Here is a 56,441-nt window from a genome sequence, read left to right as displayed (position 1 = left end):
GCACGTCGTGGCCGGAGCTCTCCTGGAGCAGGTAGCTCCACTCGGCGTTGAACGCGGCGAGCCAGCGCCCCCGGGCCCCGGCGACGGCGGCGAGGTCGGCACGGATCGACTTGTCGCGCGCCCCGGCGGCCAGCAGCTGCGGCAGCAGCCGGGCCGGGACCCGCAGCGGCCGGCGCGCCGCCAGCGCCAGCCATTCGGGCAGGACGCGGACGAACTCCCCGCCCAGCATCCGGGCCAACCGGTGGGCGGCCAGAGCCGGGACCAGAGGCGTGGTGTCGGCGGGCGCCTCGGCCAGCGGGCTCCCGCCACCGGGCTGCTCCCCCGCCCGCCGGGCGACCACCTGGGCGGCGGCCTGTTCCAGCAGGTCGAAGGGGGTGTCGGTGCCCCGGCGCTCGGTGCCGACGAGCGCGGTGGAGACGAGCTCGTTCCACCCTTGACGCCGGTCGAGCCGATCAGACGGATTCACGAGACCTCCTCATCGGAACGGCAACGGTCAGGTCGGCAAGAGACGACCACGTCACGAACGGCCACCGCTTTCCCCGCGCCCTGGTTTCCCACGCCCAGAGCACCCGCGCCTTGGGCACCCACGCCCTGGCTTCCCACGCCCCGGGCACCCGCGCTCTGGTTTCCCGCGCCCCGGGCACCCGCGCTCTGGTTTCCCGCGCCCCGGGCACCCGCGCTCTGGTTTCCCGCGCCCCGAGCACCCGCGCCCCGGCTTCCCGCGCCCCGAGCACCCGCGCCCCGAGCACCCGCGCCCCGGCTTCCCGCGCCCCGAGCACCCGCGCCCCGGCTTCCTGCACCCCGGGCACCCGCGCTCTGGTTTCCCCCGCCCGGTTTCCCGCGCCCTGGGCACCCGGCCCGGTCGTCGGAAGCTCAACCGACCCGCGGCGGGCCCTCTGCGGGCCCGATCGGATGTTGCTCACAGGACCACCACCTCGTCGTTCTCGTCCCACGTCGTGAGGGGGCGCAGGCCATCGGGAGTCCATTCGACGGCCACCGTCACCGGTTGGCCGCCCGAGACCGCGACCAGCTTCCAGGGGTCACCGGCCGACGGATGCAGCCGCAGCCCCTGGCCCGAGTCGCCCATCAGGCACCATTCCTTCCCATCGCGACCGACCCGGGCGCCGGTGATCACTAAGGGCCACGATTCCGTCCACGGATCGCGGGTCAGCACGTCGGCGATCAGTTGCGGGACGCCCTCGACGGTCACCCCCGACGACGGCGTTTTGGCCGGGACGCTGGGGCCGTAGCGGTCGGCGATGAGGGCGCGCAGCGGTGCGGCGCCCGGGTAGTAGGAGACGTCGGCGTCGATCCGAGTGCCCAGGACGAGGGACGCGTCGAGGGGCTGGCCCGGCGGCGCGAACGACAGCACGAGGGCCACCCGGCCGGTCGCGCGGCCGTGGAGCCAGACCCGCCGGGACAGCAGGCGGTCGCGCTCCTCGTCGCGCAGGGCGATGACCTGCCATTCGTCGCGGATCGGCGGCAGGGCCAGCACGGTCTCCTTGGCCACCTGGTAGCCGACCCGCTGCCGCACGGTCTCGCGCAGGTCGCCGGGCAGTTCGGCGGCCCGGCGGTGGGCGACGGCCAGCAGGTGGACCATGGCGTATTCGCCGAGGAGGCGGCCGGGCCAGTTCTCGTCGCGGAAGACGCGGGTGAGGCCGGTGAACGTGCCGGCCAGGCCGGGCGCCTGGGCGTCGACCAGGCGTTTGGCCAGGTCGCTCCACTCGGACAGGCCGGTCTGGCGGGCGTCGGACAGGCCACTCGCGACCTGGTCGGACAGCCAGCGTTCGAGCTCGGACAGCCCGGCCGCGACGCGTTCCTCACGCTGCCGAGCCCGGTCGTCGTTTTTTTCCGAGGGCTTGTCGGCAGCCGCTTTCTTCTCCACGGCCTTCGCGGCCTTCTCGGCCCGTTGGGACAGCCATTCGGCGGCCCATGGGGAGGGGGTGTCGGCGGGCGGCACGCCGTCGGCCGACCACAGGAGGAGCAGGCCCAGCGCGTGTTTGCACGGGAACTTCCTGCTCGGGCAGCTGCAGCGGTAGGCGGGCTCGGACAGGTCGACGCACGCCTGGTAGGGCTTCGACCCGGATCCGGCGCACTCGCCCCACAACGCCGATCCGGACACGCCCATGGCGGACCACTTCCTGGGCGCGCTCACCCCGTTGGCCGCCTTCTGCGAGGCGGCGTCGGGCGCGAGCGCCAGCACCTGGTCTCGACTCCATCGTTCGGTCACGCGCCGCACCCTAGCCAAGCCGGGCGACAAAACGTTGATGATCACCAAGGACTGTCGGGGTGACGTGCCATACTCGCAGCGTGGTGGGCCGAAAGACACAAACCGGGCTCGTCGGACGGGCGTACCAGCTCGACCGGCTGTCCCGGGTGCTCGACGCCGCGACCGGCCGGATGGCCGGGGTGGCGCTCGTCGGGGGCGACGCGGGCATCGGCAAGACGCGGATCGTGCGCGAGCTGACGGCGATCGCGCGGGAGCGCGGGTTCACCGTGCTGGTCGGTCAGTGCGCCGAGCTCGGCGACGCGCTGCCCTATCTGCCGCTCGCCGACGCGCTGCGCAGCCCGGAGGTCGCCGGGGCCCTCGAATCGCGCCCGGTTCTGCAACGGCTGCTGCCGGGGGCCGACACCGGCGGGTCCGACGCGCTGAGCGGGGCCCTGGCGCAGCAGCGGCTCTTCGGGGCCACGTTGAGCCTGCTGGGCGAGCTGGCCGACCGGGCGCCGACCCTGATGGTGTTCGAGGATCTCCACTGGGCCGACCACTCGACCCGTGACCTGCTGGTCTTCCTCACCCGCATGTTGCAGCGGGAGCGGGTGGCGCTGCTGGGGACGTACCGGACCGATGATCTGCACCGCCGCCACCCGCTGCGGCCGGTGCTCGCGGAGCTGCAGCGGCTGCCGCTGGTGGTGCCGGTCGAGCTGCCGCCGCTCGACGACGACGCGATGGCCACCCACCTGAGCACTCTCGGCGGTGGCAACGCCGGGCTGATCGGCGGGGTCGTCGGGCGGGTCGGGGGGAATCCGTTCTTCGCCGAGGAGCTGTTCCAGGCGGTCGCGAGCGGTGACCGGCTGCCCGCGACCCTCGCCGACCTGCTGATGGCACGGGTCGAGGGGCTGTCCGACACGGCCCAGCAGGTGCTCCGGGTGGCGGCGGTGGCCGGGCGGCGGGTCGACCACGACATGCTGCGGGCGGCGGCCGGGCTCGCCGACGGGCCACTCGAAGAAGCCTTGAGAGAGATCGTCTCGCGCGGGCTGCTCACCGTCGACCAGCACATCGGCTACGACTTCCGCCACGCCCTGCTCCAGGAGGCGGTCTACGACGACCTGCTGCCGGGCGAGCGCACCCGCCTCCACATGACGTTCGCGGCGCTGCTGACCGCCTCGGGCGGCCGGGCCGCCGAGCTGGCCCACCACTATTCGGCCGCCCACGACGTACGCGGCGCGCTGATCACCTCGCTGGAGGCGGGCCGCCGGGCGGCCGACATGGGCGCCCCCGCCGAGGCCCACCGGCATTTCGACCGGGCGCTGGAGGTGTGGGAGCAGGTCCCCGACGCCGAGGCGCTCACCGATCTGACCCGCACCCGCCTGATCCTCGACAGCGCCGCCGCCGCGGCCGACAGCGGCGACAACCACCGGGCCATCGCCCACCTGCGGCGGCTGCGCCAGCTCGTCACCGAGCCGCAGCTCGTGGCCGAGACCAACGAGCGCCTGGCGTGGTACCAGGCCGACGGCGACGACTTCCACGGCATGGCCGAGGCGTCCGAGGCGGCGGTGACCGCCGTCGACACCGGCCCCGAGACGCCGATGCTGGCCCGCGCCCTGGCCACCCACGCCCGCACTCTGTGGATCGTCGACCGGATCCCCGACGCCCGCGCGTCGGCCGCCCGCGCTCTCGAGGTGGCCCGCCGCACCGGGTCGATCGACGCCGAGACGGCCGCGCTGGTCTCGCTGGGCATCCACTCCGAGGCGCTCGGCGACCTCGACCGGGCCGAGGAACTGCTGTCGATGGCGGCCTCCACGGCGTCGGGTTCGGTGTCCAACCATCTGCGGGCCCGCTTCAGCCACGGCCGCCTGCAATACGAGCGGGGCGACCTGGAGGCGGCGGCGAAGTCGGCCGAGCTGGGGTTGCAGGTGGCCCGCGAGAACGGCCTGATGTGGAGCACGTTCGGCACCGACCTGCGGTTCCTGCGCTACCTGATCTCCTACGCCGACGGCGACTGGGACGCCGCCGAGCAGAAGGCCGCCATGTTCGGCGTCCGGGTCGGCACCCCGCCGGAGGCGATCCTGTCGTCGTTCGCCCTGTTCGTCGAGGTCGGCAGGGGCCGCCAGGTGGCGGCCGAGCGGCTGCGCTGGCTGGAGCCGTTCTGGGGCGCCGACGACCTGGTGACCTACATGACCCGGGGCATGGCCGCCGAACTGGCCCTCTGGCAGGGCGACCCGGCGACGGCGCTGACCCACGTCGACGCCGTCGTGGCCGTCCAGCAGCCCAGCGACTCGGGCCTGATCCGCATCTCCGCCACCGGCCTGGCCGCGCTGGCCGACCTCCCCCACGGCGACCCGGCGAAGGCGCGCGGCGACGAGTTCGTCGAACGCGCCCGCTATGCCGCCACCCACGGCCCCACCGGCCTGCGCAACCAGCTCGGCCCCGAGGGCCGCGGCTGGGCCGCCCGCGCCGAGGCCGAATGGCACCGCCTCAACGGCACCGCGACGCCCGAGATCTGGGAGCGCGCCCTGACCGCTTTCGCCGGCGGTTTCCCCTACGAGCAGGCCCGCACCCGCCGCCGCCTGGCGGAGGTCCTCCTGGAGGCGGGCGACCGCGACCGCGCCCGCACCGAATGGGAGATGGCCATCGCCGTCGCCGACCACCTGGGCGCCGCCCCCCTCCGCCACGCCCTCGAAGTGCTCGGCCGCCGCGCCCGCTTCAGCCCACGAGATCCGGCCGAGCCCGTTCCGGCGAGCGTCCTCGACGCCCTGACCGGCCGCGAACGCGAGGTCCTGGCCCAGGTGGCCGCCGGCCGCTCCAACCGCGAGATCGGCGAACGCCTCTTCATCAGCCAGAAGACGGCCAGCGTCCACGTATCGAACATCCTGGCCAAACTGGGCGCGACCACCCGAACCCAGGCCGCCGCCATCGCCCACCAGGAGGGCGTCACCGCCGCAGACTGACCACACGAAAAGGTGAGGCGGCCAGATCAGACGGTATTTCGCCGTCGTGAACACAGTCCCGCGCCAAAGCGGGGTCTCGCGCCAAAGTTGAGGTCCCAGGCCAAGGTCCCGCGCCGAAGTTGAGGTCCCGCGCCAAGGCCAAGGTCCAGCGCCAAGTTCAGGTCCCCCGCCAAGGCCAAGGTCCCACGCCAAAGCCGAGGTCCCGCGCATCCTTGTTTTTCTTTACGGCTCCCGCCCACCCCCGAACGCCACGACCCCCTGCGCACTGCGGCAGCCCACCCAAACGCCGATGATCGATACCCTCGAACCGGTCAGCCGCCGTGTCCCAGGAGGAACCGTGACGCAGAAGCCGCCGTTGGCCGAGGAGTTCGGGCTGGAGCCGCATCCCGAAGGGGGCTGGTTCAGGGAGACCTGGCGGTCGCCGGTGATGTTCTCGCCCGAGGGCTACGACGGGCCCCGGCACAGCGCCACCGCGATCTACTTCCTCCTCGAACCGGGCGAGGAGTCGGCCTGGCACGTCGTCACGTCGGCCGAACTCTGGTTCTGGCATCGGGGTGGGCCGCTCGTGCTCACCTTCGGTGGAGACGGTGAGCACCCGGAGGCCGGGGAGAGCGTCGTGCTAAGTCCGGAGCGGCCGCAGGTGCTGATTCCGCCGGGTGTCTGGCAGGCGGCCAAACCCGCGGGCGACGAGGGTGTGCTGGTCAGCTGTGTGGTCTCCCCCGGGTTCGAGTTCGCCGACTTCAGGATGGCCGACTAGCGGCCCGCGATGAGGTGGGTGAGGCCGTCGAGGATGCGCTGGAGCCCGAAGGTGAAGGCGTGGTCGGGGTCGTACATGCCCTGGTGGGTCTCACCCGCGGTGCTGCCGACGCGGACGGCGAGCGGGAAGCGGGCGGGGTCGAAGACCCTGGCCAGGAGCGGCGCGTTGGCGGTCCACCACTGCTCGTCGGACATGGCGCTGTCGCGGGCGGCGGCCTGGGTGTCGAGGTCGGCGCGGGCGTTGGACTGGACGAAGCCGAGCAGGAAGGTGAGGGCGGCGTCCATCTCGACGTCGTCGAGCCCGAGGCCGTCGAAGGCGGCCAGTTCGTGGTCGTATTTGGCCATCAGGCCCGGTCCTAGCGGCGGGCGGGCGGTGGGCAGGGTCGCCACCCAGTGGTGGCGCCGGTAGAGGTCGCGGTTCTCGTGCGCGACGGCCGCCACTTTCACCTGCCATGAGGCGCCGGGGTGGTCGGTGCGCGGCATCCGCAGGTAGGCGGCGTCGAGCATGAGGTCGAGCAGCTCCGCCTTGCCGGGGACGTAGGTGTAGAGCGTCATCGGGGTGACGCCCAGCCGCTGGGCGACGCTGCGCATGGTCAGGGCGTCGAGCCCGCCGGTGTCGGCGAGTTCGGTGGCGGCCGCCACGACGCCGTCGACCGTCAGGCCCTGCTTTGGTCCGCGCCGGGAGCCTCCCTGCCCGGGTTCGCGCCACAGCAGCTCCAGGGTGCGGGCCGGGTCGCCCTCGCCGGTTCGTTCCTTGGTCATGCGCACCATCTTTTCGCCTGCGACGCCCTCCTCTCACTCTGTACGTCGTATATAGTACGTCGTACAGAGATAAGGAGCCCCCGTGAAGATCACCGCCACCGCCGTGTCCCTGACCGTCGACGACGTGCCCGCCTCCGCCGCGTTCCTGGCCGCCCACTTCGGATTCCAGGAGGTCATGGCCGCCGACGGCTTCGCCTCGCTGGTCCGCGACGACGCGGTCAACGTGATCTTCCTCCGTCGCGGCATCGAGGTCCTGGCCGAAGGCATGAGGGATCAGCACGCCGCGGGCGTCATCACCGCGTTCACCGTCGACGACCTGGACGCCGAATACGAGCGGCTCCAGGCCGAGGGCGTCGCCGTCACGATGCCGCTGCGCGAGGAGCCGTGGGGTGAGCGGCTCTTCCAGGTCACCGACCCGAACGGGGTGATCTTCCAGCTCGTCAGCTGGAGGGGGTGACCCGGCCGTGGAGGTGCATGTCGTGCCAGCCGTCGGCGTGCAGGGTCGCGCTGTGCAGGACGCCCTCCAGGACGTAGCCCGTACGTTCGGCCACCCGGCACGACGCCGTGTTGGTGACCGCGTGGCGGAGTTCGATGCGGTGGAGGCCCAGGTCGTCGAGGGCCCAGCGGGTCATCTCCGCCACGGCGGCCGTGGTCGCGCCCCGGCCCCGGCCCTCGGGGAGGGTCCAGTAGGCGGCTTCGGCCAGGCCCAGTTCGAGGTTGACCGAGCGGAGGGCGACCCGGCCGAGGGTCAGGCCGTCGCGTTCGACGATCCAGGTCGCGCCGGTCTCCAGCGTCCAGCGGGCCCGCCAGCGGGCGATCACGGTGGCGGCCCTGGCGTGGTCGGCCTCGTGTTCCAGGTTCCACAGGCGGATGTCCGGATCGGCGAAGGCGGCCATGACGATTGGCTCGTCGCCCGATTCTCGGAGGGGACGCAGGAGCAGGTCTCCGGTGCGCAGCGACGGCTGGGGCCGGTCGCGCATGGCACCGGCGGGGACGACCTCGGGAATGACGTACACCCGCCCATCCTGCCGTCCGGAATAGGGTGAACAGCACCAGCACGACGAGGAGGCCGCTAGTGACCCGGCAGATCGTTTCCGTCATCGGGGGCAAGGACGAGGCGTCCGGAACGCCGTATCTGTCCACCAACCCCGCCCGGCTCACCCAGGTCGTCGCCGAGGTGACGCTGGCCGATGCGGCGACGTTCGCGGCGGCGTGCCGGAGCGCGGCGGGGGCGCAGAAGGAGTGGGCCGCGGTTCCGGCGCCGGTGCGGGGGCGGGTCATCGCGTCGATCGGGCGGCTGGTGGAGGCCAACGCCGAGGCGCTGGCACGGCTGGTCACCGACGAGATCGGCAAGCCCTACGCCGAGGCGCTCGGCGAGGTGCGGGAGATCGTCGACACCTGCGACTTCTTCATCGGTGAGGGGCGGCGGCTCTACGGGCAGACCGTCCCGTCGGAGATGCCCGACAAGAACCTGTTCACGTTCCGCACCCCGGTCGGGGTCGCGGCGATCGTCACCGCCGGGAACTTCCCCGTCGCGGTGCCCTCCTGGTATCTGGTGCCGGCGCTGCTGTGCGGGAACGCGGTCGTGTGGAAGCCGGCCGAATACGCCGCCGGGTCGGCCGCCGCGCTGCACCGGATCTTCACGGCCGCCGGGCTACCCGACGGGGTGTTCAACATCGTCTTCGCCGACGGCGAGCAGACCTACGCGGGCCTGGAGACGGCCCTCGGCGAGGGGACCGTCCACAAGGTCGGGTTCACCGGTTCCTCCGAGGTCGGCCGCAAGATCGGCGAGCTGTGCGGGCGGCACCTCCAGTCGCCGTGCCTGGAGCTCGGCGGCAAGAACCCGATGGTCGTCATGCCCGACGCCGACCTGACCCTGGCCACCGAGGGCGCCCTGTTCGCCGGGTTCGGCACCGCCGGTCAGCGCTGCACCTCGCTCGGCACGGTGATCGTCCACGAGTCGATCCACAGCGACTTCGTCGCCCGGTTCACCGCCGCCGCGCAGTCGGCCCATGTCGGCGATCCTGGGCGGAAGGTGCTGATGGGGCCGATGCTCGACCAGAAGTTCGCCGATCGCTACGAGGAGTTCCTGACCTGGATCGGCGACCACCACACGGTCACCGGCCCGGTCGGCCGGATCACCGAGTCGAACCCGTGCGGTCACTTCCTCGGCGACGACCCGAACGAGGGCCTCTTCTACCACCCGGTGATCGTCGACGGCGTCCGCCCGACCGACCGCCTGTTCCTGGAGGAGACCTTCGGCCCGATCGTCGGCGTGACGACCTTCTCGACCCTCGACGAGGCGATCGAACTGGCCAATCTGCCCGGATACGGCCTGTCGTCGTCGATCTACACCCGCGACCCGCAGGCGGCGTTCCGCTTCCGCGCGGGGGTGTCGGCGGGCATGGTCAGCGTCAACAACTCGACGTCGGGCGCCGAGGCGCACCTGCCCTTCGGCGGCAACGGCAAGTCGGGCAACGGGAGCCGCCAGTCGGGCATGTGGGTGCTGGACCAGTTCACCCGCTGGCAGGCGATGAACTGGGACTACTCGGGGCGGTTGCAGAAGGCCCAGATGGATGTGGCCGAGATCGTCCCGGACCTGGAATTCAAGATCTAAAAGCCTCTTCTTCCGTTACGGCTCTCGCCCACCCCGGCACCGCCCACCGCCTCCGCACCTCGCCGTATCCGGCACCGACCACCCGCTCCCGCCTCGCACCGCAATGAAAAGGTCCGGCCCCCACGCCGGAGCCGGACCTTTTCAGATCAGGTGGTCACGCACAACGCGAGACCAGGTCCCAGTAACCCGGGCGGGTTTCCTGGAGGCTGCGCGAGGTGGTGCCGGTGATGCCGAGGTAGTCGTTGGAGCCTTCCGCGTACACGAGGAAGAAGAACTCCACGTAGGCCCTACCGGCGGAGACGTGGGCGTTGTTCGTGGCGGTCACGCACTTCTTCGCAGGGGCCGTCGGGGTGGGCGAAGCCGACGGGCGAGGGGTCGGCGAGAGCGTCGGGGTCGCGCTCGGGCTCGGGCTCGGTGAAGGCGTCGGCGAGGCGGTCGGGGTGGCCGACGGCGAGGGCGAAGGCGACGGGGTGGTTCCGCCGCCGGTCGTGTTCAGCAGGACGTTGGGTGAGCCGCTCCCGGGGCTGGTCACGGCGCCGGTCACGCCGTTGCGGACCAGGGTGTCCCTGATCTGGGCGGGGGTCGCGTTCGGCGTACCGGAGAGAAGGAGCGCCGCCGCGCCCACGACGTGAGGCGTCGCCATCGACGTGCCGCTGATGGTGCTCTTGGCGGTCGGGGAGTTGTACCAGGCCGAGGTGATGTCGGTGCCGGGGGCGAAGAGGTCGAGGCAGGTGCCGTAGTTCGAGTACGACGCCCGCGCGTCGTTCTTCGCGGTCGCGCCGACCGTGATGCCCTCGGGGACGCGGGAGGGCGACGACGAGCAGGCGTTGGTGCTCTCGTTGCCGGCGGCCAGGCCGTAGGTCACGCCCGATGTGATGGAGTTCTTCACGGCGGTGTCGACGGCGGTGGAGGCCGAGCCGCCCAGCGACATGTTGGCCACGGCGGGCTTGGCCGCGTTGCCGGTCACCCAGTCGATGCCGGCGATGACGCCGGAGTTGCTGCCGCGGCCGGCGCAGTCGAGCACCCGTACCGCGACCAGCTTGACCTCTTTGGCCACGCCGTAGGTGGTGCCGCCGACGGTCCCGGCCACGTGGGTGCCGTGGCCGTTGCAGTCGGTCGCGTCGTTGTCGTTCTGGACGAAGTCCTTGCCGGACGACGCCCGCCCGCCGAAGTCCTGGTGCGAGACGAGGATGCCGGTGTCGATGATGTACGCCGTCACCCCCGCCCCCGTCCCGGTGTAGGAGTAGCGGGAGTTCAGCGGGAGGGCGCGCTGGTCGATGCGGTCGAGGCCCCACGACGGCGGGTTGGCCTGCTCGGCGTCGATCGTCACCACGGCGTCCTGCTCGACGTAGGCGACGTCGGGGTCGGCGGCGTAGGCGCGCGCCTCCTTGGCGGTGGCCTCGACCGAGAAGCCCTTGATGGCCCGGTTGTAGACGTTGGTCACCTCTCCGCCGTTCTCGGCGGCGAGGTCGCGGGACTGGGCGCGGACGTCCGTCGTCGGCTTCAGCACGACGATGTAGCTTCCGGGGATCGCGTCGGGGTTGTCCGTCCCCATGACGGCGGCCGAACGGGCCTGGGCAGGCACGGCCAGCGACGCGCCCGCGAGCGCGGTGGCAGCGAGCAGCGCCGCGACTCGGGGGATTCGGTGCATCGGGGGTCCTTTCCTGGATGGCGCACGTATACGAAAGGCCCGAATGCGGGCATGACGAAACGCCAGGTCAGATAGGGCGGAATCACCCGCCTGCCCTGAGCTTCCAGGAAATTTCGGCCTAAATCCGGCGGTATATCATTTCCGGTCTGACGCCCTGAGGGCCCGGACGACTGCGAGTACAGTCGGCAGTTCGTCGTCGTCCAGGGCGTCGACGAGCTCGCGGAGCTGCTGGCGGATCGCGCCCGGATCGTGGGCCAGCCACCGCCCCCGGGGGCGGCGCGGCCCGAGCAGGGTGACGAGGGAGTCGGCGGGCAGGCCGAGGATCGACTCCAGCTCCCGCACGGCCGCCAGCGACCGCGAGCGTTCGGGACGGGAGCGCCCGCGCTGCCAGTTGCTCAGGCTGGCCAGGCTGACGTGAGCGCCGCGCTCGGCCAGCCTCACGTGGAGACGTTCAAGGGACAGGCCCCGCGCCGCGATGGCGGCCCGGAGCGCGCGTTCGAAGGGGCCGGTGCGGAGCAGGACGGCGAGCTCCCGTTCAGGGCCCCGCGACCGGTCGTTAATCACACATGCCACGTTTACACCGGTAAGGGTCGGTAGTCCATGAGCTTGCGTTGAGACGGCGGTCACCTTGGCGGAAGACGCCGGTCATCTCCGGCGCCTTCCGTCATCGGGTGCCGTTTACTGCTGGGTGATCTTCACGTCGTCCACGGCCGCCTCGACGAGTGAGGCGGTGCCGACGTCACCGGCGGCGACCGTGATCTGCACGGTCTGGCCGGCGTAGGCCGACAGGTTCACCGAGGCCGAGGCCCAGGCGGCGTTCCTGTTGGAGGCCGCGCCGAGCTGCTGGAAGACCTGGGTGCCGTTGACCAGCACGCGCAGGTAGTCGGTGTTGGAGGAGTTGGTCCCGTGGGCTAAGTACCAGGAGAACGACAGGGTCAGGGTGCCGGTGCTCGGGAGGGTGATCCCCGGGGAGCGGATCGAGCTGACGCCGCCGTCGAGGTCGTGGTCGCCCGCCGAGGCGCCCGCGAGCGGGCCGGTGACCAGGTCGTTCGAGCCGCTGACGGTGGTGCCGAGCTGCTTGGCGCCGCTGGAGTTGGTGTCCTCCGGGTTGCCCCGGGTGAACTGGCCGAGGGTCGCGGTGTCGGTGCCGAGCGGGTTGGCGGTCCAGCCGGTCGCGGTCTCGAAGGTGTCGCTGTAGACGGTGGTGGCCGGCGGGCCGCCGCCGCAGTACTGCGACTGCTTGCCGATGACCTTGTAGACGCAGTCGGCGTTCTCCAGGAGCAGCAGCGTCGCCTCGCGGTTGCGGGTCGTCTGCGGCACGATCGCCTCGTCGGGCGGGTAGAAGCCGGGGTTGGACGCCACGGGGTACATCTCGAACGTGTAGGAGAAGATCTTGTAGGCCCCCCACATCCAGTCGTCGATCGACCCGTCGGTGATGTAGAGGTCGCTGGCCTGCTCGGGGGTGTAGTTGTTGGTCGCGGCCATCTGCTGGCCGAGCACGGCGTGGGCGTCGCGGTCGTCCTGGGTCAGGCCGGGCGCGGTGTTGGCCGTCGTGTAGCCGTAGGGCCACAGGATCAGCTCGCCGTAGGAGTGCCAGTCGATGTGCGCCTTGATCTGCTGGGCGCCGCCGACGACCCGGCCGCGCACGAAGTCGGCCACGGCCTTCACCTCGGGCGCCGACTCGGCCGACGGGCCGCGGTAGGTCTCCGACGAGGTCGAGGTGGACGATCCGCCGCAGCAGCCCCAGTTGTAGGCCCAGTTGCGGTTCATGTCGGTGCCGATCGCGCTCGACCCGCTGTTGGGCTGGCGGTTCTTGCGCCAGCTGCGGTAGGAGCCGGTGGCGATGTCGTACTCGCTGCCGTCGGGGTTCATGTTCGGGATGATCCAGATCTCCCGCGAGTTCACGATGTTCGTGATGCGGGAGTCCGACCCGTAGGAGTCGGTGAGCAGGTTCAGCAGGTAGACCGCCATCTCGACGGTCAGGTGCTCACGGGCGTGCTGGCTGTGGGTGAACAGCACCTCCGGCTCGGCCTCGTCGGTGGCGACGTTGTCGCTGATCTTGACCGCGAACAGCTCGCGGCCCTGGTAGGACGTCCCGATCGAGACCTTGCGGATGATCGCCGGATGGGCCGACAGGGCCGCGTTCACCACGGCGTTGAGCTCGGCGAAGTTGTGGTAGGCACTGTCGGCGGGCGGGAAGTCGAGGGGCTGCGGCACGACCGGCGCGAGCCGGACCGGCGCCGAGGTGACCTGGTAGCCCAGTGCTCGGATCGCCGCGATCTCCTCGCTCGTGGCGGTGACCACGACGCGGGCGGCGGCGACCTCGTCGATGGCGGCACCGGTCCCGGAGACGGCGGTGCGCTGCTCCTGGGTGGTCACCCCGTCGACGATGTACTGGCGGTTGGGCGGGGGTTCTGCCCCGGCTCCGGCGCTCGTCAGTCCTGTGGTCAGGACCATGACGATCAGTGTGAAAACAACTGTCAGGCGCTGCTTCATGGAGACCAAAGTGAATCGGCCCCGCCCCTGAGGGCAAGGCCGACGCACGATCTTCCGGTAAGTCCGTCGTCCATCGGAGTCGGGACTGCGGTTCCTTGGTTCTAATCTGTGTTTTCTACTTCTCCCGGCCGTCGTATCCGAGCAGCCGCATGGCCACTTCCGGGTCCATCGCGGCGGCGAGGAGCTGGGCCCGTTCGTTGGCCCGGTCTCTGGCCTCCTCGGCGCGGCGCCGGTTGGCCTGCTGCGCCCTGACCACCCCGACCACGATCGCCGTGATCGCCACGACCCCGAGCAGGATCAGGAAGAACACGACGACCACGCCGGTCTGCAGACCGGGGATGATCTCGGTCGCGGTGCCCATGGTCCCGCCGGAGGCGGCGATCACCACGAGGACCAGCGCGGCCAGCGCGAGCGCCGCCCCGAACAGGCCCCAGAGGAGCCCGCGCGAACGCGAACTCTCGGCCTTGGCCGCCGTCGCCTCGGGCGGCGGCAGGGTGCCGCCGCTGGTGGCCCAGGGGACGAAGTCGACGTGCCCGTTGCCGTGGCCGTTGACCGGGATGACCTCCCCGGCGATGGTCCCGGCGGGGGCGAAGGCGGGCGCGGCACCGTTGCCGACCGCCGCCCCGATCGGCTGCAGCGCCAGCTGACGCACCCTCGGCTGCGGCAGCGAGCCGCCGACCTTGGTGTGTCCCCGGTGCGCCTCGACCGCCGCCGCGTGGTAGTCCTCCAGGTCGGCCTGGAAGTCCTCGTCGGCGTAGACGGTGCCGTCGACCAGCGGGCCCGGGACCCGGTCGATGATGGCGATGACGTCTTCACCGTTGAGGGTCTTCTCCGTCTCCAGGGCGTGGGCGACGGCCAGGACCTCGGCCCGGTTGGCCCGGAGCAGTTCCTCGGTCGCCTCGTAGATCCGGATCAGGTTGGCCTCGATGCGGTCGGTCACCCCGCTCGGGCCGTCGTTGCGCGAGTCCTTCAGGTTGTCGGCGAGGAAGCCGATGTGGCCGCCCGACCCCTTCCGCGGGGCCGGCTGGCCGACGGACTGGAAGCCCAGTTCCTGCAGCGCGGGCATGGCGGAGATGCCCAGGCCCATGCCGTAGCGGGTCTCCATCAGTGCGGTGAAGTAGGTCGCCGACTCCAGGTCGCCCGAGACGCCCGAGGAGTTGTCCTCGCCGAAGAACATGCGCTCTCCGGCCAGTGAGGCCAGGGACACCATGATGTCCGACTCGTATTCCGACTTCCAGCGGGTGAACTGGTCTTCCGGCTTGATGCTGGAGACCATGCCGAGGTAGCCGGCGCCCTTCTCGATGGTGGCGATGTCGATCTCGAGGTGCTGCCGGGTGCGGTAGGCGACCACGGCGTGGCAGGCCTCGTGCACCGCGACGGCGTGGCGCTCGCGCTCGATGTACTCGACGTCTTCGGGCGGGCCGAGCTGCTTGAGCCGCTTGGCCTTGGTGACGTCCGCCCAGGTGATCACCTCGCGGCCGTCGCGGATCGCGGTGATCAGGGACTCGTTGACCAGGTCCTTGATCGTGGCGCCGGTGGCGTAGGGGGTGATCGTGGCGAGCTTGTCGATCTGCTCGTCGGTGAGCTCGTGCCGGACCTTCTCGAAGTAGCCCTGGTAGGTGCGGATGCGGCCGGGCTTGGCGGGATAGCCCACCTTGTAGATCCGGTCGATGCGGCCCGGTCGCAGGAGCGCTTCGTCGAGGGCGTCGGGCATGTTCGTCGCCATCATGACGAGGATCCGGTACTTGGGTGGCGGCTTGGGCCGCATGCCGAGCAGCCGGCGCACGTGGCGGTTGACGATGCCGCGCGGTTTCTTCAGGCCGGACAGCTCGGTGAGCAGGGCCTGGAGGGTGCCCATGTCGCCACCGCCGCCGCCCATCATGTTGCCGCCCATCACGAAGCGGCTGCGCCGGCCCGTGTCGGGTGCCTCGGTCGCGTGGGAGGCGGCCGACTGCCGGAAGAGGCTCTGCTGCGAGCCCTCCGACAGATAGGAGAATCCGTGGCAGGCGTCGCCGAAGGCCGGGCTGAAGCCCGGTCCGCCGCGTGGGCCCTGCTGGGCCAGCGAACCGCGGCGGCCGAGCGAGTCGGCCTCGTCGAAGAAAACGATGACGCCGCCGTACCGGAGAGAGAGCTTGCGCAGTTTCCGGAACAGCGACTTCACCTTGAGGATGCCGACACCCATGAACATGTTGGTGAAGGCGCCCGGGTCGACGAACACGTAGGGCTTGCCGGTCTCACCCGCGACGGCCTCGGCCATCAGGGTCTTGCCGGTGCCGGGCGGGCCCCACAGGAGCAGGCCGCTGGGCACGTAGCCGCCGCGCTGCTCGATCTCGTCGGGCCGCTCCAGGAAGACGATGCTCTCCTTGACCCGCTCGACCACGTGGTCCTGGCCCCAGACGTCGGCGAACCGGGTCTTGATGTCGTCGGGGAAGTAGGTCTCGACGCCACCCCGGGACAGGAACCAGAAGATCGCCACGAACTGGAGGACGACGAACACCAGGATCATGCTGTACTGGATGATCATCGGCAGCCAGGACCAGACCAGCGCCGGGAACTGGAACAGCGCCATCACCGGTGAGAGATCTCCTGGCAACAGCTCGGCCAAGACATAGGCGAGCAGTGCGATCCAGAAGATCCACTTGATGGCGCGGGTGATCCGGAACCGGTTCCAGTCGGAGAACGTGCGCTGGTTCCAGCGGTTGAAGCCGCCGAAGACCTTCTTCGTCCAGAACTGGTGGTAACCCGCCGAGCGTTCACTGACCAGGAAGTGCAGCTGACGGACCAGGTCGATGCCGATCAGCCAGAGCAGCCACGGGGTGGCCGTCGTCTGGTAGATCAGGGCGTCCCAGAAGGTCATGACGCCTTCGAACTCGCCCATGGTCTTGACGGCGAGAAGAAGGAAGACCGCCGCGAGAACGATAATGATCTTAGAGCGATCCCAGAAGGCCATCTTCTTGCGGGTACGCGGATCCCTGTCGTCGGGGCCCGAACCGGGTGGCCGGAGTCCCTCGTACTGCGGCGGGGGGGCCGTTTTCATATGGGCTCCTTACCCGATGTTGGACTTCACCTTGAACGATTTCGCGATCGCGTCGAGTTCGGCCTGGCGCTGCTGGAAACAGGTCGCGGAGCAGCGGATCAGGAAGGTCGACGTCTTTCCTCCATCGGCCGAGACATAGCTCGTCTGCTGGAAGGTCTGCACCGGCCCGCCCTTGTAGCGGAGGTTGAACTGCACCCGTACGCCCTTGACGCCGTTCTCTCCTTCGAGCACCTCGTCGGCGGTGAGCTCGAAGTTCTTGTACGGATATTCGGCGTTCTGCTCGATCTGGGTGCGTTCCGCCTGGGTGAGCGCGACCGGGAAGTTCATCACGTTGCGCAGATAGTTCAACGAGACGTCGTTCGCCTGGTCTTTGGTGAGCGTCTGCACGATCGCGAGTGCGAACGGCTCGTCCGGGCCCCCCGGTACCGAGCTCATGACGTGTTCGATCGAGGGTTGTGTGTGACCGTCGTAGGCGACGGTCCAGATCATCTGTTTCATCACCTGGCTGGTCGCCGACGACGGATCGCCGATGACCGCGGCGTCGACCTGTTTCTGGTCGACCTTCTGCCACGCCGAGGGGATTTTGAAGTAGGTGCCACCGCCCGAATCACGGACGAACGTGTATTGGGAGCCGCCGCACCCGGACAGACCGGCGATCATCGCAGCGACCGCGAAGGCCGCCGCCGTGCCGGACCCCGCCCGCCATCTCTTCACAGGGCCATACCTCCGCTTTGCGGGTCTACGAGGTAGTAGTGCCCGTTTTCCAAGTATCCCGCTACCGGGACGGTTGTTACATCTTGGAAAACTTGACCAAATCTTGCCCGGATCTTAGCCGCAGTTGTGACGTGATCATAGGGCGGCGGCGACCGCTTGCTTGAACAGTCAACTTGACGCGGCAGCGTAGGCCGCGAGGGATAAGACGGGCGTAAGGGGCACTTCCCTCAGATCTACCGGTGATACGCGAACTGGCGAAGGATATGTGACCTGGGGCAAGGCTCCCAATCCGATCATGAGATCCTCGACGATTATTGACGTCCGCTTATGCCTGAGATCTCGCGATGCGGCCGATACCTGCTTCTGAAAGGTAATTCGGCCGTATCGAAAGGTATGAATCGTGGCGCACCGGACCCTTGGTTTGGCGGTAACCCTGGCCGCGGCCCTCACCCTCTCCCCCGCGCACGCGGACAGTGCCGACGAGTGGGGAGTGGTCCTGCCGGACGCCGGGTGCGCGCAGGCGCATTCCTGGGTGGCGCGGGTGCAGGGCCAGAACGGGGTGCTGGACGCGACCGTGCTGGGCGCCCACTCCCCCGCGATCGCCCTGGCCCCCGCCGAGCAGGGCGCCGCCGGGACCCGGACGATCCCCGGGGTCGGATCGGTGACCGGCGGCTACGCGCGCACTCTCGCCGGTACGAACTGCGCCTCGCACGCCGAGGCCGGAGGGTCCGCCGTGGAGATCGGGGTGCCGCACGTGGCCGGTGCCGCGGGCGGATATTCGCTGTCGCCCGTGGGGCTGCGGTTCGGCGGGTTCACGGTGAGTGCGACGTCCACGCCGGGAGACCGGGTGCGGTTCGGCGGGCAGATCGTCAACGGGGTGGTGACCTCGCTCGGCCGCAAGGTGCTCGACCTGCCGGTGAACATGCCCGCCAACGTGGGGCTGCGGATCCCGTCCGACCCGGGGCGCCCGGCCTTCGCGCAGGTCGTGTTCAACGAGCAGGTCACCACGACCGCCGACGGCACCCCCGCCCGCGGGTCGGCGGGGAGCGGCTGGATCAACGCGGCCCGGATCACCGTGCTCGGCCCGGTCGCCACCGACGTGACGATCGGCCACGCCGCCGTGATCGGCACGGGCCCCGACGGGGTGCTCGACTTCCCCTGCGTCGGCGGAGCCGCCCGCTGCGCTCAGTGAGCCACGTCGAGCACGTCGAACACATAGGAGAGGCGGACCCCGGGCGGCGCGGCCAGCCCGCCCGGGGTGACCGGATCCGGCGCCGGTTCCATGTTCAGCCGCACTCGGTCGCCCACCCGGGCGCCCTCCAGCGCCTCGGCCCAGCCGGGTAGCACGGCGCCCGGTTCGACCAGGAAGCCGTGGGGCCCGGCGCCGAAGGTCGACATGAACGGCTTTTCGGCGCCCCAGACGGTGCCCGCCCACTGCACGACGACCCGGTCGCCCTTTCCGACCACGGGCCCGGCACCGGTGACCTGCTTCGACACGCCCGGCGTGAACCCGCCGAAGGTGAAGCCGGTGAACGGCGCCACCTGGGCGGCCCTGTCGTAGCCGCCGATCACGTCGAACGTGACCGTCATCCGCTCACCCGGGGACACGTTCGCGGGCGGCCGGCCGTCGGGGCCGAAGGCCGTACCGGAATCGGTGACGAGGCGGACCTTCGCGCCCGCGCGGCGGCCGACCAGCGCGCGGTCCCACGACCGCGACACCTGCGTCCCGTCGAGAACGGCCGAGGTGGGCTGGCGGGTGCCGATCGTATCGAGGTAGTCGCGGGCGCCGACGTTCATGTCCACGTCGGTGACCACGACCTGGCCCGCCCTGATCGGCGGCCCGTCGCCCTCGGCCAGCACCGTCACCGACTCGCCGCCGGAGGCGCATCCGGCCAGCAGGAGCAAGGTGATCAGCAGGAGGCTAGGCTGCGGGCCATGCCCACCGCACTCGTCACCGGCGCGACCGCCGGGATCGGCGCGGCGTTCACCCGCCGCCTGGCCGCCGACGGTTTCTCTCTCGTGCTGGTCGCCCGCGACCGCGACCGGCTGGCCGAGCAGGCCGCGCTCGTCCGCCGCCGTTACGGCGTCGAGGCCGAGGTGCTGCCCGCCGACCTGTCGAGCGACGACGGACTGAAGGTCGTCGAGGAGCGGCTGCGCGAGGGCGTCGACCTGCTGGTCAACAACGCCGGGTTCGGCAACCGGGCGATGTTCCTCAACGCGCCGGTCGAAGACGAGCTCACCATGATGAAGGTGCACTGCGAGGCGGTGCTCCGGCTCACCTACGCCGCCCTCCCCCACATGCGGGAGAAGGGCAGGGGCGGGGTGATCAACGTGGCCTCGGTGGCGGCCTTCTTCACCCGGGGCACCTACGGCGCCTCGAAGGCGTGGGTGGTCAACTTCAGCGGCGCCGTCGCCGCCGAGACCAACGCCGACGGCGTGCGGGTGATGGCGCTCTGCCCCGGTTTCGTGCACACCGAGTTCCACCAGCGGGCCGGCATGGACACCACCAGCATCCCGAAGTTCCTCTGGCTGGAGGCCGACCCGGTGGTGAAGGCCGCCATGCGCGACCTGGCCCTCGGCAAGGTCGTCAGCGTGCCCGACCTGCGCTACAAGGTGGTCGTCGGCGTGGGGCGGCTGCTGCCGCACAACCTCACGGCCCGCATCTCCACCCACATCGGCCGCCGGTTCAGATAGCGGGCGCCGCCACCGTCGTGGCCTCGCAGGGATCGTCCGGCGAGCACGAGGTGCCGGCCGCCGCCACGCTGATGACCGCCGCATAGGTGCCGCTGGTCCTTTCGGGCATCGTGCAGGTCAGGGTGTACGTCAACGTCCCGCCGCCGGGCAGGTCGGTGATGGCGTGCAGGGCCCCGGTGCCCCTGGTCGCCGGGCAGATCGCGCCTCCGGACGCCTCACACGTCCAGGTGAGGGGCCGGAAGGCGTGCGGCCAGGCGAGCTTGATCTCGGCCGCGTCGAGCAGTTCGGTCCCGGGGTTGGCGACGGTGGCGGTGAAGGTGAACTTCTGACCGGCGACGTACCGGACCGGCTCGGCCACCATCGCCACCGTCGGCTGGGGCGTCAGCAGCAGTGCCACGACAAAAGGGATCATGTCGCAGGTATCGGCGAAGATCGCCAGGTGGAAACGGCCGCCGCCTAGGATTTGACCAGTTGTTCGTAGAGGGCCGACACCTCGTCGACGAACCTCGGCAGCCCGTAGTAGAGCTTCGCCTTCTCGGCCGCGGCCTCCCCGAGCCGCCCCGCATACCCCGGATCGCGCAGCACCCTGACCACCGAGGCCGCCAGCAGCCCCGGATCGGGTTCGGTGAGCAGCCCCGTGACCCTGTCCTCCACCACCTCGGGCACCCCGCCCACCCGCGTGGCGACGGCGGGAACCCCCGAGGCCGCGGCCTTGACGAGCTCCAGCGGAATGCCCTCGTAGTCGCTGGTCAGCAGCATGACGTCGGTCGCGGCGTGGATGATCTCCAGATCGGCACGGCGCCCGAAGAACCCGATGGCGTCCCCGAACCTGGCCGACTTGGCCCGCGTGTCGGCGGCCAGGTCACCGTTGCCGACGACGATGACCTTCGTCATCGGCAGCCCGCGCAGCACGAGCGAGATCGTGTCGAGGAACCGGTCGGGCCGCTTCTCCCGCGTGATCCGCCCCACGAACGCCACCACGGGCACCTCCGGCGGCAACCCCAGCCGCGCCCGCGCGACCTGCCGGGTCGGCAGGGCCCCCATCCGGACCCCGGGCCTGACGACGGCGTACTGACCCGGCGTGCCCACCCCCGCGGCGAGCAGGTCGTCGCGGACCTGCGCGCCGTCGGCGATCAGCCGCCCGCTGACCTTGGCCAGGCGGCGCTCGATCGCGGGCCTGCGGGGGTGGACGTCGAACGTGTGCACACTCACCGGAACCCTGGCCATGGTCGCGGCCATCCTGCCGAGCGCGCCCGCCTTCGGGGTGTGGGTGTGCACGATGTCCGGCCGGAACCGGCGCATCTCGCTGACCAGCCTCGTCAGTGCGCGTGGTCCGTCTTCAGGGAGGGGGTGGGCGCGGTCGTGGGGCGTGGCGGTGTAGAGGCGTTGTTCGAACCGGCCGGGGTCGAGGTGGTCGAGCAGGGTGACGGCCTGGAGCGAAGGGCCCCCGGCGTCCAGCCCCGTGATCACCCGCATGACCTTGATGCGCTCACCCATGGCGGGCCCCCGTTTCGACCTGTTGCGGTATGTCTGCCCGGCGGGCAGTCTCGCTCGCGACGAGGCTTCTCCGGGCGTGTGACCTGGGGGAATGTCATGCACTGGCGAAGGATTTGGCCCCCGTTTGCCGGAGATCAGGGTGAGGTGACCGAATCCGGGCCCTCGCCGAGTTCTTCGAGGCGGGCGAGCAGGGCAGCGACCCTGGCCGCCTCGGGTCCGGAAGCCGTGGCCTCGACGGCCTGGAGGGCGGCCTTCGTCTTGGCGGTCCATTCCAGAAGGAGGTAGCCCGCGAGCAGATCATCGGGAGGAAGGTTCGCGAACTGATCGACGATGATCTCGCCGAGCCAGAGCCCGTCAGCGGTCGGTAGCCGGGCGTGGCCTGAGGCCATCACCAGGTGGAACCCGCTCACCACTACGGACAACGTCGAGGCCGAGTAGGCCTGATCGTCGCCGGGGCTCCGCACCGGCGGGAGGACCCTCCCCATCTGGAGCGCGATCTCTCCGGCCTGCGGCGCCCACAGATCCGCGGGCATCTCGGCATTGGTGTACACCAGCAGGGAAAGGGCCTCACCGACCCGGCCTTCCCGCGCCTCGGTCAGGGCCGAGGCGAGCAGGGTCTCCGGCCGCAGATCGATGCTCGGCAGGCTGCCCGAACGGTAGCCCTCTCCGAGGTCGGGCGGCTCGAGACCGGCGAAGTGTTCGAGCAGAAGCCGGTGGGTGAACAGCCAGCCGCCGCCCACCTTGTGAACCAGCATGCGGGCCACGGCCAGCTCGAAGAAGCGCGCGTAAACGGCGGGCGCGACACCGTCGCGGGTCAGCATCACACGGGTCAGCCAATAACCGGCGAGAGCGCGACCCCCGTACATCCAGGACGTCGTCACGATCACCAGCACGCCGGCCACGAGGCCGGGTGTGCCGAACACGGCCAGAAAGGTCACCGTCGAGGGCCCGCCGTAAAGCGCGGCCGCGACCCCCATGGTCCGGGCGCAGCCCTGCAGATCCCCGTCTGCCCGATACTCCCGCGAGCGCGGCCCCTGATCCTCCGATCCGGAGCCACTTGGGCCCAGCGGCAGCGCGAGCAGCACACCCCCGACGACACCCGCCCCGATCCCGGTGGCCAGGCTCGCGAGAAACGGCGCAGGGCCGACGATGCCCGTCACCAAGCCGGCCAGGAGACCGAGCACCGCACCCACGACGCCGAATCCGATGGCGGCGGCGAAGGACAGGCAGCCGTCCCCGTGCTCGAACACCAGACCCACGAGCCTGCCCTGCCGCCACTCCGGGCGGTGGGGCACGTGCGGCTGGTCCCCCAGACTCTGACCCGCCGCCCAGCCGAGCCCACCGATCACCCCGACGGTCACTCCGGCTCCCACGCCGAAGATCAGCCCGACGATCGACCCGGCCATGGAACCGATGAGCAGACCCGAGACCAGCCCGGTCGCCACCGCCACCCCACGTTCCCTCTCGGACGGCAGCCACGAGACGTTCGCGAACTCGGGGAAGAACACCGTCTCCAGCCGCTTCCCGAGCGAGCGGGCGACGAAGGCGAGCCAGCGCACCGCGTCGGCGGGCGCGACACCGGCCTGTCCGGGTTTGCGGGTCAACGCCCGATCCACGAAGGCGGTCAGCAGGCGGGACCGCCGGTCGGACAGAGAGCCGTCGCCGCCGACGTGGGCGGCGGGCAGGCCCTCGTACGCCCGGACGGCGACACTCAGCAGGAACGGCGTCCGCAGCAGCTCGCCCAGCGAGGCGTCATCGTCGAGCGTCGCCCGCAGACCCGCCAGGGGTTCGCCGAGCCGGTCGAGGTAGTGCTCCAGCTGATCCCGGGTCAGCGGCTGCACCACGAGCGCGGCCCCGAGCGACAGGCGCAGATCGAGGGCGTCGTAGTCGGCCAGGCGGCTGGCGACGATGAGTGGCAGCAGCCGGTTCCGGGCGTGGAAGTCCTCGATCTCCTTGGCGCACGCGAGGCGGCGGTCCACTGCGACTTCGTCGAGCCCGTCGAGCAGGGGCAGGATCCGGTCGTGGCTCACCCAGTGGGCGGCGGTGTCGCGCGGCACGCCGTAGAGGGGGCCGGACAGTTCGTCGACGAGCCATTCGGCGAGCGGCTTCCGGTTGGACGCCCACCCGGCGAGCGGGAAGACCACGGGGATCGGCCGGTCGGGATCGGACTCGGCCCTGTTCAGCAGGTCCTCCAGCAGGCCGAGCAGCATCGTCGTCTTACCCGCGCCGGGTGCGCCGAGGATGAGCAGTCTCCGATGCCGGTCGGCGACGTCGCGGACCGAGACCGTCTCCTCCAGTCGGTGCGGCTCCTCGCCCGGTATCTCCAGGAGCACGTCCCACGGGCGGACCAGCATGTCGGGGCGGTTCTCCAGGCCCAGCTCTATGACTGTCCGCCGGTACAGCGAGTTGGCCAGGACGCCGTCGACCCAGATCTCCCGGACATGCGCGATCATCGTCGCGCGGCTCGAAGCGGGCGGATCGGCCGGGGTGAGGGCCGCCCGCTTCTCCGCGCGGTAGACGACCACGATCAGCGGAATCCCGGCCAGGACCAGCGTGATCAGAATCGGCCAGGCCAGCCATAAGTGCGGCTGCCACGCGTCGGGCAGGACCCCGGTCGCCACGTTGGTCGTCACCGCGACCAGGACCGTCAGCACATTGGCCACGATCACGATCCACAGGACCCGGTCGGCTCTTCTCACCCCACAGCACCCCCACCCCGGAAACCGCGCGGCAGCGGCAGCATAACCACCGCGATCGCCGGATTCACGCGTTTACTGCCGGGTCGTGGCCATGGGGTCGTGGCGCCCAAGAGTCGGCGGGAGCCGTACAGAAAAAATTGCGCAAAAGGTGGCGCAAGAGCGTGCGTGGCAGCTCAGGAAGGCGATTCCACCGTCTCTACCGTCTCTCTCGCCCACCTGACAGCGAGGAGCACCGTGGCGCACCATCTGATCACCGGGGGCAGCGGTTTCGTCGGGTCACACCTGACCGGGGCGCTGCTCGCGCGGGGTGACACGGTCACCGTGCTGGACGATCTGTCGACCGGGTCCGCGGCCAATCTCCGGCATCTGCGCGGGCATCCGGCGCTGCGGTTCGTCCAGGGGTCGGTGACGGACGTGCCGCTGGTCGACGACCTGGTCTCCGGGTGTGACGCCGTCGTTCATCTCGCCGACGGCGGGGCGGTGCTCGACGTGGCGCGTCACCATCGGCGCAAGGTGCTGGTGGGGACCGGTACGCCCGCCGGGGCGACCCACCGGACCGAGAAGGACCTGCTCGTCGTGGTGGCGCGGCTGTTCGACGTGGCGGGGCCGCGGCAGCGCGATGAGCATCTGGTGCCGCGGCTGATCCGGCAGGCGCTGGCCGGGGTGGATCTCGTGGTGCTGGGTGACGGGTCGCAGATGCGGTGTTTCACCCATGTCCGGGACGTGGTCGAGGCGCTGACGCTGCTGCTCGACGAGCCCTTCGCGCTCGGCGGGATCTTCGACGTCGGGGCCGACGACGAGGTCAGTGTGCTGGAGCTGGCCAAGGCCGTGGTCGAGCTGGCGGGGAGCGCGTCGGGGATCACCTTTCACGGGAGCGTCCCGGAACCCGCCGCCCGGGTCGCCGACGCGTCACGGCTGCGGGCGCTGACCGGGTGGCGGCCGCGCCGGAACCTCGACGAGATCCTGCTCGACACGATCAGCGAGGCCCGGGTCCGGTGAACCCCGCGATCGTGCTCGGCACGGCCGTCTCGGCGACCGTCATCGGCGCGCTGGCCGTCGTGCCGCTGCGCCATCTGGCCCTGCGGATCGGGCTGGTCGACCATCCCGGCGGCCACAAGGCGCATCTCATTCCGACGCCCTGTCTGGGCGGGCCGGCCATCATCCTCGGGACCACGCTCGGCGTCGGTGACGATCCGCGGGTGCACGCCCTGCTGCTGGGCGGGCTGGTGTTCGCCCTGGTCGGGCTGGTCGACGACGCCCGGCCGCTGGGGCGGCTGACCCGGCTGGCCGTGGAGACCCCGACCGCTCTCCTCGTCGCGGTCAACGGGGTGCGGGCCGAGCTGACCGGGGTGTTCTGGCTCGACGCGGCGCTGACGGCGGCGTGGCTGGTGGTCGCGGCGAACGCGTTCAACCTGCTCGACAACATGGACGGCGCCCTCGGCGCGGTGACCATGGTGACCGGGCTGACGCTGGGCGCCGCCGCGCTGGCCGCGGGGGCGGGGCAGGTGGCGCTGGTGCCGTTCGCGCTGGCGGGGGCGGCGACCGGGTTCCTCGTCCACAACTGGACTCCGGCGCGCGTCTTCATGGGCGACTGCGGGTCGCTGTTCGTCGGGTTCACCGTCGCCGGGGTGTCGTTGCTGATCTTCTCGGGACGGTTCGAGGCGCCGGCGGGGGCGCTGCTGGCGACGTTCACCGCGACCGTCGACACCGGGGTGGTGCTGCTCGCCCGGGCCCTGCACCACCGGCCGCTGACCTGCGGCGGCACCGATCACGTGGCGCACCGGCTGCGCCGGGTCGGGCTGCCGGTGCCGACGATCGTGTACGCCCTGTCGGCGAGCGCGGGGGTGAGCGGGGTCACGGGGGTGGCGATGACGCTCGGCATGGTGTCGCCGGTGGTCGCCCTGGCGGGCGCGGCCGGGGCCGCGGTCGTCGGGGTGCTCGCGTTCCAGCAGGTCGACGTCTATCGGGTGGCGGTGGTCGCGTGACCGAACATGTCCGTCTGGTGCGCCGGGGGTGGTGGATCCTCCTGCTGGCCGTGCTCGGCGGGGCGGGGTGCGCGCTGCTGGTGACCGGTTACATGCCGGTCAGGTACGCCGCGACGGTGTCGATGATGCTCGACCAGAAAGGCTCCGCCGACCAGATCTCCCAGCAGCGGGTGAAGTCGTACGCACGCCTGGTCACCAGCCGCCGGGTGCTGCTCGACGTCGCCGTGGCCGAGCACCTCGACCCGTCGGCGCTGGCGGGGAACGTGCGGGCGGAGGCCGTCCCCGGGACGGTGCTGCTGCGGGCGACCGTGACCGACTCCGACCCGGCGCGGGCCGCGCGGGTGGCCAACCGGATCGGCGACGAGCTCAGCGGCCTGATCCACACCCTCGACAACCGGCCCGCGATCGGCGTGACGGTGATCGACCCGGCGACGCCGTCACCCGCTCCCGTCTCGCCCAAGCCGGTGCTCAACGTCGCGGCCGGGATCCTGCTGGGCCTGGTCTTCGGCTACGGCTTCCTGATGCTGCGCTCGCGGCTCGACACCACGATCGCCGACAGCGACGACCTCGCCGCCGCGCTCGGCGCGCCCACGCTGGGCGTCATCGGCCGCCAGCGGCGGCACCCTCTGGTGGTCACCGAGTCCTACCGCGCGCTGCGCACGAACCTGCAGTTCGTGGGGGTGGACGGCCGCCCGCGCTCCCTGCTGGTCACGAGCTGCGGGACCGGCGAGGGCAAGTCGACCCTGGCCATCAATCTGGCCCTGGCCGTGGCCCAGACGGGTCGCCGGGTCGCTCTCGTGGACGCCGATCTGCGGCGCCCGTCGATCGTGCGCCACCTGGGGCTGGAGGCGGCGATGGGCCTGACCGACGTGCTCGTCGGCTCGGCCCGGCTGCCCGAGGTCCTGACGGTGTGGCGCGGCATCGACGTCCTGCCGAGCGGGCGGGTCCCGGCGAACCCGAGCGAACTCGCGGGCTCGCCGGGGATGCATCGCGTGATGTCCGACCTGACGGCCGACCACGACCTGGTGATCGTGGACGCGCCCCCGCTGCTGCCGGTGACCGACGCGGCGGTGCTGGCGGTGACGTGTGACGGGGTGCTGCTGGTGGCCCGCGCCGGGCGGACACGCCGGGACGCGCTCACCCGGGCGGCGGGCCAGCTGGAAAGGGTCAGGGCCCGGCTGGTGGGCGGGGTGCTGAACTTCGCCCCGGTACGCCCCCGTTCGCCCTATCCGGAGAGCCGGATGACCTTCCAGTAGGCCGGTTCACCAGCCGAAATAGAGGTTCTGCACATCCCGGTCGGTGAGGGCGCCGGTGTAGAGCCGGGCGTCGTCGAGGTCGCCCCGCCACGGGCCGGCGGGCTTGGCCCGGCCGATCAGCGTCGCGCCTCCGGCGTTCCAGGCGGTGACGCCCGAGACCTCCGCCATCTTCTGGCCGTCGAGGTAGAGGCTGATCGTGCGCCGGGGGTGGTCGTAGACACCGGCCAGCAGCGTCCACGCCGCCGGGTCGGTGGGCCACAGGACCGGGTCGATATTGGCGCTGACGACGCTCGCGCCGTCGGTGTCGGAGGTCGGGACGTCGAACGACCACTTGCCGTCGCGGAAGCCGAGCGTGAAGCCGCTGCGGCGGGTGCCGTTCTGGCTGAGCGCGGTGTTCGTGGTGCCGAAGGCCGATCTGCGCACCCAGACCACGGCCGAGAAGCTCTCGTCGGTCCGCACCACGGGGCCCGACGTGGCCGCGTATCCCCCGGACAGGGCGCCGCCCTCGTGACCGTCGGCGATCCAGGCCGCGCCGCCGCGCAGGGTCGCGCCGGGGGCGGCGGTGGTCCCGGCGCCCTCGTCGAAGCTCCAGTGGGCCCGCTGCAGAACCGGGCCGTTCACCAGGTCGGGGAGCTCACCGGGGTAGACGATCCGGTCCCAGACGCGCACGTCGTCGATCCGCCCGGCGAACGTCCGGCCGATCTCGAAGACACCGGTCGCGCTCCCCGGGGTGGCGGCGGGCTTGGCGGCCTGCTCGCGGCCGTTGACGTAGAGCCGCAACTGCCCGGCGTCGGGGTCGTAGACGCCGACCAGGTGTTCCCAGACGTTCCGGCGGGCCGGGGCGTCCGAGACGGCGCCGCCGAACGACCACTTCCGGGTGGCGTTGTCGTAGGAGAGCTGGAAGCCGCCCGCCTGGGAGACGACCGTGTTGACGTGGGTGTTGTTCGTGACCTTCGCCCAGGCGGCGACCGTGAAGGCCCTGCCCGCGTCGACCACCGGGCCTCCGGCGCTCAGGCGGCTGGTGGTGCCGTTGAACGTGGCGGCGTCGCCCGAACGGCCCTCGGCGAAGGTGACCTTCGTGGCGGTGAGGTCGCCGGCCGTCCCGTCCAGCGGCCACGACGAGACCGGGCCGTCGAGCTGCCAGGACACGTCGAAGGAGTAGGTGGTGGACGGGCCCACGTCGCCCGCGGCGCCGATCGGCCAGACGTACACCTCGTTCGTGAAGTCGCGCGGCGGCGCGATCAGGACCGTCGCGGTACCGGACGGTGCCTCGACCCGGCGCCGGACCGACAGGTCGTTGACGGCGTACTCGAACGCGACGACGTCGGTGTCCCCGGCGGCCCGGGTGAAGGTGAAGGAGCCCGGACGGCCGACACCGCGTAACTGCTGCCCGTCGGACGGATAGTCGGCCGAGGTGACGACGGGGGCCTCGATGGGAGCGGCGTGCGCGGCCTGCGGGGTCAGGAGGGCGGCCAGAAGCAGCCCGACAGAGGGCAGGGCAAGGCGAAGCCTCAAGGAAGAACTCCATGAAAAGGGGAAATGAACCGCGCACAGCTAACGAATTCATCAGACCCGATGTCAAATCGCGAGTATCGCGAAAACATTCGTGACGTGCACGATCACTGTTATCCGGGTAAGACGAATGTCACCGCCCCGGAACGTTCCCGGGGCGGTGACGCGGTCGTCTACGGCGTGGCCAGGCCGCTCTCCTGGCGGCAGCCGTCGGGTGTCCCCGGGTAGTCACACCGGTTGAGCTGGAGGGCGTCCAGGACGTAGGAGAACGTCTGCCCCGCCGGGCTCACGACCGAGAGCTGCACGCTCGCCGCCCCGGCCGGCGCGACCGCCGAGACGTCGTGCTCCACCCAGTCGGAGTTCAGCGCGTCGAGCGCGCCGTCGCTGTGCGAGATGAGCGCGTTCGACGCGGTGTACCAGGACAGCCGCAGTTTCGCGGTGCCGGAGGTGCCGGTGGTCAGCCGGGCGAAGAACTTGTAGCGCTGACCCGGCGACACCGCCGGCCTGCGGGTGACCGACACGACCGCGTCGGCCCACGACTGGACGTTCATCGTCAGCGACCGGCGGCCGTCGTAGTAACGGGCCGACACCAGGCTCTCAGGTCCGGGCGGCGTCACCTGCATCCATCCCCCGCTCGCGACGGTGAAGCCCGTCGGGTAGCCGTAGGGCGCGTCGGCCTCGACGGTGCGTTCCTGGGAGGTCAGCAGGTCGTTGCTGTAGCCGACGTCGCAGCAGACCGGCGCGGTGAGCATCGACCAGGTCGCCAGGTTGGCCCGGCGCTGGTGGGGATAGGTGCTCGTGTAGAAGACCGCCGTGGGTTCGCTCGGGTCGTAGTAGTTGTTGAACTCCTGGTCGACCTGCCACGTGTGCCACGGGGTCGACATGACGTCGGCGTCCTCGTGGAGGACCGTCTCGGTCACCTTGGCGTGGTCGACGTCGAACAGGTGGATGAACTCGTGCAGCATGGCGGCGCTGTCCCACTCGTCGGTCGAGGCGACGCAGAGCGTGTCGCAGTGGGCCACCGCGCCGCCCTGGAAGTCCTCGAACACCATGTAGGTGCGGTTGACGGGGTCGTAGCCCGCCGCCACCAGGTCCTGTTCGACGACGTGGGTGGGGGTGTCACCGCCGATCACGGCGTTCTCGATCTTCTCGGCCACCACGAGCGAGCGGGCGAAGTCCGCCTGGCCCGACCGGCAGCTCAGCTTCACGTGCTGGTCGTAGTCGGTCGACTGGTCGAGCGACCAGTCGACACGGTCGACGATGGTGGCGATCCGGTCGGCGAACTCCTCGTAGCGGTTGCCGAACTCGTCGCTCCAGGCGTAGACGACCTGGACCGCCGGGGTGCTCCCGGTGGCGTCCTTGGGATCGGTCAGCGTGGTGACACAGCCCGGCCGGGGCACGTCGGCGTCGGCCGGCTGGGCGTGGGGGACGAAGGGCTCTTCGGTGATGGGACTGAAATCCGCGTGCGCCGTATTCGCCGTCGATAAGACGAGAATCACTGCGGCGAGCAGGGACGTCCATCGTTTCAAGGGATTCCTCCGAACGAGAATCGAAGCGCCTCGAAATCACTGCGCAACCGCGAAGGTAGGCAGCGCTGATTTCGGGTTCGTTGCGCGACGATCATCGTGCGGGTAACGTTCCGCGGATTTGTCACGCGGAGGAATTCGTTAAGGAGAAATCACGAAACTTGCGGCCGGAGAAAAGGACAGAGCCCGCCCGGCCAAACGGAGGGGGGAAGTTGGCGGGGCGGGCTCTGCCGTTGAAGGGTATGTCGTCAGCGGCCCACGTTGGCCGGGTGGCCGATGGACAGACCGCTCTCGACGTCGAAGAAGTGCAGGTTGTGGGTGTCCACGACCAGTTCGATGTTCTGGCCGGGGCGCACGTGGCTACGGGCGTTCACGCGCGCGGTCCACAGCGACTTGTCGCCGGACAGCGGCAGCGCGGCGGCCTCTTCCTCGTCACCGTCGTTGGCGGCGGCGACAGTGTCCTTGTGCTCCACCGGCGGGGCGTCGATGGTGAACAGGACGTTGATCTCGGAGCCGAGCTCCTCGGTCACGTTGGCCTTGACGGGGATGCGCACCCAGCCGGCGGAGGCGCCGTTGGCGGCGACCGAGTCCTCGAAGTCCGAGGGGCGGATGCCGAGGATGATGCGCTTGCCGATGTAGCGGTCGAGGCCGACCTTCTCGGAGAACGCCGAGTCGGGGACGGGCAGCTTGTAACCGGCGAAGGACACGGCCGCACCGGCGCCGTCGCGGACGAGCTCGGCGTAGGCGAAGTTCATCGAGGGGGAACCCATGAAGCCGGCGACGAACAGGTTGACCGGCTTGTCGAACAGGTTCTGCGGGGTGTCGACCTGCTGGAGGATGCCGTCGCGGAGGACGCAGACACGGTCTCCGAGGGTCATCGCCTCGACCTGGTCGTGGGTGACGTAGACGGTGGTGACGCCGAGGCGCTCGTGGAGCTGGTTGAGCGAGGCGCGCATCGACACGCGGAGCTTGGCGTCGAGGTTGGAGAGCGGCTCGTCCATGAGGAAGGCCTGGGGCTCACGCACGATGGCGCGGCCCATCGCGACACGCTGGCGCTGACCACCGGAGAGGGCGGCCGGCTTGCGCTTGAGGTACTGCTCGAGGCCCAGCATCTTGGCGGCCTCGTTGACGCGCTTCTGGATCTCCGGCTTGCTCATCTTGCGGAGCTTGAGGCCGAACGCGAGGTTCTCCTCGACCGTCATGTGCGGGTAGAGGGCGTAGTTCTGGAACACCATGGCGATGTCGCGGTCCTTCGGCGGGAGGTGGTTCACCACCCGGTCGCCGATGACGATCTCGCCGCCGCTGATGTCCTCGAGCCCGGCGATCATGCGGAGTGCGGTCGACTTGCCACAGCCCGAGGGGCCGACGAGAACCATGAACTCGCCGTCTTTGATCTCCAGGTTGAGGCCGTTCACGGCCTTGACCCCGCCCGCGTAGATCTTGTCGACGGCCTTCAGAACGATAGATGCCATGCCAGTCCTTCGCGCTCCGGAAGGCACGCGCGAACCCCGGCGCCGCCTCCCCATTGAGGGAAAAGTGGATACGTTTTCATGCATCTCACCCGAACCGGACATCTGTGTCAAGCGACTCGCCCGGTTTCTGCTCGTCATCGTGTGTCGCGTTATCGTTCCGAGACTGGCCGTGACGATGGAAAGATGATGGAATCGTTTCCATGAGCACTCCTGGACCGCGCCGGATCACCATCAAAGACGTCGCCGAACTGGCGGGAGTCGGGGTCGCGACCGTGTCGCGGGTGCTGTCGGGCGGGTCGGCGAGCGCGGAGACCCGGGAGCGGGTGCTCGACGCCGCGACCAAGCTCGACTACCGGCCCAGCGCCCTGGGTCGCAATCTACGTCAGCAGCGGAGTGGCGGGGTCGCCCTGCTGGTGCCCGACATCACCGACGGGTTCTACGCCCGGCTGTGCGACGGGGTGCTGTCGTGCGCGCGGTCGTACCGGGAGCCCGTGACGATCGGGGTGACGGGCGACGACGCCGAGCAGGAGGCCGACCTGGTCGGCGGGCTGCTGGAGCAGAGCATGGACCGGATCATCGCGGTGCCGAGCGGGGACGGCGAGATGTGGGCCAGCGCGGTGCGGGCCGGGCTGAACGTCGTGTTCGCCGACCGCCGGGTCTGGTCGCCGGGGCAGCACGCGCGCACCCTCGACGAGGTGCCGGCCGTGCTGTCGGACGACCGCTCCGGGCTGCGTACCGCCATCGAATATCTGACCGGGCTCGGTCACCGCAAAATCGGTTTCCTGGCCCGGCAGGGCATGTCGCAGCGGGTGGCGGCGTTCCGCGAGGTGATGGGCGACCTGCTCGACGAAGACCTGGTGGTGTTCGCGCGGGCCAGCCGCGACTCGGCCTACGCCGCCGCGGCCGGGCTGTTCCAGCGGCGGGCCGACCTGACGGCGGTCATCGCCGGGGGGAACATGCTCGGCGAGGCGGCCGTGCTGGCGGCCCGCGAGCTCTATGTACGCATCCCGCGCGACCTGTCGCTCATCATGTTCGACGACGTGCCGTGGGCCGAACTGTGCTCGCCCCCGCTGACGGTCATCGCGCAACCGGCCTCCGACGTGGGCTACCGCGCGGCCGAGCTGGTGTTGCGCCACGGGCGGCGCCCGCGCACGGTGTCGCTGCCGACCGAGCTGATCGTCAGGAGCAGCTGCGGTCCCCGGCGGTGATCACGGTCCGCTGGGGCTTGGCCATGGGCTGTTCCGGGACGACGGGTCCCACGGCCGAGGCGGGCTCCACGAGCTGGAGCTCGACGGTCCGGGTCGCCCCCGCGGCCAGGTCGAGCGTGGTGGAGAACACCGGGTGGCCGTGCTCCATCTCCTCTTTCAGCTCGGCCACCTTGCCGTCGAGGTAGGCCTTCTCCAGCCGCGACCCCGCCGAGGTGAACACCGACACCCAGACCTTCCCGTCGCGGTCGCCGTTACGCAGCGTGGCGGAAATCGTGCTGCCACACTCTGGGGACACCCGATATTCGACGGTACGGTCGAGGTTGCGCCCGATCCCGTCGCCGCCGGCGTCGTTGACGACGACGTACGCGAAGGGCCCGGGGTTCGAGGTCAGCGTCCCGGCGAGCGGGGTGCGTTCGAGCAGGCGCTGCTGCTCGGCGTCGGCCGACCAGATCCGGATGTGGCCCTGGTCGATGACCTTCATCAGGCCGGGCAGCCCGGCCAGGCCCGACAGCCGGGCGAGCGTGGCCGCGTCGGCGCCGATCACCCCGTCGACGGGCAGGCCGTGGTGGGCGGCCCAGATGCGGGCGGCGTACGGGAAGTGCGGCGACCGGTTCGAGGCGGCCAGCTCGCGGGTGGCGGCGGCGCCGTAGCGGGCGGCGTACCCCGCGCCGAGGTCGAAAGGCGTTCCCGAGGTGTCCGGAACCGGGCGCACCGGCTCGACGGTCCAGCCGGTCGGGGCGATCGTGACCACGCCGAACCCGCGCACCACTCCCCCGGTCGCGCGGGCCCGGTCGGGGCTCTGCACGGCGACCAGGAAGCGCCCCCTTAGCCCCGCCAGCGCGGCGAGCGTGTCGACCCGCTGCAGCGCGCCGACCTTGGGCAGCACGGCGCGGGCGGCCTGGAGGTGGGTGACGGCCTGCCCGATCCCGGCCCGGTCCTGCCGCAGCAGCAGTTCGAGGCCCTTGGCCAGGTCGAGCGCGGCCCGCGCGTAGTCGCGGGCCAGCCTGGCCGGTTCGCCGGTGAACGGCAGATGCGCCAGCAGCGCCCAGTCACGCCCTGAGGTGTACCGCGTCGCCGCCTCGGCGCTGCTCCTGGCCTCCTTCACCCGGGCCGCGACCTCGGGCCCCGGCGGGATCAGCCGGGTCGAGTCGGCGAGCTGCCGGAAGGCGGCTCTCGCGTCGGAGAGGTGCCGCCCGGCCGAGACGCCCAGGTAGACGGGCCAGGCCAGGCCGAGCGTGGTCACCGTCAGCGCGGTCGCCGCCGTGGCGGTCCGCAGCCAGCCCCGGCGCTTCCAGCCGACCCGCTGCCACCCCACCCGCGCCCACCTCACGACGGACGCCCGACGACATGCCGCCTGCGGCGGCGCTCCCCGACGAACAACAGCACCCCGGTCAGCGCCAGCCCCGAAACGGCGACACCCAGCGCCTCCAGCGGCGCGCCGGTGAACGGCAGGTCGTCGGAGACGGGACGGTCCGGCTCGACCGCGGGCGGGTCGGAGACGGTGGACCTCTCCCCCGTCACGAAGGTGTCGGCCACGTCGTGGGTTGTCGGCGCTGCGGCGGCCAGACACGTCCACATGAGCCCCACGCAGGCGAGAGCGCGCGCCGCGACCATGGCCCTCCCCGGGGAAGTGCGATTCCGCCCGGAATCGGGCCGGTGCTCTCTTCCTACGAGGACGGCCGCGCGGGCCCGCCGAGCGGCGCGCCCGCATGACCGAAACTTGTGGTGAGCGTCAGAGGTTCTTCTCGATGGCCGCCACGACCTCGGCCGACTCGGGCTCGATCTGGGGGGCGAACCGGGCCGTCACCTCGCCGTCGGCGTTGATGGTGAACTTCTCGAAGTTCCACTTGATGTCCTCGCCGTCGCCGATCAGCGCGCGGTAGAGGGGGTGGCGGTCGTCGCCGTTGACGTCGACCTTGTCGAGCAGCGGGAAGTCGACGCCGTAGGTGACGGAGCAGAACTCCTGGATCTCCTCGTTGGTGCCGGGCTCCTGGCCCATGAACTGGTTGCACGGCACGCCGACGACGGTGAAGCCACGCTCGGCGAAGGTGTCCTGGAGACGGACCAGGCCGGTGTACTGCGGGGTCAGGCCGCACTTGGACGCCACGTTCACGACCAGTGCCGAACGCCCCTGGAGCAGCTCGCCGAGGGTCGTCGCGCTGCCGTCGAGGGTGGTCACGGGGATGTCGAGATTCGTCATGGACCGACTCTACTCAGTGTCACTTTCGTCCCGCTCACCCCGTGGCACCGACCTGAAACCCCAGGCCCGGGGCATTTCCCCGCCATCGGGGCCTCTCTCGTCACGCCCATCGGGCCAGCGCCGGGCCGTCTGATCACCCGGGCTTGGCACGGGGTCGGCAAACAACCGTCCTCGGGGCGTCGAAGAGGCGGCGGCGCGGTCGTCCGGCGTACTTCAATCCGCGCTAGGACACGTCGCGGTGCCCGCCGGGGGTTGGTCTGTTATCCCGGCCGGGCCGCGCGGACCGGTGCGCGCGAGCCATGGGCGTACCGGAAGGGCTTCGAACGACGCCCGAAGCCGCACGCGACCCGAGGACAAGGACCGAATTGGACAGCATCAGCGCACGTCGCGGCACCGTCGCGGCCATGCTCGCCTTCGCCGCGCTCGCCGGGGCCACCCCCGCCACCGCCTGTGTGAACGAGCAGGACGGGCACGCCTGGAAGAAGCGCCCCTCCGTCAAGGCGAGCAGCAAGATGTACGCCCACCGGCTGATCATCCGCCGCGACTGGGCCCGCCGGGAGTTCCGCTGCCTCGACAGCCTGTGGACCCGCGAGAGCAACTGGAACCACAGGGCGCGCAACCGCTGGTCGGGGGCGTACGGCATCCCCCAGGCGCTCCCCGGCGACAAGATGGGCCGGGCGGGCTGGGACTGGCGCGTCAACCCGAGGACCCAGATCCGCTGGGGCATCGGCTACATCAGGGGCCGCTACGGCTCGCCGTGCGGCGCGTGGGGCCATTTCAGGGCTCATAACTGGTACTGAGGGTTAGCACCCTGGTCGGGGCGTCCGCTCCGGAGCAGACTGCCCGGCATGGGTGGGATCGTCGCGGTCTGGCCGCGTCTCGAGGTGAGGCGGCGCGGCCGGTCGCTCCTCGTCCTGGCCCTTCTCGTGGCGTTCGGGACCGCCACCGTGCTGACCGCGGTGGCCGGGGCCCGGCGGGGCGGTGACGCGGTCGACCGCCTGATGGCCGTCACCGCCCCGGCGACCGCGAAGGTCGTGCCCAACGAGGCCGGTTTCGACTGGGCGGGCCTGCGGACGTTACCGCAGGTCCAGGCGGCCACGACGTTCCCCGGCTACATCCCGGTGATCGTGGCCGAGGACCCCGGCGACGACCCGTCGCCGTTCATCGCGGCCGACACCGAGGCGATGACCACGATCGAGCGCCCGGTCGTGCTGGCCGGGCGGCTGCCCCATCCGGCGAGCCCGAACGAGGCGGTGGTGACCCCCGCCTACGCCGCCCGGGGGTTCGGAATCGGCCGCCGGGTGACCGTGCTGCTGCCGACGCCGCGGGACGCGGCGGCCGCGATCGCGGGCGCCAAGACGGGGCCGCCGAGGGGCCCGAGGGTGCCGGTCACGATCGTCGGGGTGGTCAGGTCGACGTGGTACGCCGACCGGCCCGACAGCAGGGGATACCTCATCCCCTCTCCCGGCCTGCTGGCGACGTACCCGAACGAGATCCTGGGCCCGGAACGCCAGGCGCCCCTGAACGGGCTGGTCAGGGTGACCGAGGGCGGGCTGCCCGCGTTGCGGGCCTGGCTGGCCGGGCGCGGCGACGTCGAGGTCGTCGAGCGGGCCGACGCGCTCGCGCACGTGCGCCGGGTGATCGGTTTCGAGAGCGGCTGCCTGCTGGTCTTCGCCGTCGCGGCGTTCCTCACCGCGATGGTCCTGGCCGGACAGGCCGTCTTCCGGTACGCCACCACCTCGGCCGCCGACCTGCGCCTGCTGGCCGCAGTGGGGATGACCCGGCGTCAGGCCGCCGCGACGACCGCCATCGTCGTCGGGCCGGTCGCCTTCCTGGGCGCCGGGGCGGGCGTCGCCGTGGCGGTCGTCGCGTCGCGCTGGCTGCCCTACGGCACCGCCGCCCTCTACGAGCCCTCCCCCGGCATCGACGCCGACCTGCTCGTGCTCGGCCTCGGCTGGCTGGCCGCGACCGCGCTGACCACGGCGGGCGCGGTGGCGACGACGCTGCTCTCCGCGCCGGGCGCCACTCCGCGCCCGTCGGCGCTGACCCGGCTCGCCCTGCCGGTGCCGGTGACGACCGGCCTGCGGTTCGCGCTCGACCCGGGGAACACGGTGGCCCTGCTGGGTTCGGTCACCGGGGTGCTCGGGGTGATCGCGGCGGCGACGTTCTCGGCCGGGGTGGCCGACGCGGTGGCCCGGCCCGAACGGTTCGGCCAGACCTACGCGCTCCAGGTGGTCTTCGGGTTCGACGGCCGCGAGTTCACCGCGCCCGCGCCCGTGCTGACGTCGATCGCGGCCCTGCCGGGAGTGGCCGGGGTGCTGGACCTCCGGGTCGCGTCGGGCCGGTCGGGCCAGGTCAGCGTGGTGACCCACACCTACGACCCGGTGGGGGCGCCGATGCCGCTCGTGCTGACCGAGGGAGGTCCGCCGCGCGCGGAGGGCGATGTGGTGCTGGCCGTGACGACCGCCCGCGACCTGGGCGTGAGCGTCGGCGACCGGGTCCCGCTGACCGGCGACTCGGGGACCGTCCTGCTCCGGGTCACCGGCCTTGGTTTCGCGGTCGAGAGCACCACGAGCGGCTACGACACCGGCGCGTGGATCACCCCCCGCGCCTACGACGCGATCTTCACCGGCTTCAAGGAGCACGGCGGGCTGATCTACCTCGAACCGGGCCGCGACCCCGCGTCGGTGCTCTCCGGGGTCACCGGCCCGCTGCTGGTCTTCCCGCCCTTCGACCCGCCGCAGCGCGCCGAGATCCGCAACGTCGCGGTGCTGCCGGTCGCGCTCGGGGTGTTCCTGACCGTTCTGGCGCTGGGCGCGACCGCGCACGCCCTGTTCACCGTCGTCCGGCGCCGTACCCGGGACCTGGCGGTGCTGCGGGCGCTGGGCATGACGCCGGGCCAGGCGCGCGGTGTCGTGGTGGTCCAGGGGATGGTCATCGCGGTGATCGGGCTGGTCGCGGGGGTGCCGCTGGGGCTGGCGCTGGGCCGGCTGCTGTGGCGGGTCGCCGCCGGGATCATGCCGATTCAGTATGTCCCGCCGACGGCCTCGCTGATCTGGCTCGCCCCGGTGGTGCTGCTCGCGGTGCTCGGGCTCGCGCTCTCCCCCGGCCGCCGCGCCGCCCGTCTCTCCCTGGGGTCGGCGCTGCGGGCCGAATGATCGTCAGCCGGTACGACCGGCGAGCCGCCCCGCGATGGCCGCGATCAGCAGATCGAGCCCGAAATCGAATTCGGCCTCGTGGTCGCAGGCCGACAGGTGGGGCGCGAGCGCCCCGATCTCGGGGAACAGCTCCGGGTCGACGTCGCCCGGCCGGACCGTTCCGTGGACGGGCGCGAACGTCGGGGTCACCCCGACCTCGCGGAGCAGCGACCCCACCACGTAGGCGATGAACACCCGGAAGATCTGCACCGCCTCGCGCTCCCCGAACCCGGCCCCGCGCAGCGTCGACAGGGCGCGTTCGACCGGCAGCATCCCGGCCGCCGACTTGAGCTGGCGGCTCACCACGACCATGGTCGAGCGGGGATGGGAATGGGCGATCTGCCGGAACGCGCGGGCCTGGAGGCGGACCCGGTCGGTCCAGGGCGCGGCCGGGTCGTCGGTGAACTCGACCTCGGAGAGGATGCTCTCGGACACCCCGTCGAGCAGGGCCGACTTGTTCGGCACATGGTTGTAGAGCGACATCACGCCGACCCCGAGATCGGCGGCGATCCGGCGCATCGAGACGGCGTCGGCGCCCTCGCGCTCGATGAGGTCGATGGCGGCGGCGATGATCCGCGGGCGGTTCAACGGTGGCACGTGACCAGTATTGACCGGCGGTAAGCTGCGTGTCACTGTCGAGACGTACAGCGTACGTACGGGAGGCCCACACGTGTCGACGCACGAGCTCTACACCATCCCCGCGGAACTGCGCACCTGGGACGTCCAGATGACCGGCTCGGCCCGGTTCACCTGGGAATACGACGAAGGCCGTGACCGCATGCTGTCCCTCTACCAGAAGGGGAAGGACAAGCAGTGGGACACGGTGAAGCGCGTCGACTGGGGCCTGGAGGTCGACCCCTACGACGTCCTCGGCATCCCCGACGAGACCATCGCGATCTACGACTCCCCCCTGTGGCACCGCATGGACGACCGGACCCGCAAGGAGGTCCGCCGCCACGGCGCCGCCTGGCAGTTCTCCCAGTTCCTCCATGGCGAACAGGGCGCGATGATCTGCTCGGCCCGCATCGTCGAGTCCGTCCCCGACCTCGACTCGAAGTTCTACGCCGCCACCCAGACCATGGACGAGGCCCGCCACGCCGAGACCTACGCCCGTTTCCTCCAGGAGAAGGTCGGCCTGGCCTACCCGATCAACCCCCACCTGAAGTCGCTGCTCGACTCGACCCTGGGCGACTCCCGCTGGGACATGCCCTACCTGGGCATGCAGGTGCTCATCGAGGGCCTGGCCCTGGCCGCCTTCGGCGTCATGCGCGACATGACCACCAAGCCCCTCCCCAAGCAGATCCTCGCGTACGTCATGCAGGACGAGGCCCGCCACGTCGCCTTCGGCCGCATGGCGCTGCGCGACTACTACGCCGGCCTGTCCGACGCCGAACGCCGTGAGCGCGAGGACTTCGTGATCGAGGGCTGCTGGCTGATGCGCGACCGCCTGCGCGGCTCCGAGCAGTGGGAGGCCCTGGGCCTGTCGAAGGCCGACCAGGAACAGGCCAACCGGCTCGTCGACGAGTCGCGCTACCTGCGCCTGTTCCGGTCGCTGCTGTTCAGCCGCATCGTCCCGTGCGTGAAGGACATCGGCCTGTGGAGCCCCCGCCTCCAGCAGGCCTACGTCGACATGGGCGTCCTCGACATGGCCGGCCAGAACCTCGACGACCTCATGCGCCAGGACGAGGAGATCGCCGAGAAACTCGACGAGGAACGCTTCGTCCAGGAAGAGGCCGAACGCGCCGTCGAGGTCGCCGAGACGATCGCCGCCGCGTCGGCCGACTAGCGCCGGACCACCACCTTGCCGGTCGACGACCCGGCGGCGACGAGTTCGTGGGCCCGGCGCAGCCCGGCGGCGGTGAAGTCGGCGATCTCGGTGCCGATGGTCGAGCGCAACCGCCCCGAGTCGAAGAGGGCGGCGGCCTCGTCGAGCAGCCGCCCCTGCGAGCCCATGTCCGGGGTCTGGTAGATCGCGTGGGTGAACATGAGCTCCCAGTGCCAGGCGATGCTCTTCGACTTGAGCGGGAAGACGTCGACGTGGTGGTCGTCGATCGCCACGACGTGCCCGAACGGCTTGACGATCTCGGCGTAGGTCTCGATGTTGCCCTCGGAGAACGGCGAGAACAGGAACTCGGCGGTGTCGGGCGGCACGTCCTTGACCGACCCGACGGTCTCGTCGGCGCCCAGGGCCAGCACCCGGTCGCGGCTGTCGGGCCCGGAGGCCGTGCCGATCACCCGCAGTGACGTGAGCCGCTTGGCCAGCTGCACCAGCATCGAGCCGACCCCGCCGGCCGCGCCGACCACCAGGAGCGTGCCGGTCGTCCCCCGGTGTGCCCCGAAGTGGGTGAAGAGCGACTCCCAGGCCGTGATCGTGGTCAGTGGCGCGGCGGCGGCCTCGGCCATCGAGAGGTTGTCGGGCTTGTGGCCCGCGATCCGCGAGTCGACCGCGTGGAACTCGGCGTTGGTGCCCTGCCGGGTGATGTCACCGGCGTAGTAGACCCGGTCGCCGGCCGCGAAGCGGCGGACCTCGGGCCCGGTCTGGACGACGGTCCCGGCGGCGTCGTATCCGAGGATCTTCTGTTCGTCCCCGGCACTCGCGGCGACCTTGACGTCGACCGGGTTGACCGAGACGGCCTCGACCTGGACCAGGACGTCGTGGGGGCGCAGGGACGGCGGCGGCACGTCGACGTCGACGAGCCCGGAGCCGCTGGTGGCGATCGCAGCCATTCGCGTCATACACAGCACGCTAGGTTCCCGACGGTCAGACCGGGGCAAAGCGGGCTAGAAGACCACGTAGACGAGCGCTCCGGCGACCGCCGCCAGCACCCCGATCCAGACGATCAGGGCGTCCCCGCCGTGCTCCAGCGGGCGCTTCTCGTGCAGGGCCTCCTGCACCCGGCGGAAGCGCTGACCCGTACGGGCCAGCAGCACCGCGCCCAGCAGGGCCGCGACCCCGAACAGCGCGATCGCCACGGGGTGCCCCGAGGCGCGGGCGACCACCCCCGCCCCGCCGAGCCCGAAGGTCGCCAGCGCCGCGGCCGAACGGACCCAGGCCAGCCGGGTGCGTTCACTCTGGAGGCCGGGGTCCCAGCTCTCACCCGACAAGGATCAACACCAGCGCGAGCACGGCGACCCCCGCGACCCCGTACGCGAACAGGGGCGCGAGCCTCGGCGGCGGGAGGGGTTCGGCGTTGCGCAGCGCCGACTGGACCTTGCGCCAGCGCGGATACGCGAACGCCGCCGCCACGGCCGAGAGCAGCACGAGGACGACGGCGAGCGTGGTGCGGACCCACGGGACGAAGAGGTGCGGCGGGACCGCCGCCATGGCGACCCCTCCGGCGCACAGCGCCAGAGCGGTGCTCAGCCAGGTCAGGAAGGTACGTTCATTTGCCAGGGTGAACCGGGGGTCCGGTTCGTCTCCGTCCATGGCAAAAAGGATATTTCACCACAATTCTGGCATGAGATGCCGGAAAGCTACTCCCCGGAGGCGCAGGCCGCGCTGAGCGTCTCGGCCCACTGGAGCGAGTCGGTGGCGAGCTTCTGCAGGGCGTCGACGGCGTCGTTGGCGTCTTGGACGTCGAACGCGTTGAGCTTGGCGGCGACGTCGTTGGCCGCCTCGGACAGGGTCGTGTTGGCGGCGTCGTTGGCCAGGGTCTCCAGCTTCTTCGCCCCGTCGGCCAGGGCCGTCTCGACGGCCTGCGGGTCGCTCGCCAGGCCGGTCACCTTCTCCACCGTCTCGGTCACGATGCCGACGGCCTGAATACACTGCTGCGTCTTGTCGATCGCACCAGTGATCTCGTTGATCTCACCACACCCGGTGAGCAGCACGAGCGACAGCGGGACTACGGCAAGGGGGAGGAGTCGCATGGCCTGAACCCTAATGCACGCGAACGTGGCCTAAGCGCCCCATCACAAAGGGGCAGGTCGGAATGTGGCGGGCCGTCCGTCGTACGATCAAAAGCATGGGAATGTGCGAACATCTGCAGGTTGCCGGGGACCCCGCACCGACCTCTCCGCAGGGGTGCGAGGAGTGCCTGCGCGAGGGCACCCGGTGGGTTCACCTGCGCAAATGTCTTGACTGTGGGCATATCGGCTGCTGCGACTCATCGCCGCGCCGGCATGCCACCGCCCACTACAAGGAGACCGGTCACCCGGTGATGCAGTCGTTCGAACCGGGTGAGACCTGGAAGTGGTGCTTCATCGACAACGTGATGCACTAGTCGCGCTCCAGGGTGGCCTCTTCGAAGTCGAGCTCCGACATGATCCGGCGCAGCACCTCGTCGTCGATCCTGCGCTGGTCACGGAGCCGGATGAAGACCGCCCGCTCGGCGGCGAGCATCTCCCGGCGCAGTCGCCGGTAGACGGTCGCGGGCGTCTCCTCGCCCTCGGGCCCGGTGCCGCCGCCGAGCCGCTCCCAGGCCATGCGGGCCACCCGTTCGGAGCGGTCGCGCAGGCCCTGCACGACCTCCTCGTGGATGTCCAGCACGCCTTCTGCCACCAGTTCGTCGAGCCTCGCGGTCGCCGCCGCCGCGGCCGCCTGCTGCGCCGCGGCCTCCGACAGGTCGTCTTCGAACCGCTCGCGCTCGTTGGAGATGCCGAGCCTGCGGATCAGCCAGGGGAACGACAGCCCCTGGACGACAAGGGTGCCGATCACCACCGCGAAGGTCAGGAACACCAGCAGATCGCGCTGCGGCACGTCGGCCGGCAGCGCGAAGGCCGCCGCCAGGGACACCACGCCCCGCATCCCGGCCCAGCTCAGCGTGACGACGTTCTGCCAGGGGACCTTCTTCTCCCTGGCGCGGATCTTCTTGGACAGGATTCTCGGCAGCAGGATGCCCGGGACCATCCAGACCGCCCGGCTCAGCACCGTCACCAGGAACAGCACCAGGGCGTACATGCCGACCGTGACGGGGTCGTAGCCTTCGAGCTCCTCGATCAGCAGCAGCAGCTGCAACCCGATCAGGGCGAAGACGATGCCCTCGAGCAGGAAGTCCATGACCTGCCACACGGCGGCCGACAGCAGCCGGGTGCCGTAGGAGGTGCGGCTCATCTGGTGGCCCAGGTAGATGCCCACCACGACCACGGAGATCACGCCCGAGGCGTGCACGACCTCGGCCGCCAGGTAGGCGAACCAGGGCACCAGCAGCGAGATCGAGTTGGCGACCAGGGCGTCTTTGATGCGGGTCAGGATGTAGCCCGCGACGTAGGCGATCGCCAGGCCGATCGCCAGGCCGACCCCCGCCGCGAACAGGAACTGCCCGCCCGCGTTGAGGAACTGCTGGCCCGTGGTGACGACCGCCGCCCCGCTGCCGGCGATCACCCCGATGGCGACCCGGTAGGCGGTCAGCGCGGTGGCGTCGTTGAAGAGGCTCTCGCCGATCAGGACGGTCATGACCCGGCGCGGCAGGCCGAGCTTGCGGCCGACGGCGACGGCCGCGACCGCGTCGGGCGGGGCGACGATCGCCCCGAACGCGATGGCCGCCGGGATCGTCAGCTCGGGCACCAGCATGTAGGTGACCGCGGCGACCACGGCGGTGGTGAACAGCACCAGCCCGATCGACAGCAGCATCACGGGCCGCTTCACGTCGCGAAGCCGCAGGTAGGAGCTGTCGAGGGCGGCCGAATAGAGGAGCGGTGGCAGGAATACGAAGAGCACGATCTCCGGGCTCAGTTCGTATTCGGGCACGAACGGGAGGATCGACGCGATCAACCCGGCGAGTACGAGAAGTAGCGGAACATTCCAGTCCATCCGCCGGGCCAACGCCGAAACGGCGAGGGCCCCGGCGGGGAGGGCCAGCAACTGGAGTACGGTGATCGCTTCCATCAAGCGGTCATCGTACGTCCCTTAGCTCCAGTCACGCCTCTCGTCCACCCCGTGCTGCCCCTCGACATAGGGGCGCGAGACCGGGCCGAGGCCCAGCGGGTCGTTGGGGTCGACGCCCTGCTGTTGCTGCTGGGGCGGCTGCTGGCCGTAGCGGGGGTCGGCGTACTGCTGCTGCTGCGGATACTGCGGCTGCGGCTGACCCTGCTGGACCTGGAACGACGGGTCGGTCGAGTAGACCGGGCCCTGCGCGTAGCCCTGCTGCGGGAACGGGGGCTGGTCGGCCTGCGCGAACGGCGACGGGGCCTCGACGAGGTGGGGCCGCTGCGGCTCGGGGAAGACCGGATACTGCTGCGCGGGCGGCATCGGCGGCAGGTGCTGCGGCATCTGCGGAGGCATCTGCTGCTGCATCGGCGGCTGGTAGCTGCCGGTCTGGTAGAGGTTCGCGTCGGGCTGGTAGGGGTCGGCCTGGTAGGGGTCGACGGCGCCGAACGGCTGCTGCGGCGCCTCGGGCTCGGCCTCGGGCTCGAACTGGTAGGCCGGACGGCCGGGGATCGGCGACGGGAACTGGTAGACCGGCTCGGCCGGCACCGGGCCCTCGAACGGCGGGAAGTCCTGCGGCGGCGGGGCCTGGCGGCGCGGCCGCTCACGCTGCGGCGCCTGCTGGTCGACGGCCGAGAGGCGGTCGCGGCTGGGCGCGCCCCGGGCGACGAGGACGTCGTTGGGCCCCAGCGCGGCCGGCGCCGCCGGAACGGGCTGGCCGTAGGCGGGGGTGGCCTCGGGGTATTCGGGGTAGCCGCCGTTCGGCTCCCACCCGCCGGGCGGCATGGGCGCCTCCTGCGGGAACGGCGGGTATTGCTGCTGCTGCGGCGGCTGGGGGGGCATGGGCGGCATCTGGGCCACCGGCGCCATGTGCTGCTCGGGGGCGGGCGGACGCGAGTACTGCCCCGTGCCCGGGTATTCGCCCGGATAGTCGAGGTCGGGCACCGGGAACGGGCCCGTGCCGGGCTGTTCGGGGTTGCCCGTCGCCTGCCCGGTGGCCTCGGCGTAGCCGACCTGGAGGGTCTCCAGGAGGCGGCCGACGTCGTCCATGGGCATGCGGAAACTGGCGGTGCACATCTCGCCCCGCCACAGGCTCAGCACGAGGGTTCCCTCGTGCCAGGTCACCCGCAGAACGCGGTCTTGACCTCGGGCGTCAAAGAAAACCTCGCCGAAGGATGGCAGCGGGACGACTTCCGACATGACAGACATAGTGCCTTTACCTGCCCTTATCCGTCCACTCGACCTCAAGAAACCCTACTGAAACGCCCGTCTCGGCTTGTCGGGGTACCCCCCATATGTCCGAGGTAGATCGTCTTTGACCCAGCGCCCCGTGGGGCCAGTGTGCCATGGGAACTCCCCTTCGCACCCGGGAACTCCCGGATGTGGTCCACTGGTCACGGTCCGATAACGGCACCCTCTTGTCGGTGGGTGGCGCTAGCCTTCGGGGGTGCCGAAATCCGACCTGCCAACTGTAGAAGAGCTGCTCACGATCGCCGTCACGGAGCTCGGCGGAGCCGAGAGACCCGGGCAGGTCACGATGGCGAAGGCGGTGCAGAAGTCGCTCGACAAGGGCGACCATCTCGCAGTTCAGGCGGGCACCGGCACCGGGAAGTCACTGGCCTATCTGGTCCCCGCGATCCGCCACGCCGCGCTCTCCGACAGCGCCGTCGTCGTCTCCACCGCGACCATCGCGCTCCAGCGCCAGCTCGTCGATCGTGATCTTCCCAGACTCGCCGACGCCCTCGAAAAAGAACTCCCGCATCGCCCCGATTTCGCCATTCTTAAGGGCCGTCGCAACTATCTGTGTAGATATAAGTCAACTGTCGGGATGCCCGACGACGAACAAGACCAGCTTTTCGACCCCCGCGAAGTGAGCGCGACGGGCCGCATGGTCCAGCGCATCCAAGAATGGGCCGAGGAGACCGAGACCGGCGACCGCGACGAACTCGTCCCCGGCGTCAGCGAGGTCGCCTGGCGCCAGTTCTCCGTGTCGGCCCGCGAGTGCCTGGGCGCCCAGCGCTGCCCCAGCGGCGCCGAGTGCTTCGCCGAGCTGGCCCGCGAACGCGCCGCGATGTCCGATGTGGTGGTGACCAACCACGCCCTGCTCGCCATCGACGCGATGGAGGACTTCCAGCTCCTGCCCGACCACGACGTCGTGGTCGTCGACGAGGCCCACGAGCTGGTCGACCGCGTCACGTCGGTGGTCACCGACGAACTCTCCGAGGCCACCGTCGGCCTGGCCGCCCGCCGCGCCGGCCGCCTCATCGAGCAGCACCTCGCCGACCGCCTCCAGGAGGCGGCCGAGGATCTCGGTTCGCTCCTGCTCGCCGCCCCCGCCGGGCGCGTCGACGACCTGCCCCAGTCCCTGGGGCTGACCCTCGCCCTCGTCCGCGACGCGGCCTTCACCTGCATCACCGCTCTCGGTTCGCGCAACGCCGACAAAGACGACCCCGAGGGGGCGGGCGCGAAGAAGGCGGCGTTCACGGTCCTCGACGACGCCCACGACACCGCGCAGCGGATGCTCGACGCCTTCGGCGCCGAATCCGAGGTCGACCGGGCCGAGGTGGTCTGGCTCGACGAGGCCAACGGCCGCATCCCCCCGACCCTGCGGGTCGCGCCGCTGTCGGTCGGCGGCATGCTCAGAGACAAGCTCTTCGGCGACCGGACCATCGTCCTGACCTCGGCGACCCTGGCTCTGGGCGGCACCTTCGACGGCATGGCGGCCCAGTGGGGCCTCGGCAAGGGCGACGACTGGAGCGGCCTCGACGTCGGCTCCCCGTTCGACCACGCGAAGTCGGGCATCCTCTACGTCGCGAAACACCTGCCGCAGCCCGGCCGCGACGGCCTCCCCGACGCCTACATCCAGGAGATGGTCGAGCTCATCGAGGCCGCCGGTGGGCGCACGCTGGGCCTGTTCTCGTCGATGCGCGCCGCCAAGGCCGCCACCGAGGCGCTGCGCGACCGGCTGTCGGTCCCGCTGCTGTGCCAGGGAGACGACTCCACGTCGCTGCTGGTCAAGCAGTTCGCCGCCGACCCGGAGACCTGCCTGTTCGGCACGCTGTCGCTGTGGCAGGGCGTCGACGTGCCCGGCCCCTCGCTGACCTGCGTGATCATCGACCGCATCCCGTTCCCCCGCCCCGACGACCCGCTGACCTCCTCACGCCAGCGCCACGTGGCGGCGAGGGGTGGCAACGGTTTCATGTCGGTCGCCGCCACCCACGCGGCGTTGCTGCTGGCCCAGGGCGCCGGCCGGTTGCTGCGCTCGATGGACGACCGGGGCGTGATCGCGGTCCTCGACCCCCGCCTGGCAACGGCCCGCTACAGCGGCTTCCTGCTGAACTCGCTGCCGCCCTACTGGCGCACGACCGACCCCGCGGTGGTGCGGTCGGCCCTGAAGCGCCTCACCTCCTGACGGCCGGGACGACCTGGTCCCCGAGTCTCACCTCGCCGGTGTTCTTGGGGACCAACCGGATGCCGAACCAGGTCTTCCCGTCCCACCTGCGGTGTTTCGCCAGGGAGCGGAGCGGCTCCTTCCCGCGTTCACGGGTGTCCGGGTCCCAGGTGGTGACGAGGCAGCGGTCGACGAGCTCGGTCACCCGGAAATCGATGTCACCGATCCTCACCCGCTCCCAGGTGTCCTCGGCGAAAGGTTCGAAGCCGTCGACGACGACGTTGGGACGGAACCGGGCCGGGTCGATCGGGTCGGGGGGCGACTCCTGGCGGTCGAGGGCGGTTTCCATGATCCAGTCGTCGAGACGGCGCAGGGACTCGCGGGTGATCAGGTGGACGGGGGCGTCCCAGGCCAGGCTGGTGACCTCCCCCGGCAGCCCGCCGTGCTCCTCGACGATGCGGCGGCGGTGGGGGTCGTCCAGCCAGACGAACCTGGCCGGTTTGCCGAGGAGGCGGGTGAACCATTCATGGGCCGCGTCGTGGGCGAGCATCGCCTTGTCCAGCCCATGGAAGGCGACGGGGACCAACGGACCGTCGGCCGGAGCGACCTCCAGCTCGCCGAGGCCCGGCGCCGTGAGGATGAGCCCGCCCTCCGGGGTGATCACGGCCTGGACGGCGAGATACTGCGGATGCTCCCCTGACCAGTAGACATCCCCCTGCGGATCGACCACGGCCCAGCGCCGATCGCCGTCGAGCCCCCAGGGGAGAACCCGGGCCCGGTCGAGCCGGATGCCCGCGACCGACTTGACGGGATAGATCCGGATGTCGGACAGCTCCATTTGCCGATTTTACGAGAAAGCGCTCTCCGGGTCATCTGAGGAACCGGATCGCCAGCGCGTAGCGGATGTGGACCGCACGATATTGCTCACCCTCGGTGACGCGCTCGGGCAGGTTATCCCGGACGCTCCCCGCCTCCTCCTCGCCGTAGACCCGCACCGCGTGATCCGGTACGACCCTGACCTCCACCTCATCGGCCTCGACCTCGGCGGAGACGACGATGTCGGCCTGCTCGACGCGTTCCTCTCCCGAACGCCTGCTCATGGAGACCTCCCCAACCGGTGCTTCCCGGCCCCCAGCACCGCCCGGCCCAGATCCAGCAGCACGTCCCCGAACGACTGCGCCTCCCGATCAGACCGCGTCGGCCGTGAACCGTGGCCCTCGTCCTGGCCGTCCTTGTCCTGGCCGTCCTTGTCCTGGCCGTCCTTGTCCTGGCCGTCCTTGTCCTGGCCGTCCTCGCCCTGGCCGTCCTCGCCCTGGCCTACCTTCCCCGCCTGGTTCTCATCTTCCGGTCCCTCAGCCTGGCCTTGCTCTGCTGAGTCATCCGCCTGGCCAGCGCCTTCTGCCTCCTCACCACCCCGGCTATCACCGCCTGCCTCTCCCGCCTTCTCAGGTCGATCGTCACTTTTCGAGTCCTCGGGCAGATCCCCGCCTTCCACCCGATTGGACTTCGCCACCTCTGCCGCCGCAGTCTCAGAGCCGTCGTCATTGACCGGCCTGCGCTCGGCCTGGGGAGGCTGTGGCCGGGCGGGCCCATCGTGATCTGCGATATCACCGACCTGGGAAGCGTTCTCTTCGCCGACGGCCTTGTCCGGAGTCGCCTGATGACCGTCCGAACGCTGCCGATCTTCGAGCACCGTGCCGGTGAGCACCTGCTCCTCCCCCGTGGCGGTCTGCTCGGGTTGATCGTCGTCCCCTCCGACCTCCTGACTAGGCTGGTCCGAAACGACAGTCTCCGCTTGCCCGGCTTCCGCCTGCCCTGCTTCCGCCTGCCCTGCTTCCGCCTGCCCTGCTTCCGCCTGCCCTGCTTCCGCCTGCCCTGCTTCCGTCTGCCCTGCTTCCGCTTGCTCGGCTTCCGTCTGCTCGGCTTCCGCTTCGGCGGCCTCACCGCTTTGATCAGCTTCGTCCGGTCGGCCGGTGGCCTTCGTCTCGTCCCGGGTGCCGCCTGTGGCTTGATCGGCATCTGGAGTAGCCGGCTCCGCGCTCGCGTCGGAGTTTTCGTCAGCCTCAGCACCAGGCTGCGCTTCTGTCTCGCCCACCTGTTCAGGCGTGCGGTCGGCACTCTCACCGACCTGCGCAGCCGTCTGACCTTCCTCGGCTGCCTGACCGGCGCCTTCACCAAGGTCAACGGTCCGACCGGCATCCTCATCGACATCGCCGAGCGCTGCGGAGATGCCCTTTCCTTCGTCGCGCACCACGTCTTGGGCGGGCTCGGCTGCGCCTGTGCCCTCGCCGAGTTCGTCCACCGGCTGACTGCCCGCGCCGAGGGCGCCTCGGGTCAGGCGGTCCAGGAGCTGTGGGTTGTGGTCCAGGGTTTCCAGGACGTCGCTGATGATTCTGGCGACGTTGTCCAGGCGTACTCTCAGCAGCGCCTGGGCCTGGACGCCCTTGAGGCCCAAGTCCACCTCGCCGAGGGAGACGTCCGCCCCGACGTTGAGTTTCAGCAGGTCGAGGACTTCGGCGCTGACACCGACCCGGGCCTTGAGGTCCGCGACGCGGAGGGTGATCTCGTCGACGTTGAGGTTCGAGACGTCGAGGAAGACATCGGGGTCTCCGTCAGCCACGTCCGCTCACCTGGCCCTCGGGGATCCTCTCCCGATCCTCGGTGTCCTCGGTGTCCTCGGTCTCCTCCGGTTCCGCGCTCTCCTGACCCTCCTTCGGCGCCTCGGGTTCCTCGCCCGCGCCGGGCGGGGGTGCTTCGGGTGACTCGGTCGCCTGCTCCTCCGGCGGGCGCTCCTCGTCGTCGGGCTTCTTGGCGTCCTTCGGCTTCGGTGGCTTCGAGGTCACCTTGCCGTCGTGGATCTCGCCGCGCCAGCCCTGGACGTCGTCGGGATGGAGCAGGGTCTGGGTCATGACCTGGCGGCGGAAGTGCTTGAGTTCCAGCCGGGCCCGGCGGCCCTGGGCGCGCCAGATGTTGCCCGTCTTCTCGAACAGGCCCTGTGGGTGGTATTCCAGCGTGACCAGCACCCGGGTCAGGTTGGGGGCCAGGCCGCTGAACGTCACGGCGCCGTCGACGTGGCCCTTGGCGCCGTGGGAGCGCCAGACCACGTGGTCGTCCGGGACCTGGTCGAGGATGTCGGCCTGCCAGGTGCGGTGCGACCAGAAGACCTGGGCCTTCCACGTCAGTTTCTGGTCTTCGTCCTGGCGGACGCTCTCGACCTTCTTCATGAAGGACGGGAACTCCTCGAACTGGGTCCACTGGTTGTAGGTGGTCTCCAGGGGGGCGCCGACGTCGATCGACTCGACGATGTTGACGATCTTCCGGTTGCCCTTGCCCTTGCCGCCCTTGCCGGTGATGGCCTTCATGATCTCGGAGACGCCCTTGATGCCGTGCCCGATGCGCTTGAAGATGCCTTCCTTCTTCTCTTCGCCCTGGTCGCCCTTCGCGTCCTTCGACGGAGCGAGGCCCAGGCCGCTCAGGCCGCCCTTCTCTCCGGTGGCGTAGTCGGTCAGGCGGTCGGTGAGGTCGCCGACCTTGCCCTTGAGCTTGCCGGTCACCTTCCCGGTCACCTTGTGGACGCCGCGCTTGCCGGCGGCGCCGATCATGCCGCCGAGTTCCTTGCCGAGTCTGCCGACGGGTGAGGCCTTCTTCGTGTCGGTCATGAGTCCTCCTCGGTGGAGGCCTTGGTCGCGGTCTTGGTGGCAGGCTTCGTCGCGGCCTTGGTGGCCGACTTAGCGGCGCCGGACGCGGCTTCCGTCGCACCGGTCGCAGCGCCGGTCGCGGTGTCGGTCGCGGCGGAGGCGGGCTCGCGGAGCCGCTCCGTCGTGTCGTGGATGCGGTCGCTGAGTGAGTTGATCGGGCCGTTGGTCGCCGCGGTGGCGGCGGCGCGGCCGGCCGCCATGATGTCGGTCTGCAGCTTGCCGGCCAGCTCTTCGAGCTCGGGCGAGCCTAGGCTCTTGAGGCCCTTGCCGAGCAGGCCCTTGGGCCGGAGTCCTCCGGCGAGACCTCCGACGGCCACGGCGGTGGCGAGCGCGAGCTTGCGGTGGCGGCCGAAGTAGTAGCCCATGGCGATGGCCAGGGCGACCTTGACCTGAGTTCCCTTCATCGCTGTCCTCCTTCGGGAACCCCCTCCCCGGAAAGTGGACAGTGCACCTCAAGTGCGTCTCAAATTAGTCGAAAGGCGACAAATTTGGACGTTTAGGTGTGACATCGTCGCCCGACGACCGGCCGCGCAGACGGCGCAACACCCACGGGGCCAGGTGTTCCCGCAGCCACTCGGCGTCTTCCCTGCGCTTGACCCGGGGGTCGACCTTGTCACGGGGTGGCCAGCTGAAACGCCACTCCTGGCCAGGAACGCCCAGGACGTCGAGGACCTTGGCCGCGACCAGACGGTGGCCGTGCTCGTTCATGTGGAGGCGGTCGTCGCTCCAGGCGCGCCAGTCGCGCAGGCCCTGCATCGACCACTGGTCGACCAGGTGGCAGCCGTAGAGATCGGCGATCGAGCGGACGTGCAGGAAGTAGGTCGCGAACGTGCCGCGCGCCCGGCGCATGATCGGGGTGTCGCGGGGGTCGACGCCGGTGAAGACGAGCACGTCGGCGCCGGTGTCGCGCAGTGACTTCACCGCTCGGGCGAAGGTCTTGGCCAGGACGTCGGGGTCGCATCCCGGGCGCAGCAGGTCGTTGCCGCCGGCGCAGAAACTGATCAGGTCGGGACGCATCTCGATCGCCCTCGGCACCTGCTCGGTCACCACCTGGTCGAGCAGGCGGCCGCGCACCGCGAGGTTGGCGTACGCAAAAGAGGGGTTCTGAGCGGCCAGGGTCTCGGCCACGCGGTCGGCCCAGCCACGGTAGGAACCGTTCACGCCCGGGTCGCTGAGGCCCTCGGTGAAACTGTCGCCGAGGGCGACGAACGACCCGTACATCTCACAACTCCGCGATGGCTCGCAAGGCCAGGACATAGGACTGCACGCCGAAACCGGCGATGGTGCCGTTGGCGACGGCCGCCACGACCGAGGTGTGGCGGAACTCCTCCCGGGTGGCCGGGTTGGAGATGTGCACCTCGATCAGCGGCGCGGTGCGCTGGGCGAGGGCGTCGCGCAGCGCGTAGCTGTAGTGGGTGAACGCCGCCGGATTCAAGATCACGGGGGTGCGGTTGTCGGCCGCGCCGTGGATCCAGCCCACCATCTCGGCCTCGTCATCGGTCTGCCTGACCTCGACCGCCAGGCCCAGTTCGCGGCCCGCCGTCTCGCAGATCAGCACCAGGTCCTTGAACGTGGTCGCGCCGTAGACGTCGGGCTCGCGGGTGCCGAGGCGACCCAGGTTCGGCCCGTTCAGGACGAGAACGTCACGCATGGATGCCTCCGCTCACCGCCCGGTAGGCGGCCTCCAGCAACTCCTCGGACGGATCTTCCAGCCGCGACGGCTCGGCCAGCGCGTCGAGCACCACGAACCGGAGCCTGGCCCCACGTGCCTTCTTGTCGAGCTTCATGTGGTCACGCAACTCGGGCCAGGCGTCTTCACGGTAAACGGTGGGCAGACCGACCGAGGTCAGAATGGAACGGGTGCGGTCGACGAGGTCGGCGCGGCCCGAGAGGCGGCCGAGTTCGGCGGCGTACACGAGCCCGATCGAGACCGCCTCACCGTGGCGGATCGTGTAGTTCTCGACCCGCTCGATCGCGTGGGCCAGGGTGTGGCCGTAGTTGAGGATCTCGCGCAGGCCGTCCTCTTTGAGGTCGGCGCCGACGACGTCGGCCTTGATCTGGATCTTGCGCTCGATCAGCTCGCGGGTGTGGACGCCCTCGGGATGGCGGGCCCCCTCGGGGTCGGCCTCGACCAGGCGGAGGATCTCGGGGTCGGCGATGAACCCGCCCTTGATCGTCTCGGCCAGCCCGCCGACGTAGTCGGCCCGCGGCACCCCGACCAGGGTGGCCAGGTCGCAGAGCACGCCCGCCGGGGGGTGGAACGACCCGACCAGGTTCTTGCCGTCGGGGGTGTTGATCCCGGTCTTGCCGCCCACGGCGGCGTCGACCATGCCGAGCAGCGTGGTCGGGACCTGGACGACCCGGACCCCGCGCAGCCAGGTCGCGGCGGCGAACCCGGCCAGGTCGGTGGTCGCGCCCCCGCCGACGCCGACGACGACATCGGTGCGGGTCATGCCGTGACGGCCGAACGCCGACCACAGCGACGACAGCACGTGGACGTCTTTGGCCGCCTCGGCGTCGGGCACCGGGATGGCCACGACGTCGTATCCGGCCTTCTCCAGCACGCCGACCACGGGCCCGGCCAGTTCGGGCAGCGTGACCGGATGGATCACGGCGACCGTTCTGGCCTTCTCCCCCACCAGGCCGGGCAGCTCGCCCAGGATGCCGGTGCCGACGACGACGTCGTAGGGGCTGTCGCCGAAAACGGGGATGCGGGTCGCGGTCACTCCGCCTCCGGCTTCAGTTCGGCGGCGATGTGGTCGACGACCTCGGGGGCCTCCAGGTCGTCGGTGACGACGGTGATGACGGCGAGGGCTTCGTACAGGGGCCTGCGCTCTTCCATCAGCTTGCGCATCTGGCTGCGCGGGTTGAGCACCAGGAGCGGGCGCGCGGAGGCGAGGCCGACGCGCTTGATCGCGTGGTCGAGGCCGACCTTCAGGTAGACCACGGTGTGCCCGGCGAGGAGCTCGCGGGTCGCCGGGTTGAGGATCGAGCCGCCGCCGAGCGACAGCACGCCAGGATGCTCGGCCAGCGCCTTGGCGACCGCCTCGGCCTCGATGGCGCGGAACGCCTCTTCGCCGTCGTCGAAGAAGATCTCACCGATGGGCTTGCCGGCGACCTGCTCGGCGTCGAGGTCGGTGTCGCGGAAACCGACGCCGAGGCGTTCGGCCAGCAGTTCACCCACGGTCGACTTGCCCGACCCGGGCGGGCCGATCAGCACCACGACAGGCATGGTCGCTCCCCCTACTTGATGATCAGCGAGGACAGGTAGCCGGCGACGTTGCGGGCCACCTCCTCGACGGAGTCTCCGCCGAACTTCTCGGCGGCGGCGTCGGCCAGCACCAGCGCGACCATCGCCTCGGCGACGATCGCGGCGGCCGGGACGGCGCACACGTCGGAGCGCTCGTGGTGGGCCTTGGCGGCCTCGCCGGTGATGACGTCGATGGTGGCCAGCGCGCGGGGCACGGTCGAGATCGGCTTCATGGCGGCGCTGACCCGCAGCGGCTCGCCGTTGGTCATGCCACCCTCGACGCCACCGGCCCGGTTGGTGATCCGGCGGACACCGCCGTCGGTGTTCTCGATCTCGTCGTGGGCACGGGACCCGGGACGGCGGGCGGTCTCGAAGCCGTCGCCGACGCCGACGCCCTTGATCGCCTGGATGCCCATGAGGGCGGCGGCGAGGCGGGCGTCGAGGCGGCGGTCCCAGTGGGTGTAGCTGCCGAGGCCCGGCGGCAGGCCGTAGGCGACGACCTCGACGACGCCGCCGAGGGTGTCGCCCTCTTTGTGGGCCTTGTCGATCTCGGCCACCATGGCGGCGCTGCCCTCGGGGTCGAAGCAGCGCACCGGGTCGTCGTCGATCCGGGCCAGGTCGGCGGGGGTGGGCAGCTCGCTCGACGGCGTGACGGCCGAGCCGATCGAGACGACGTGGCTGACGATCTCGACGCCGAGCGCCTGCTTCAGGAAGTTCTTGGCGACCTGCCCGAGCGCGACCCGGGCGGCCGTCTCGCGAGCGCTGGCCCGGTCGAGGACCGGCCGGGCGTCGTCGAAGCCGTACTTCTGCATCCCGGCGAGGTCGGCGTGGCCGGGGCGCGGACGCGACCGGGGCGCGTTGCGCGCCATGCCTTCAAGGACGGCGGGGTCGACCGGGTCGGCCGCCATGACCTGCTCCCACTTGGGCCACTCGGTGTTGCCGATGCGGATGGCGATCGGCGCCCCGAGAGTGCGGCCGTGGCGGACTCCGCCCGAGATGGTCAGTTCGTCCTGCTCGAACTTCATGCGGGCGCCGCGGCCGTAGCCGAGACGGCGGCGGCGCAGGGCCTCTTCGAGTTCGGGTGTGGTGATCCCCACCCCGGCGGGCAGGCCCTCGAGGATCGCGATGAGTTCGGGGCCGTGGGACTCCCCGGCGGTCAACCAGCGCAGCATGCGACCAAGTCTTTCAGATATGCGATGAAGCTCCCGCCAGCAGTGCCGCCAGCGCGCCCGCGATCATAGCCGGACCGAAGGGGAACTCGCTGGTCCGGGTGCCTTTACGGGTGATAAGCAGCCCTAATGCCCACAGGCCGCCGAGTAGCTGTCCGCCCAATCCGGCATAGATGGCGGTGTTGATGCTGACCGCCCCGGCGACGAGCCCGACGAGCCCGGCCAGTTTCACGTCGCCGAAGCCGAGCCCCGAGGGCCGTCCGAACCAGAGGATGAGGTAGATCCCGGCCATCGCCAGCCCGCACGCCGCCGCGACCATCAGCCGCCCGGTCGGCACGAGCGCGGCCAGCAGGATCGGATAGGCCGGCAGCGTGATGACGTCGGGGAGCCGCCAGCACCGCAGATCGGTGAGCGTGAGCACCACCCCCGCCCAGGCGGCGAGCAGCAGCGCGGGGATCAGCTCGGGCGCCGCGGCGTAACGCCAGGCGAGCACCCCGAACGCGAGCCCGGTGGCCCCTTCGACGAGAAACGGTTTCCCGGGCACCGGCACGACCCTGACGGCGTGGGATAACGCCGCCCGCGCCTCTTTGCGCGTGTCGACCGGATCGGGCCCGAACCCCAG

General features: G+C 70.8%; 53 protein-coding genes (2 of these 53 only partly in view). 15 read left to right on the top strand and 38 right to left on the bottom strand.

All coding sequences use genetic code 11. The annotated features are described in order from the left end of the window. The 3 genes in view from ACYQ78_RS28195 to ACYQ78_RS28185 are tightly spaced (each overlapping or abutting the next) and all read right to left on the bottom strand, a layout consistent with a single transcriptional unit that may run on beyond the window. Positions 1 to 466: the 5' portion of a DUF5691 domain-containing protein gene (locus ACYQ78_RS28195; protein WP_459803957.1), read on the bottom strand. The gene continues 953 nt to the left of window position 1, outside the view; the window shows 466 of its 1,419 coding nt (coding positions 1–466); its start codon is at positions 464 to 466; its stop codon lies off the left edge, out of view. After that, entirely contained in the window at positions 453 to 923 is a 471-nt protein-coding gene (locus ACYQ78_RS28190; protein WP_459803956.1) for a hypothetical protein, read from the bottom strand. Before ACYQ78_RS28190 ends, ACYQ78_RS28195 begins: the two co-directional genes overlap by 14 nt. Beyond that, complete coding sequence (locus ACYQ78_RS28185) at positions 920 to 2,230, bottom strand: SWIM zinc finger family protein (protein ID WP_459803955.1); 1,311 nt, start codon at positions 2,228 to 2,230, stop codon at positions 920 to 922. Before ACYQ78_RS28185 ends, ACYQ78_RS28190 begins: the two co-directional genes overlap by 4 nt. A gap of 80 nt (positions 2,231 to 2,310) precedes the next feature. Between ACYQ78_RS28185 and ACYQ78_RS28180 the strand changes: the two genes are divergently transcribed. Beyond that, entirely contained in the window at positions 2,311 to 5,169 is a 2,859-nt protein-coding gene (locus ACYQ78_RS28180) for a helix-turn-helix transcriptional regulator (RefSeq protein WP_459803954.1), read from the top strand. 337 nt (positions 5,170 to 5,506) lie between these two features. Then, positions 5,507 to 5,926 (top strand): cupin domain-containing protein, encoded by a 420-nt coding sequence (locus tag ACYQ78_RS28175; protein WP_459803953.1) that lies wholly within the window; start codon positions 5,507 to 5,509, stop codon positions 5,924 to 5,926. Here the strand turns inward: ACYQ78_RS28175 and ACYQ78_RS28170 are convergent. Then, a complete protein-coding gene (locus ACYQ78_RS28170) occupies positions 5,923 to 6,687 on the bottom strand; it encodes a TetR/AcrR family transcriptional regulator (RefSeq protein WP_459803952.1) in 765 nt (254 codons plus the stop codon). The two genes, ACYQ78_RS28175 and ACYQ78_RS28170, sit on opposite strands and share 4 nt — an antisense overlap. A gap of 82 nt (positions 6,688 to 6,769) precedes the next feature. Here ACYQ78_RS28170 and ACYQ78_RS28165 point away from each other — a divergent pair, with 82 nt between their 5' ends. Further along, positions 6,770 to 7,144: a VOC family protein gene (locus ACYQ78_RS28165; RefSeq protein WP_459803951.1), complete on the top strand. Its 375-nt coding sequence runs from the start codon at positions 6,770 to 6,772 to the stop codon at positions 7,142 to 7,144. Here ACYQ78_RS28165 and ACYQ78_RS28160 read toward each other — a convergent pair. Then, the gene (locus ACYQ78_RS28160; protein WP_459803950.1) at positions 7,128 to 7,703 is read right to left on the bottom strand and encodes a GNAT family N-acetyltransferase; all 576 of its coding nucleotides are present in this window, start codon (positions 7,701 to 7,703) and stop codon (positions 7,128 to 7,130) included. The two genes, ACYQ78_RS28165 and ACYQ78_RS28160, sit on opposite strands and share 17 nt — an antisense overlap. Positions 7,704 to 7,762: 59 nt before the next feature. Between ACYQ78_RS28160 and ACYQ78_RS28155 the strand changes: the two genes are divergently transcribed. Beyond that, entirely contained in the window at positions 7,763 to 9,304 is a 1,542-nt protein-coding gene (locus ACYQ78_RS28155; protein ID WP_459803949.1) for an aldehyde dehydrogenase family protein, read from the top strand. 154 nt (positions 9,305 to 9,458) lie between these two features. Here the strand turns inward: ACYQ78_RS28155 and ACYQ78_RS28150 are convergent, their stop codons facing one another. From ACYQ78_RS28150 to ACYQ78_RS28130, 5 genes are all read right to left on the bottom strand, one after another. Continuing rightward, positions 9,459 to 10,955, bottom strand: a complete 1,497-nt coding sequence (locus ACYQ78_RS28150) for a S8 family peptidase (RefSeq protein WP_459803948.1) — start codon at positions 10,953 to 10,955, stop codon at positions 9,459 to 9,461. Between the two features lie 135 nt (positions 10,956 to 11,090). Next, positions 11,091 to 11,528: a hypothetical protein gene (locus ACYQ78_RS28145; protein ID WP_459803947.1), complete on the bottom strand. Its 438-nt coding sequence runs from the start codon at positions 11,526 to 11,528 to the stop codon at positions 11,091 to 11,093. Between the two features lie 105 nt (positions 11,529 to 11,633). After that, a complete protein-coding gene (locus ACYQ78_RS28140) occupies positions 11,634 to 13,412 on the bottom strand; it encodes a M14 family metallopeptidase (protein WP_459803946.1) in 1,779 nt (592 codons plus the stop codon). 154 nt (positions 13,413 to 13,566) lie between these two features. After that, positions 13,567 to 16,488, bottom strand: coding sequence for an AAA family ATPase (locus tag ACYQ78_RS28135; RefSeq protein ID WP_459803945.1), 2,922 nt, complete (start codon positions 16,486 to 16,488; stop codon positions 13,567 to 13,569). A 9-nt stretch (positions 16,489 to 16,497) separates the two neighbouring features. Further along, on the bottom strand, positions 16,498 to 17,202 hold the full coding sequence (locus tag ACYQ78_RS28130) for a hypothetical protein (RefSeq protein ID WP_459803944.1): 705 nt from the start codon (positions 17,200 to 17,202) through the stop codon (positions 16,498 to 16,500). Between the two features lie 421 nt (positions 17,203 to 17,623). Between ACYQ78_RS28130 and ACYQ78_RS28125 the strand changes: the two genes are divergently transcribed. Then, positions 17,624 to 18,394 (top strand): hypothetical protein, encoded by a 771-nt coding sequence (locus ACYQ78_RS28125; protein WP_459803943.1) that lies wholly within the window; start codon positions 17,624 to 17,626, stop codon positions 18,392 to 18,394. On the opposite strand, the gene ACYQ78_RS28120 is transcribed toward ACYQ78_RS28125, so the two are convergent. Continuing rightward, entirely contained in the window at positions 18,388 to 19,107 is a 720-nt protein-coding gene (locus tag ACYQ78_RS28120; RefSeq protein WP_459803942.1) for an FKBP-type peptidyl-prolyl cis-trans isomerase, read from the bottom strand. The genes ACYQ78_RS28125 and ACYQ78_RS28120 overlap by 7 nt on opposite strands. 30 nt (positions 19,108 to 19,137) lie before the next feature. On the opposite strand from ACYQ78_RS28120, the gene ACYQ78_RS28115 reads away from it, so the two are divergent. Continuing rightward, a complete protein-coding gene (locus ACYQ78_RS28115; protein WP_459803941.1) occupies positions 19,138 to 19,896 on the top strand; it encodes an SDR family NAD(P)-dependent oxidoreductase in 759 nt (252 codons plus the stop codon). On the opposite strand, the gene ACYQ78_RS28110 is transcribed toward ACYQ78_RS28115, so the two are convergent. From ACYQ78_RS28110 to ACYQ78_RS28100, 3 genes are all read right to left on the bottom strand, one after another. Further along, positions 19,889 to 20,308 carry a hypothetical protein gene (locus ACYQ78_RS28110; RefSeq protein ID WP_459803940.1) on the bottom strand — a complete coding sequence of 140 codons (420 nt, stop codon included), beginning with the start codon at positions 20,306 to 20,308 and terminating at the stop codon, positions 19,889 to 19,891. The two genes, ACYQ78_RS28115 and ACYQ78_RS28110, sit on opposite strands and share 8 nt — an antisense overlap. Before the next feature lie 44 nt (positions 20,309 to 20,352). Continuing rightward, positions 20,353 to 21,393 (bottom strand): glycosyltransferase, encoded by a 1,041-nt coding sequence (locus ACYQ78_RS28105; RefSeq protein ID WP_459803939.1) that lies wholly within the window; start codon positions 21,391 to 21,393, stop codon positions 20,353 to 20,355. Positions 21,394 to 21,527: 134 nt separating this feature from the next. Beyond that, the gene (locus ACYQ78_RS28100; protein WP_459803938.1) at positions 21,528 to 24,092 is read right to left on the bottom strand and encodes an NACHT domain-containing protein; all 2,565 of its coding nucleotides are present in this window, start codon (positions 24,090 to 24,092) and stop codon (positions 21,528 to 21,530) included. A 234-nt stretch (positions 24,093 to 24,326) separates the two neighbouring features. Here ACYQ78_RS28100 and ACYQ78_RS28095 point away from each other — a divergent pair, with 234 nt between their 5' ends. Genes ACYQ78_RS28095 through ACYQ78_RS28085 form a run of 3 tightly spaced genes read left to right on the top strand, consistent with a single transcriptional unit; the run spans position 24,327 to position 27,333 of the window. Continuing rightward, positions 24,327 to 25,091: an NAD-dependent epimerase/dehydratase family protein gene (locus tag ACYQ78_RS28095; protein ID WP_459803937.1), complete on the top strand. Its 765-nt coding sequence runs from the start codon at positions 24,327 to 24,329 to the stop codon at positions 25,089 to 25,091. Further along, positions 25,088 to 26,077 carry a glycosyltransferase family 4 protein gene (locus ACYQ78_RS28090; RefSeq protein WP_459803936.1) on the top strand — a complete coding sequence of 330 codons (990 nt, stop codon included), beginning with the start codon at positions 25,088 to 25,090 and terminating at the stop codon, positions 26,075 to 26,077. The genes ACYQ78_RS28095 and ACYQ78_RS28090 overlap by 4 nt, the downstream gene beginning before the upstream one ends. Then, positions 26,074 to 27,333, top strand: a complete 1,260-nt coding sequence (locus tag ACYQ78_RS28085) for a tyrosine-protein kinase domain-containing protein (RefSeq protein ID WP_459803935.1) — start codon at positions 26,074 to 26,076, stop codon at positions 27,331 to 27,333. Before ACYQ78_RS28090 ends, ACYQ78_RS28085 begins: the two co-directional genes overlap by 4 nt. Positions 27,334 to 27,339: 6 nt before the next feature. Here the strand turns inward: ACYQ78_RS28085 and ACYQ78_RS28080 are convergent, their stop codons facing one another. The 3 genes from ACYQ78_RS28080 to ACYQ78_RS28070 form a co-directional block, all read right to left on the bottom strand. Further along, positions 27,340 to 28,848, bottom strand: a complete 1,509-nt coding sequence (locus ACYQ78_RS28080; RefSeq protein WP_459803934.1) for a LamG domain-containing protein — start codon at positions 28,846 to 28,848, stop codon at positions 27,340 to 27,342. Between the two features lie 170 nt (positions 28,849 to 29,018). Then, complete coding sequence (locus ACYQ78_RS28075) at positions 29,019 to 30,374, bottom strand: hypothetical protein (protein WP_459803933.1); 1,356 nt, start codon at positions 30,372 to 30,374, stop codon at positions 29,019 to 29,021. Positions 30,375 to 30,619: 245 nt separating this feature from the next. Beyond that, positions 30,620 to 31,843, bottom strand: coding sequence for an ABC transporter ATP-binding protein (locus ACYQ78_RS28070; RefSeq protein WP_459803932.1), 1,224 nt, complete (start codon positions 31,841 to 31,843; stop codon positions 30,620 to 30,622). A 200-nt stretch (positions 31,844 to 32,043) separates the two neighbouring features. On the opposite strand from ACYQ78_RS28070, the gene ACYQ78_RS28065 reads away from it, so the two are divergent. After that, positions 32,044 to 33,051: a LacI family DNA-binding transcriptional regulator gene (locus ACYQ78_RS28065; protein WP_459803931.1), complete on the top strand. Its 1,008-nt coding sequence runs from the start codon at positions 32,044 to 32,046 to the stop codon at positions 33,049 to 33,051. Here the strand turns inward: ACYQ78_RS28065 and ACYQ78_RS28060 are convergent. From ACYQ78_RS28060 to ACYQ78_RS28050, 3 genes are all read right to left on the bottom strand, one after another. Next, positions 33,023 to 34,366: a DUF4012 domain-containing protein gene (locus ACYQ78_RS28060; protein ID WP_459803930.1), complete on the bottom strand. Its 1,344-nt coding sequence runs from the start codon at positions 34,364 to 34,366 to the stop codon at positions 33,023 to 33,025. The two genes, ACYQ78_RS28065 and ACYQ78_RS28060, sit on opposite strands and share 29 nt — an antisense overlap. Before the next feature lie 11 nt (positions 34,367 to 34,377). Continuing rightward, positions 34,378 to 34,665, bottom strand: a complete 288-nt coding sequence (locus ACYQ78_RS28055; RefSeq protein ID WP_459803929.1) for a hypothetical protein — start codon at positions 34,663 to 34,665, stop codon at positions 34,378 to 34,380. Positions 34,666 to 34,783: 118 nt separating this feature from the next. Continuing rightward, entirely contained in the window at positions 34,784 to 35,251 is a 468-nt protein-coding gene (locus ACYQ78_RS28050) for a glutathione peroxidase (RefSeq protein ID WP_459803928.1), read from the bottom strand. 365 nt (positions 35,252 to 35,616) lie between these two features. Here ACYQ78_RS28050 and ACYQ78_RS28045 point away from each other — a divergent pair, with 365 nt between their 5' ends. Together ACYQ78_RS28045 and ACYQ78_RS28040 are read left to right on the top strand one after the other, a co-directional pair. Further along, positions 35,617 to 36,051 carry an aggregation-promoting factor C-terminal-like domain-containing protein gene (locus ACYQ78_RS28045; RefSeq protein WP_459803927.1) on the top strand — a complete coding sequence of 145 codons (435 nt, stop codon included), beginning with the start codon at positions 35,617 to 35,619 and terminating at the stop codon, positions 36,049 to 36,051. Between the two features lie 48 nt (positions 36,052 to 36,099). Beyond that, complete coding sequence (locus tag ACYQ78_RS28040) at positions 36,100 to 38,409, top strand: ABC transporter permease (protein WP_459803926.1); 2,310 nt, start codon at positions 36,100 to 36,102, stop codon at positions 38,407 to 38,409. Between the two features lie 3 nt (positions 38,410 to 38,412). Here ACYQ78_RS28040 and ACYQ78_RS28035 read toward each other — a convergent pair whose 3' ends face one another. Continuing rightward, the gene (locus tag ACYQ78_RS28035; RefSeq protein ID WP_459803925.1) at positions 38,413 to 39,045 is read right to left on the bottom strand and encodes a TetR/AcrR family transcriptional regulator C-terminal domain-containing protein; all 633 of its coding nucleotides are present in this window, start codon (positions 39,043 to 39,045) and stop codon (positions 38,413 to 38,415) included. A 73-nt stretch (positions 39,046 to 39,118) separates the two neighbouring features. On the opposite strand from ACYQ78_RS28035, the gene ACYQ78_RS28030 reads away from it, so the two are divergent. Beyond that, the gene (locus ACYQ78_RS28030) at positions 39,119 to 40,234 is read left to right on the top strand and encodes a ferritin-like domain-containing protein (protein ID WP_459803924.1); all 1,116 of its coding nucleotides are present in this window, start codon (positions 39,119 to 39,121) and stop codon (positions 40,232 to 40,234) included. Here the strand turns inward: ACYQ78_RS28030 and ACYQ78_RS28025 are convergent. From ACYQ78_RS28025 to ACYQ78_RS28010, 4 genes are read right to left on the bottom strand one after another with little or no spacing between them, the layout of a single operon-like run. Next, complete coding sequence (locus tag ACYQ78_RS28025; RefSeq protein WP_459803923.1) at positions 40,231 to 41,184, bottom strand: zinc-binding alcohol dehydrogenase family protein; 954 nt, start codon at positions 41,182 to 41,184, stop codon at positions 40,231 to 40,233. The two genes, ACYQ78_RS28030 and ACYQ78_RS28025, sit on opposite strands and share 4 nt — an antisense overlap. A gap of 45 nt (positions 41,185 to 41,229) precedes the next feature. Further along, the gene (locus ACYQ78_RS28020) at positions 41,230 to 41,553 is read right to left on the bottom strand and encodes a DUF202 domain-containing protein (protein ID WP_459803922.1); all 324 of its coding nucleotides are present in this window, start codon (positions 41,551 to 41,553) and stop codon (positions 41,230 to 41,232) included. Further along, complete coding sequence (locus ACYQ78_RS28015) at positions 41,543 to 41,875, bottom strand: YidH family protein (RefSeq protein WP_459803921.1); 333 nt, start codon at positions 41,873 to 41,875, stop codon at positions 41,543 to 41,545. The genes ACYQ78_RS28020 and ACYQ78_RS28015 overlap by 11 nt, the downstream gene beginning before the upstream one ends. A gap of 47 nt (positions 41,876 to 41,922) precedes the next feature. Beyond that, positions 41,923 to 42,315: a hypothetical protein gene (locus ACYQ78_RS28010; protein ID WP_459803920.1), complete on the bottom strand. Its 393-nt coding sequence runs from the start codon at positions 42,313 to 42,315 to the stop codon at positions 41,923 to 41,925. Positions 42,316 to 42,377: 62 nt separating this feature from the next. Between ACYQ78_RS28010 and ACYQ78_RS28005 the strand changes: the two genes are divergently transcribed. Continuing rightward, the gene (locus ACYQ78_RS28005; RefSeq protein ID WP_459803919.1) at positions 42,378 to 42,668 is read left to right on the top strand and encodes a ubiquitin carboxyl-terminal hydrolase 14; all 291 of its coding nucleotides are present in this window, start codon (positions 42,378 to 42,380) and stop codon (positions 42,666 to 42,668) included. On the opposite strand, the gene ACYQ78_RS28000 is transcribed toward ACYQ78_RS28005, so the two are convergent. Both ACYQ78_RS28000 and ACYQ78_RS27995 read right to left on the bottom strand, forming a co-directional pair. After that, a complete protein-coding gene (locus ACYQ78_RS28000; protein WP_459804204.1) occupies positions 42,665 to 44,272 on the bottom strand; it encodes a Na+/H+ antiporter in 1,608 nt (535 codons plus the stop codon). The two genes, ACYQ78_RS28005 and ACYQ78_RS28000, sit on opposite strands and share 4 nt — an antisense overlap. A gap of 21 nt (positions 44,273 to 44,293) precedes the next feature. Next, positions 44,294 to 45,436 carry a hypothetical protein gene (locus tag ACYQ78_RS27995; protein ID WP_459803918.1) on the bottom strand — a complete coding sequence of 381 codons (1,143 nt, stop codon included), beginning with the start codon at positions 45,434 to 45,436 and terminating at the stop codon, positions 44,294 to 44,296. A 322-nt stretch (positions 45,437 to 45,758) separates the two neighbouring features. Here ACYQ78_RS27995 and ACYQ78_RS27990 point away from each other — a divergent pair, with 322 nt between their 5' ends. Further along, positions 45,759 to 47,723: an ATP-dependent DNA helicase gene (locus tag ACYQ78_RS27990; protein ID WP_459803917.1), complete on the top strand. Its 1,965-nt coding sequence runs from the start codon at positions 45,759 to 45,761 to the stop codon at positions 47,721 to 47,723. Here ACYQ78_RS27990 and ACYQ78_RS27985 read toward each other — a convergent pair. From ACYQ78_RS27985 to ACYQ78_RS27935, 11 genes are all read right to left on the bottom strand, one after another. Then, complete coding sequence (locus ACYQ78_RS27985; protein ID WP_459803916.1) at positions 47,713 to 48,540, bottom strand: MOSC domain-containing protein; 828 nt, start codon at positions 48,538 to 48,540, stop codon at positions 47,713 to 47,715. The two genes, ACYQ78_RS27990 and ACYQ78_RS27985, sit on opposite strands and share 11 nt — an antisense overlap. Before the next feature lie 31 nt (positions 48,541 to 48,571). Continuing rightward, positions 48,572 to 48,802 carry a hypothetical protein gene (locus ACYQ78_RS27980; protein WP_459803915.1) on the bottom strand — a complete coding sequence of 77 codons (231 nt, stop codon included), beginning with the start codon at positions 48,800 to 48,802 and terminating at the stop codon, positions 48,572 to 48,574. After that, positions 48,799 to 50,322: a hypothetical protein gene (locus ACYQ78_RS27975; protein WP_459803914.1), complete on the bottom strand. Its 1,524-nt coding sequence runs from the start codon at positions 50,320 to 50,322 to the stop codon at positions 48,799 to 48,801. Before ACYQ78_RS27975 ends, ACYQ78_RS27980 begins: the two co-directional genes overlap by 4 nt. Then, positions 50,315 to 51,361, bottom strand: coding sequence for an SRPBCC family protein (locus ACYQ78_RS27970; RefSeq protein ID WP_459803913.1), 1,047 nt, complete (start codon positions 51,359 to 51,361; stop codon positions 50,315 to 50,317). The genes ACYQ78_RS27975 and ACYQ78_RS27970 overlap by 8 nt, the downstream gene beginning before the upstream one ends. Then, positions 51,358 to 51,804 (bottom strand): hypothetical protein, encoded by a 447-nt coding sequence (locus ACYQ78_RS27965; RefSeq protein ID WP_459803912.1) that lies wholly within the window; start codon positions 51,802 to 51,804, stop codon positions 51,358 to 51,360. Before ACYQ78_RS27965 ends, ACYQ78_RS27970 begins: the two co-directional genes overlap by 4 nt. Positions 51,805 to 51,868: 64 nt before the next feature. Then, positions 51,869 to 52,621: an SGNH/GDSL hydrolase family protein gene (locus ACYQ78_RS27960; RefSeq protein ID WP_459803911.1), complete on the bottom strand. Its 753-nt coding sequence runs from the start codon at positions 52,619 to 52,621 to the stop codon at positions 51,869 to 51,871. A 1-nt stretch (position 52,622) separates the two neighbouring features. Next, complete coding sequence (gene aroQ / locus ACYQ78_RS27955; RefSeq protein ID WP_459803910.1) at positions 52,623 to 53,051, bottom strand: type II 3-dehydroquinate dehydratase; 429 nt, start codon at positions 53,049 to 53,051, stop codon at positions 52,623 to 52,625. Continuing rightward, positions 53,044 to 54,126 (bottom strand): 3-dehydroquinate synthase, encoded by a 1,083-nt coding sequence (gene aroB / locus ACYQ78_RS27950; protein ID WP_459803909.1) that lies wholly within the window; start codon positions 54,124 to 54,126, stop codon positions 53,044 to 53,046. The genes aroQ and aroB overlap by 8 nt, the downstream gene beginning before the upstream one ends. Further along, a complete protein-coding gene (locus ACYQ78_RS27945; RefSeq protein ID WP_459803908.1) occupies positions 54,123 to 54,632 on the bottom strand; it encodes a shikimate kinase in 510 nt (169 codons plus the stop codon). Before ACYQ78_RS27945 ends, aroB begins: the two co-directional genes overlap by 4 nt. A gap of 11 nt (positions 54,633 to 54,643) precedes the next feature. Further along, a complete protein-coding gene (gene aroC, locus ACYQ78_RS27940; protein WP_459803907.1) occupies positions 54,644 to 55,822 on the bottom strand; it encodes a chorismate synthase in 1,179 nt (392 codons plus the stop codon). Between the two features lie 13 nt (positions 55,823 to 55,835). Next, a protein-coding gene (locus ACYQ78_RS27935; RefSeq protein WP_459803906.1) for a prepilin peptidase crosses the window boundary here: on the bottom strand, positions 55,836 to 56,441 show its 3' portion. The gene runs 66 nt beyond the window's last position; the window shows 606 of its 672 coding nt (coding positions 67–672); its start codon lies off the right edge, out of view; it ends in the stop codon at positions 55,836 to 55,838.

This window comes from Herbidospora sp. RD11066, from assembly GCF_054661255.1.
The sequence above is the reverse complement of the archived record's forward strand: the minus strand, read 5'-3'. Positions and strand labels throughout refer to the sequence as shown.

Bases quoted from the DNA above. Each gene is read 5' to 3' on its own strand.
- ACYQ78_RS28110 (WP_459803940.1), bottom strand. From the start codon at position 20,308: ATGATCCCTTTTGTCGTGGCACTGCTGCTGACGCCCCAGCCGACGGTG.
- ACYQ78_RS28065 (WP_459803931.1), top strand. From the start codon at position 32,044: ATGAGCACTCCTGGACCGCGCCGGATCACCATCAAAGACGTCGCCGAA.
- ACYQ78_RS27965 (WP_459803912.1), bottom strand. From the start codon at position 51,804: ATGAAGGGAACTCAGGTCAAGGTCGCCCTGGCCATCGCCATGGGCTAC.
- ACYQ78_RS27980 (WP_459803915.1), bottom strand. From the start codon at position 48,802: ATGAGCAGGCGTTCGGGAGAGGAACGCGTCGAGCAGGCCGACATCGTC.
- ACYQ78_RS28070 (WP_459803932.1), bottom strand. From the start codon at position 31,843: ATGGCATCTATCGTTCTGAAGGCCGTCGACAAGATCTACGCGGGCGGG.
- ACYQ78_RS28015 (WP_459803921.1), bottom strand. From the start codon at position 41,875: ATGGACGGAGACGAACCGGACCCCCGGTTCACCCTGGCAAATGAACGT.
- ACYQ78_RS28055 (WP_459803929.1), bottom strand. From the start codon at position 34,665: ATGGTCGCGGCGCGCGCTCTCGCCTGCGTGGGGCTCATGTGGACGTGT.
- ACYQ78_RS27970 (WP_459803913.1), bottom strand. From the start codon at position 51,361: ATGACCGACACGAAGAAGGCCTCACCCGTCGGCAGACTCGGCAAGGAA.
- ACYQ78_RS28010 (WP_459803920.1), bottom strand. From the start codon at position 42,315: ATGCGACTCCTCCCCCTTGCCGTAGTCCCGCTGTCGCTCGTGCTGCTC.
- ACYQ78_RS28025 (WP_459803923.1), bottom strand. From the start codon at position 41,184: ATGACGCGAATGGCTGCGATCGCCACCAGCGGCTCCGGGCTCGTCGAC.
- ACYQ78_RS27960 (WP_459803911.1), bottom strand. From the start codon at position 52,621: ATGTACGGGTCGTTCGTCGCCCTCGGCGACAGTTTCACCGAGGGCCTC.
- ACYQ78_RS28170 (WP_459803952.1), bottom strand. From the start codon at position 6,687: ATGACCAAGGAACGAACCGGCGAGGGCGACCCGGCCCGCACCCTGGAG.
- ACYQ78_RS28135 (WP_459803945.1), bottom strand. From the start codon at position 16,488: ATGAAAACGGCCCCCCCGCCGCAGTACGAGGGACTCCGGCCACCCGGT.
- ACYQ78_RS27945 (WP_459803908.1), bottom strand. From the start codon at position 54,632: ATGCCTGTCGTGGTGCTGATCGGCCCGCCCGGGTCGGGCAAGTCGACC.
- aroC (WP_459803907.1), bottom strand. From the start codon at position 55,822: ATGCTGCGCTGGTTGACCGCCGGGGAGTCCCACGGCCCCGAACTCATC.
- ACYQ78_RS28150 (WP_459803948.1), bottom strand. From the start codon at position 10,955: ATGCACCGAATCCCCCGAGTCGCGGCGCTGCTCGCTGCCACCGCGCTC.
- aroQ (WP_459803910.1), bottom strand. From the start codon at position 53,051: ATGCGTGACGTTCTCGTCCTGAACGGGCCGAACCTGGGTCGCCTCGGC.
- ACYQ78_RS28050 (WP_459803928.1), bottom strand. From the start codon at position 35,251: ATGACGAATCTCGACATCCCCGTGACCACCCTCGACGGCAGCGCGACG.
- ACYQ78_RS28040 (WP_459803926.1), top strand. From the start codon at position 36,100: ATGGGTGGGATCGTCGCGGTCTGGCCGCGTCTCGAGGTGAGGCGGCGC.
- ACYQ78_RS28140 (WP_459803946.1), bottom strand. From the start codon at position 13,412: ATGGTCCTGACCACAGGACTGACGAGCGCCGGAGCCGGGGCAGAACCC.
- ACYQ78_RS28000 (WP_459804204.1), bottom strand. From the start codon at position 44,272: ATGGAAGCGATCACCGTACTCCAGTTGCTGGCCCTCCCCGCCGGGGCC.
- ACYQ78_RS27985 (WP_459803916.1), bottom strand. From the start codon at position 48,540: ATGGAGCTGTCCGACATCCGGATCTATCCCGTCAAGTCGGTCGCGGGC.
- ACYQ78_RS28005 (WP_459803919.1), top strand. From the start codon at position 42,378: ATGTGGCGGGCCGTCCGTCGTACGATCAAAAGCATGGGAATGTGCGAA.
- ACYQ78_RS28115 (WP_459803941.1), top strand. From the start codon at position 19,138: ATGCCCACCGCACTCGTCACCGGCGCGACCGCCGGGATCGGCGCGGCG.
- ACYQ78_RS28105 (WP_459803939.1), bottom strand. From the start codon at position 21,393: ATGGGTGAGCGCATCAAGGTCATGCGGGTGATCACGGGGCTGGACGCC.